The 52,283-nt window shown below is 51.1% G+C and carries 49 protein-coding genes and 2 pseudogenes; 33 read left to right on the plus strand and 18 right to left on the minus strand.

Features of this window, described 5'->3' with window-relative positions:
- Nucleotides 1–163 precede the first annotated feature (163 nt).
- The 9 genes from BLO43_RS14305 to traJ all read right to left on the minus strand — a co-directional run bounded on the left by BLO43_RS14305 (nt 164) and on the right by traJ (nt 9,905).
- A complete protein-coding gene (locus BLO43_RS14305) occupies nt 164–2,071 on the minus strand; it encodes a ParB/RepB/Spo0J family partition protein (RefSeq protein WP_090907646.1) in 1,908 nt (635 codons plus the stop codon).
- 66 nt (nt 2,072–2,137) lie between these two features.
- Nucleotides 2,138–2,443 (minus strand): type I restriction endonuclease subunit M, encoded by a 306-nt coding sequence (locus BLO43_RS14310; protein WP_090907647.1) that lies wholly within the window; start codon nt 2,441–2,443, stop codon nt 2,138–2,140.
- Nucleotides 2,444–2,713: 270 nt separating this feature from the next.
- Nucleotides 2,714–2,968 (minus strand): hypothetical protein, encoded by a 255-nt coding sequence (locus tag BLO43_RS16530; protein WP_139149288.1) that lies wholly within the window; start codon nt 2,966–2,968, stop codon nt 2,714–2,716.
- 13 nt (nt 2,969–2,981) lie between these two features.
- Entirely contained in the window at nt 2,982–3,794 is an 813-nt protein-coding gene (locus BLO43_RS14315) for an N-6 DNA methylase (protein WP_090907648.1), read from the minus strand.
- A 931-nt stretch (nt 3,795–4,725) separates the two neighbouring features.
- Nucleotides 4,726–5,208 (minus strand): thermonuclease family protein, encoded by a 483-nt coding sequence (locus tag BLO43_RS14320; protein WP_175443976.1) that lies wholly within the window; start codon nt 5,206–5,208, stop codon nt 4,726–4,728.
- Nucleotides 5,209–5,215: 7 nt separating this feature from the next.
- Nucleotides 5,216–5,764, minus strand: a complete 549-nt coding sequence (gene traF, locus BLO43_RS14325; RefSeq protein ID WP_254773492.1) for a conjugative transfer signal peptidase TraF — start codon at nt 5,762–5,764, stop codon at nt 5,216–5,218.
- A 37-nt stretch (nt 5,765–5,801) separates the two neighbouring features.
- Nucleotides 5,802–7,664 carry a type IV secretory system conjugative DNA transfer family protein gene (locus tag BLO43_RS14330; protein ID WP_090907651.1) on the minus strand — a complete coding sequence of 621 codons (1,863 nt, stop codon included), beginning with the start codon at nt 7,662–7,664 and terminating at the stop codon, nt 5,802–5,804.
- Nucleotides 7,661–9,544, minus strand: a complete 1,884-nt coding sequence (traI, locus tag BLO43_RS14335) for a TraI/MobA(P) family conjugative relaxase (RefSeq protein WP_175443977.1) — start codon at nt 9,542–9,544, stop codon at nt 7,661–7,663. Before traI ends, BLO43_RS14330 begins: the two co-directional genes overlap by 4 nt.
- 1 nt (nt 9,545) lies before the next feature.
- Nucleotides 9,546–9,905, minus strand: a complete 360-nt coding sequence (traJ, locus tag BLO43_RS14340) for a conjugal transfer transcriptional regulator TraJ (protein WP_090907653.1) — start codon at nt 9,903–9,905, stop codon at nt 9,546–9,548.
- A gap of 289 nt (nt 9,906–10,194) precedes the next feature.
- On the opposite strand from traJ, the gene BLO43_RS14345 reads away from it, so the two are divergent.
- The 3 genes from BLO43_RS14345 to BLO43_RS14355 are packed head-to-tail and all read left to right on the plus strand — an operon-like array spanning nt 10,195 to nt 11,707.
- Nucleotides 10,195–10,551 carry a TraK family protein gene (locus BLO43_RS14345; protein ID WP_090907654.1) on the plus strand — a complete coding sequence of 119 codons (357 nt, stop codon included), beginning with the start codon at nt 10,195–10,197 and terminating at the stop codon, nt 10,549–10,551.
- Nucleotides 10,551–11,279 (plus strand): nucleotide-binding protein, encoded by a 729-nt coding sequence (locus tag BLO43_RS14350; RefSeq protein ID WP_090907655.1) that lies wholly within the window; start codon nt 10,551–10,553, stop codon nt 11,277–11,279. Before BLO43_RS14345 ends, BLO43_RS14350 begins: the two co-directional genes overlap by 1 nt.
- Entirely contained in the window at nt 11,276–11,707 is a 432-nt protein-coding gene (locus BLO43_RS14355; protein WP_175443978.1) for a DUF1216 domain-containing protein, read from the plus strand. Before BLO43_RS14350 ends, BLO43_RS14355 begins: the two co-directional genes overlap by 4 nt.
- Before the next feature lie 14 nt (nt 11,708–11,721).
- On the opposite strand, the gene BLO43_RS14360 is transcribed toward BLO43_RS14355, so the two are convergent.
- From BLO43_RS14360 to BLO43_RS14370, 3 genes are all read right to left on the minus strand, one after another.
- On the minus strand, nt 11,722–12,087 hold the full coding sequence (locus tag BLO43_RS14360; protein WP_254773493.1) for a KfrB domain-containing protein: 366 nt from the start codon (nt 12,085–12,087) through the stop codon (nt 11,722–11,724).
- A 25-nt stretch (nt 12,088–12,112) separates the two neighbouring features.
- A complete protein-coding gene (locus BLO43_RS14365; protein WP_090907657.1) occupies nt 12,113–13,075 on the minus strand; it encodes a ParB/RepB/Spo0J family partition protein in 963 nt (320 codons plus the stop codon).
- A 221-nt stretch (nt 13,076–13,296) separates the two neighbouring features.
- Nucleotides 13,297–14,709, minus strand: a complete 1,413-nt coding sequence (locus BLO43_RS14370) for a replication initiation protein (RefSeq protein WP_090907658.1) — start codon at nt 14,707–14,709, stop codon at nt 13,297–13,299.
- Nucleotides 14,710–15,203: 494 nt separating this feature from the next.
- Here BLO43_RS14370 and BLO43_RS14375 point away from each other — a divergent pair, with 494 nt between their 5' ends.
- From BLO43_RS14375 to BLO43_RS14455, 16 genes are all read left to right on the plus strand, one after another.
- Nucleotides 15,204–16,394: an AAA family ATPase gene (locus BLO43_RS14375; protein WP_175443979.1), complete on the plus strand. Its 1,191-nt coding sequence runs from the start codon at nt 15,204–15,206 to the stop codon at nt 16,392–16,394.
- Between the two features lie 2 nt (nt 16,395–16,396).
- Nucleotides 16,397–17,377 (plus strand): ParB/RepB/Spo0J family partition protein, encoded by a 981-nt coding sequence (locus BLO43_RS14380; protein ID WP_090907660.1) that lies wholly within the window; start codon nt 16,397–16,399, stop codon nt 17,375–17,377.
- 1,090 nt (nt 17,378–18,467) lie between these two features.
- On the plus strand, nt 18,468–18,872 hold the full coding sequence (locus tag BLO43_RS14390) for a transcriptional regulator (protein WP_090907662.1): 405 nt from the start codon (nt 18,468–18,470) through the stop codon (nt 18,870–18,872).
- 148 nt (nt 18,873–19,020) lie between these two features.
- Nucleotides 19,021–19,989 carry a P-type conjugative transfer ATPase TrbB gene (gene trbB / locus BLO43_RS14395; RefSeq protein ID WP_217628078.1) on the plus strand — a complete coding sequence of 323 codons (969 nt, stop codon included), beginning with the start codon at nt 19,021–19,023 and terminating at the stop codon, nt 19,987–19,989.
- A gap of 3 nt (nt 19,990–19,992) precedes the next feature.
- Nucleotides 19,993–20,388, plus strand: a complete 396-nt coding sequence (gene trbC, locus BLO43_RS14400) for a conjugal transfer system pilin TrbC (protein WP_090907664.1) — start codon at nt 19,993–19,995, stop codon at nt 20,386–20,388.
- A 3-nt stretch (nt 20,389–20,391) separates the two neighbouring features.
- Complete coding sequence (locus BLO43_RS14405) at nt 20,392–20,703, plus strand: conjugal transfer protein TrbD (RefSeq protein WP_090907665.1); 312 nt, start codon at nt 20,392–20,394, stop codon at nt 20,701–20,703.
- The gene (locus BLO43_RS14410) at nt 20,700–23,237 is read left to right on the plus strand and encodes a VirB4 family type IV secretion/conjugal transfer ATPase (protein WP_090907666.1); all 2,538 of its coding nucleotides are present in this window, start codon (nt 20,700–20,702) and stop codon (nt 23,235–23,237) included. The genes BLO43_RS14405 and BLO43_RS14410 overlap by 4 nt, the downstream gene beginning before the upstream one ends.
- Nucleotides 23,234–24,013 carry a VirB8/TrbF family protein gene (locus tag BLO43_RS14415; protein WP_090907667.1) on the plus strand — a complete coding sequence of 260 codons (780 nt, stop codon included), beginning with the start codon at nt 23,234–23,236 and terminating at the stop codon, nt 24,011–24,013. The genes BLO43_RS14410 and BLO43_RS14415 overlap by 4 nt, the downstream gene beginning before the upstream one ends.
- A 7-nt stretch (nt 24,014–24,020) precedes the next feature.
- Nucleotides 24,021–25,070 (plus strand): P-type conjugative transfer protein TrbG, encoded by a 1,050-nt coding sequence (gene trbG / locus BLO43_RS14420; protein ID WP_254773494.1) that lies wholly within the window; start codon nt 24,021–24,023, stop codon nt 25,068–25,070.
- Between the two features lies 1 nt (nt 25,071).
- Nucleotides 25,072–25,596 (plus strand): hypothetical protein, encoded by a 525-nt coding sequence (locus BLO43_RS14425; protein WP_090907668.1) that lies wholly within the window; start codon nt 25,072–25,074, stop codon nt 25,594–25,596.
- Between the two features lie 4 nt (nt 25,597–25,600).
- Nucleotides 25,601–26,887: a TrbI/VirB10 family protein gene (locus BLO43_RS14430; RefSeq protein ID WP_090907669.1), complete on the plus strand. Its 1,287-nt coding sequence runs from the start codon at nt 25,601–25,603 to the stop codon at nt 26,885–26,887.
- Nucleotides 26,888–26,903: 16 nt separating this feature from the next.
- The gene (trbJ, locus tag BLO43_RS14435; RefSeq protein ID WP_254773496.1) at nt 26,904–27,674 is read left to right on the plus strand and encodes a P-type conjugative transfer protein TrbJ; all 771 of its coding nucleotides are present in this window, start codon (nt 26,904–26,906) and stop codon (nt 27,672–27,674) included.
- 16 nt (nt 27,675–27,690) lie between these two features.
- A complete protein-coding gene (locus tag BLO43_RS14440) occupies nt 27,691–27,915 on the plus strand; it encodes a hypothetical protein (protein ID WP_090907671.1) in 225 nt (74 codons plus the stop codon).
- 70 nt (nt 27,916–27,985) lie between these two features.
- Complete coding sequence (gene trbL, locus BLO43_RS14445; protein ID WP_217628079.1) at nt 27,986–29,254, plus strand: P-type conjugative transfer protein TrbL; 1,269 nt, start codon at nt 27,986–27,988, stop codon at nt 29,252–29,254.
- Between the two features lie 6 nt (nt 29,255–29,260).
- Entirely contained in the window at nt 29,261–29,716 is a 456-nt protein-coding gene (locus BLO43_RS14450; RefSeq protein WP_090907673.1) for a transglycosylase SLT domain-containing protein, read from the plus strand.
- A 69-nt stretch (nt 29,717–29,785) separates the two neighbouring features.
- Nucleotides 29,786–29,995, plus strand: a complete 210-nt coding sequence (locus BLO43_RS14455) for a hypothetical protein (RefSeq protein ID WP_090907674.1) — start codon at nt 29,786–29,788, stop codon at nt 29,993–29,995.
- 65 nt (nt 29,996–30,060) lie between these two features.
- On the opposite strand, the pseudogene BLO43_RS14460 reads toward BLO43_RS14455, so the two are convergent.
- Nucleotides 30,061–30,875 (minus strand): annotated as a pseudogene (locus BLO43_RS14460) (DUF932 domain-containing protein).
- 454 nt (nt 30,876–31,329) lie between these two features.
- Here BLO43_RS14460 and BLO43_RS14465 point away from each other — a divergent pair.
- From BLO43_RS14465 to BLO43_RS14495, 7 genes are all read left to right on the plus strand, one after another.
- The gene (locus BLO43_RS14465) at nt 31,330–31,614 is read left to right on the plus strand and encodes an HU family DNA-binding protein (protein ID WP_090907675.1); all 285 of its coding nucleotides are present in this window, start codon (nt 31,330–31,332) and stop codon (nt 31,612–31,614) included.
- A 689-nt stretch (nt 31,615–32,303) separates the two neighbouring features.
- Nucleotides 32,304–32,684 (plus strand): type II toxin-antitoxin system RelE/ParE family toxin, encoded by a 381-nt coding sequence (locus BLO43_RS14470; RefSeq protein ID WP_090907676.1) that lies wholly within the window; start codon nt 32,304–32,306, stop codon nt 32,682–32,684.
- Nucleotides 32,671–32,985, plus strand: coding sequence for a helix-turn-helix domain-containing protein (locus tag BLO43_RS14475; RefSeq protein WP_090907677.1), 315 nt, complete (start codon nt 32,671–32,673; stop codon nt 32,983–32,985). The genes BLO43_RS14470 and BLO43_RS14475 overlap by 14 nt, the downstream gene beginning before the upstream one ends.
- Before the next feature lie 126 nt (nt 32,986–33,111).
- Nucleotides 33,112–35,094 carry a site-specific DNA-methyltransferase gene (locus BLO43_RS14480; protein ID WP_217628080.1) on the plus strand — a complete coding sequence of 661 codons (1,983 nt, stop codon included), beginning with the start codon at nt 33,112–33,114 and terminating at the stop codon, nt 35,092–35,094.
- Entirely contained in the window at nt 35,087–37,456 is a 2,370-nt protein-coding gene (locus BLO43_RS14485; RefSeq protein WP_175443980.1) for a DEAD/DEAH box helicase family protein, read from the plus strand. The genes BLO43_RS14480 and BLO43_RS14485 overlap by 8 nt, the downstream gene beginning before the upstream one ends.
- A gap of 413 nt (nt 37,457–37,869) precedes the next feature.
- A complete protein-coding gene (locus BLO43_RS14490; RefSeq protein ID WP_090907679.1) occupies nt 37,870–39,408 on the plus strand; it encodes a hypothetical protein in 1,539 nt (512 codons plus the stop codon).
- Nucleotides 39,409–39,411: 3 nt separating this feature from the next.
- On the plus strand, nt 39,412–40,128 hold the full coding sequence (locus tag BLO43_RS14495; protein WP_090907680.1) for a hypothetical protein: 717 nt from the start codon (nt 39,412–39,414) through the stop codon (nt 40,126–40,128).
- A 78-nt stretch (nt 40,129–40,206) separates the two neighbouring features.
- Here the strand turns inward: BLO43_RS14495 and BLO43_RS17290 are convergent, their stop codons facing one another.
- On the minus strand, nt 40,207–40,350 hold the full coding sequence (locus BLO43_RS17290) for a tyrosine-type recombinase/integrase (RefSeq protein ID WP_368086148.1): 144 nt from the start codon (nt 40,348–40,350) through the stop codon (nt 40,207–40,209).
- The gene (locus tag BLO43_RS17115; protein ID WP_254773495.1) at nt 40,350–40,505 is read right to left on the minus strand and encodes a hypothetical protein; all 156 of its coding nucleotides are present in this window, start codon (nt 40,503–40,505) and stop codon (nt 40,350–40,352) included. The genes BLO43_RS17290 and BLO43_RS17115 overlap by 1 nt, the downstream gene beginning before the upstream one ends.
- Nucleotides 40,506–40,924: 419 nt before the next feature.
- Between BLO43_RS17115 and BLO43_RS14505 the strand changes: the two genes are divergently transcribed.
- Nucleotides 40,925–42,604: a DUF262 domain-containing protein gene (locus BLO43_RS14505; RefSeq protein ID WP_090907682.1), complete on the plus strand. Its 1,680-nt coding sequence runs from the start codon at nt 40,925–40,927 to the stop codon at nt 42,602–42,604.
- A 423-nt stretch (nt 42,605–43,027) separates the two neighbouring features.
- On the plus strand, nt 43,028–44,770 hold the full coding sequence (locus BLO43_RS14510) for a hypothetical protein (protein ID WP_139149289.1): 1,743 nt from the start codon (nt 43,028–43,030) through the stop codon (nt 44,768–44,770).
- Between the two features lie 444 nt (nt 44,771–45,214).
- Here BLO43_RS14510 and BLO43_RS14515 read toward each other — a convergent pair whose 3' ends face one another.
- Together BLO43_RS14515 and BLO43_RS14520 are read right to left on the minus strand one after the other, a co-directional pair.
- Complete coding sequence (locus BLO43_RS14515) at nt 45,215–45,700, minus strand: hypothetical protein (protein WP_139149290.1); 486 nt, start codon at nt 45,698–45,700, stop codon at nt 45,215–45,217.
- Between the two features lie 746 nt (nt 45,701–46,446).
- Nucleotides 46,447–47,412 (minus strand): tyrosine-type recombinase/integrase, encoded by a 966-nt coding sequence (locus tag BLO43_RS14520; RefSeq protein ID WP_090907692.1) that lies wholly within the window; start codon nt 47,410–47,412, stop codon nt 46,447–46,449.
- A 440-nt stretch (nt 47,413–47,852) separates the two neighbouring features.
- Between BLO43_RS14520 and BLO43_RS14530 the strand changes: the two genes are divergently transcribed.
- Nucleotides 47,853–48,293, plus strand: coding sequence for a response regulator (locus BLO43_RS14530; protein WP_090907686.1), 441 nt, complete (start codon nt 47,853–47,855; stop codon nt 48,291–48,293).
- A 443-nt stretch (nt 48,294–48,736) separates the two neighbouring features.
- Nucleotides 48,737–48,874 (plus strand): annotated as a pseudogene (locus tag BLO43_RS14535) (IS3 family transposase); the annotation flags it as partial.
- A 50-nt stretch (nt 48,875–48,924) separates the two neighbouring features.
- Here BLO43_RS14535 and BLO43_RS14540 read toward each other — a convergent pair.
- Nucleotides 48,925–49,800, minus strand: coding sequence for a LysR family transcriptional regulator (locus BLO43_RS14540; protein WP_090907687.1), 876 nt, complete (start codon nt 49,798–49,800; stop codon nt 48,925–48,927).
- 162 nt (nt 49,801–49,962) lie between these two features.
- Here BLO43_RS14540 and BLO43_RS14545 point away from each other — a divergent pair, with 162 nt between their 5' ends.
- The 3 genes from BLO43_RS14545 to BLO43_RS14555 form a co-directional block, all read left to right on the plus strand.
- Nucleotides 49,963–50,250 carry a cysteine hydrolase family protein gene (locus BLO43_RS14545; protein WP_302847703.1) on the plus strand — a complete coding sequence of 96 codons (288 nt, stop codon included), beginning with the start codon at nt 49,963–49,965 and terminating at the stop codon, nt 50,248–50,250.
- A gap of 19 nt (nt 50,251–50,269) precedes the next feature.
- Complete coding sequence (locus tag BLO43_RS14550; RefSeq protein WP_090907688.1) at nt 50,270–51,409, plus strand: CehA/McbA family metallohydrolase domain-containing protein; 1,140 nt, start codon at nt 50,270–50,272, stop codon at nt 51,407–51,409.
- Nucleotides 51,410–51,456: 47 nt separating this feature from the next.
- A partial coding sequence (locus tag BLO43_RS14555; protein ID WP_139149291.1) for a PAS domain S-box protein occupies nt 51,457–52,283 on the plus strand: 827 nt, incomplete at its 3' end.

A 52,283-nucleotide genomic window follows, 5' to 3' on the forward strand; every position in this document is an offset into this window, starting at 1 on the left:
ACTACCCGGTGGAGTGATGTGCCGGTTGTGCGTGCCTGCTGATTGTCTGCATTTGGGTTAAATTTACCTTCGAAGAGTTGGGTATTAATAGCCGCATTCAGAATTAAATGCAGGCATGACTCGGTGCCATTGCAGCCCTTCACAGGGCTGCAAGTTTTATATTTCATCCTGCCTTGAACGTATCCGGCAACCAGCGCAAGCCGGACAGTTTCGCATTCGCGGACTCTACCAGTTCACCCTTTTTCATCTTCTTCATGGTCTGCGCCATCTGAGGGGATACCGCCTCTCCCACCACTTCAATAATCCGGTCTTTGGATACATGCAAAAGGTAGTTCTCCGGCGTGGGTTCCCACCAGTCGGCCATGTCCAGGCTCAAGGCGGTCATGATTGCCGCCACGTCATCCGAGGGCGCATTCTCCCGTCCCGATACGGTATTGATCGAGACTGCCGTGCAAAACGCCAGCAGGTCGTGCAAGTCCGCCACGTCTTGCTCCAACAGCCACCCGAACAGCGTCTTGCCGCCCTGCCCTGCCGCTTTGATACGCTCTGTCCAATACACATGTTTTTCCTCGATTACCTTAGCGGCGCGGCTCTGCCCGATGTTCTCCGCATCCTTCTTGAGGTAGGTTTGCTCGATGTTGACCTGCACGATCCGGTTAGTCCGGTAGCCGCCCCCGAAAACCTGCAATGCCAGTTGATGTACAAGTGCCGCCAGCGCAATTTCCGGCCGGTTCATGATTTCTGCCTGAATCGCCGCGCTGCGGTGCGCGGTGAGCATGCGCGTGAGCTTTTCCGAATGCACGGGCCTCGCCGCCTCGCTCTGTCCGCTTTCCACCAGCCCTGTTTCCGCTCCCTGCGTCTTGGGCAGTCTCTTCACGTCCTCCTTGCGGATCAAACCCCGCTCGATGCGCAACTCCCCCGCATGGTCAACCGTAACGATGACACCCGCGATTGCAAGGTCGGCGGCGTTCAGCTCTTCCAATGACTGGTGCAATGCATCTATCTTTCCCTGGATGGCGGCGCTCTTTTTTTCCAGCGCAGCATAGGTTTCGCCGTCCTCGTCCGCTTCCTCGTCGTATCCCTCAAATTCGGCCTCGATGGCTTCCATTTCGGCATCCAGCGCATCCATTGCGGCCTGTTCCTCGGCTGTCGGTTCACGCCTGATGGTTCGCGCCCTCACGAATTCTGCCCTGTCCGAATGGTCGAACGTGGTATGGCATTGCGCCCATGCATGACCTTCGTCCTTGATGGCATCAACCGCCTGATTGAGTTTTTCAAGCGCAAGCGATTCCAACAGTTCGGCATCCTGTATATAACCTTCGTCCTCTTTCCCAAAAAGGTCGCGCCGTATTAATCCCCCGGCGGCCTCGTAGGTTTCGATTCCAACGAACCTCGCAAGCGGGCTATGCCGAATATCTATTTCGGTTCCGGTAATCAATCGCCGGAAGTTTGATCCGCTGCGCTGCCATTCGGGCGTACTGCTCCAGATACGCTCCTGCAATTCGTGGTCGTCGGTTAGCGCCAATGCGGATATCTGCTCGAAATTCATTTCATCCTCGGCATACAGCTTGAAGATGGCCGGGGAAACGTGGGTGAGCTTGAGGTAACGCTTGACGGTTAGGGGAGAGACGCCAAAGCGTGGGGCAATCTCGTCCAGCGACAGTCCCGCCTCGGTCAGATTGCGGTAGGCCGTGACCAGATCGGCGGGGTGCATGGCTTCGCGCCCGGAGTTTTCCGTCAGGCTCAGTTCCAGTGCTTCTTCCGGCCCCACGATGCGGCAATCCACTTCATTCTCTTTCGATAGTCGTTCTTCGGCCACCAATAGATTCAATGCGTCCAGCCGCCGCCCACCGGCGACGACTTCATATTTTCCGGTTCTTTTGTTCTTCTTTTTCTGTTCAGTTACAACCAGATTATGTATCAGCCCTTGCGCGGCAATCAAAGCGGCCAGTTCGCCTATGCCGCTGCTCCCTTTCTTGCGGACATTCAAAGGCGATTTAACAAGGTGCTTGATGGCAATGCGCTGAATGTTGCCGGTTTCAATGGCTTGGGTGACGTGGGTATTTTTCATGATTTTTCCTGTGAAAAGGGTTTAGTAAAGAGAAAGAAGAGCCGGTGCGCCGCACCGGCATGGGTTCTAATATTCGCCGGGTAAAAGAAAGGTGGTCACACTGCGGTCGGCTTCCGTGATGATCCACAGGGTATTGTCGCCAAAGCCTTCACAGGGCTTGGTCTCATCAATCGGATAGGCCGATAAGACACGAAACCCAAAGCGCACCGCTTCATTGTTGGTGGCGATATCTTCCTCGTCCACCGAACCCCAATCGCCTCGCATATGCCGCGCAAGGCAATTCGCCATCCACAACGGATGGGTCTTATCGAGTGCGCCGGGTGTTGCCACCACCTGTCCCAGTGGAAATAACGGTTGCTTGATTTGTTCCATGGCTAGCCTCCAAAGTAAGGTTGAAAAAGAGAGTCCTAAAAATAGATCCTCTCGCTCGAACCTCTTCGCTTCGCCCTGGGGCGACGGGAGTGGGGGATAGCCCTGCCCTCACGGGCAAGGGTTGGGAATGGGTGGGGTGGACAGGCGAAGGAACAGCCGGGCCTTTCCTGTTGCGTATTGCTTATCCCCCCACAAGTCCCCCTCGCAAGCGATTGGGGGGAGTTGATGGGGGGATGGCGCAACGGGATAGGCCCGTGCCGCTAAAAAGTTTTAAATGGGGTAAGGCATGATGATTGCTGCGGCCGGAATCACAGAGCGGTTCCGGATCACACGCCATGACAGGCGTAGCGCACCGCTACGAAGTCTGAGCGGCTGGCGTTGCGTGTGACAGCGGCAATCACACGGCAATTTTCTTGACCAGGAAAATCCGTTCAGTCCTGGCCGCGCCGCCGGCTTGGACGTGGCCGGCGGCGCGGGTGCCCTGCCCTTGCCTTGCAGGATGTCTATTGGCAGGCAAGACGCCATGCTCCCGATATCCTTAAAACAACGTCAATTGCCCCGTGCCTGTTTGTACCGCCACAACCTCGCGCACCTGCTGCACAACCGCTTCCGGCATAGGCGGTACGGCATGATCGGCTTTTTCGCCCCAATCCTGTCTGGCGCTTACGTCCCGCTTGAGCCTCGCATTCCAAAAGCCCAGCACATGCGCAGGCGTCAGCCAGTATCCCCATTGCTCCATCGATAGCGTATTGCCATGCACGACAATTGCCGGAATGTGCAGCAACGACAACTGCACGTAAGCCATGTGTACGGCGGTTGCATCGATATCGATACAGGTAGCATGCATCGCTTGCTGGTAATTAATGCCTTCATCACGGAGCGCCTCCGCGGTGGCGATCACCATCCCCCCTGCCCCGGCTGCCGGCTCCATCACGCGCACGAATCCCCGCTCCTTGCATAGCTGGCCAGCATCGCCGCAGAGTATTTGCGCCATCAGAACAGATACGTGATAGGGCGTGAAAAACTGCCCTGCCCCACTGTTTCCCAGCTCAAGCGCCATGAATAACTGACCGAGGCAATCACTCATGCCCTCTTCCAGCGATAGCGTGAGACAGGCCAGCATCTTGGGGAAGCGCGCAACTTCATCAACCTTGTAGCCTTTGACGATCTGCAAGTACCGTACCTCCCGTATTTCAAATTGCGCGCGGTCAACCGTATTGCTAAACGACAGCGCGGCCAGCTCGCAGAAATCCTTGAAAACCGTATAGGGATGACGACTGCGGCTGTTTTCATGCACCAGCTTGGCAAACTCCTGCTGGTGTTTGTTCAATCCAATGTAGTTTGTCGTCATTGATTCTCTTCCTTGCGGTCATCGTTTTGTTAGGGGCGAGCCAGGTCTTGAACTGATTTGCTCGAACAGACCTGGCCGGCCTGCTTACTGTTGTAAAACATCGCTTCGCTGAGGGTTTCGCCGTTAAAGCACGGCGGGATGACAAGGCGGGAGAGTGAGATTGCAAGGGCTGACTGAACGAAGAGAAGGCAAGGCACAGCGCACCCTTGCAATGGAACGCGGCTTGGTTAGGATCTTAGTGCTTGGCGATACCCGAACGAAGCGACTGCCGGGCAGTAAGCGGGTGGGCTAGTGAGAGCGGATGCAACGAAACGTGAAGCGTTGCGCGTGGGGTAAGTCGGGATGGGCAGCGTGACCGGGCAGGTGACGCTGCTAGACAGGTATTTGCAAAAGGGATCGTTACCGCATGGCCGGGACTACAGGCCCGGTGCGCCTCTGCGCATAGAGCCCGCTCCGCTGACTACTGTGAGCGGGTTTGCCTCGTATCAGCTTATTTATGACGTATGATTGTACTGAAGGAAAGGACAAGAAGCACTAATATTGCAAATAATTCAATGAATTACGAAAGAAACGCGATCTATAACCCCACTGTAACAGCAAGAAACTGGATCCAAGCTGCCCGCAACCATGAAGTAAAACTTGTTGGATTTGGTTTTTAAAGGAAGGAGAAAAAATGCAATTCAGATATTTTTCCGAACACACTACCCGATCAGTGCTAGACTTACGCACAACCCATTATGCATAAAATATGGACTTTAAACCCCGAGGGGCCACGCTAATTACTAAAAGGAGTCAAATAAAATAATGAAGAAATTCAAATCCAGTAAGCTACTGATGCCATCCCTCTATTGCTTCTCAATATTTGCCGCCGGCTATCCTATCAACGTAAATCCCATCAACACAGGATTCACGGTAATAAAGCAGCAGGTTATTATTTACGCCGATAATCCCAGGGAGGAATCGGGCGTGTGTCCGTCCACAACCCAAAGCCATTCAAGCGGCTTGCTTCCGCAGCCTCTGCATACACCGGCCGATCCGCCGGCAGCTGATCCCTCTGGTATCCATGCCAGGCGAATCCTGCCCTGATTTGTTCCAGATTTACGTCCTGGCCGTCCCTCATCACCTTACCGAGAATACGTTGATAACGGTCGCGCTTGAACCATTCCACGGTAACGGTCCTACCGGAGACCAAGCTCGCCAAGTGCTGTTTTGCTTTAGTGCCGAAGGCCTGTTTACGCTCTGGTGCGTCAATGCCTGTCAACCTGACTTTATGCTGCGTGTGATCCGTATCGAGGACAGTAATCGTATCCCCATCGACAACACCCACGACGCGCCCTGTAAAGGTCTCAGCCTGTGCGGGAGACAATCCCGTCAACAAGAAAAGTAGCAGGAAACATCTGAAAAAAACACTCACCAATTATTCACCAAGTGAGTACCGGTCGAATCACACCCTTGATCTGAGAAAAATCCACCGGCCCGAAATATCGGCTATCGAAGGAAGTCCCACTCATGTCGGACATAAGCAGCAATTCAGTTTTACCCAGGGTGTAGGTGCCAAGTGGATAACGTGGCATCGCCCTGCCCGCTTTATCCGCTTCCAGGGGTATGCTGGCTGGCAAAGGTTTCCCGTTGATTCGGATCCCTTTCCCGGTCATGTCAACACGGTCATTGCCCGTTGCCAAGACGCGTTTCATCATGAAGCCGTAATCACCCGGACAGAAGCCTGCCGAAATGTACCCGCGCGCAAGCGCTTCGTCGAATAGGGACGATTCAGGCGGACAAAAGATAACGTAAGCGCCTTTTACTACCGGGTCATCCGTCATCCAGTACAGACCAAGGGGAATGCTGCGGCTGCTATTAATCCGGCCGCCTGCTGCAAAGCAAGTCATCCCCAGCAAAATAACGGCCATGCCGCCAATGGCAAGGAACCGAGTAATGTGGGTATATCGGACATAACAGTATTTATTCACGTAAGAGCGTAGATACGTATATAGAAAAATACGGCGCTTAAATCAGCCGGTCGCTCTGGCTGGGCGCGGGAACTTCGGCACGCGCCTGAAATATGGGGTCCTGAAAGTAAAGCGGCTGCCTGCCATAGATGGCCGGGTAACCTGCCACGTACACAATCATGTCGCCGGCTTCCTCGATCACGTCCTGGCCGTCACGCACCCCTTTGACCGGCCCCGGCATGCGCAGGCATTCATCCACGGTAAGCAGCGAGCGTTGGATCTCTTGCGTAGTGCGTGAGGTTTGCTTGCCATTCTTGGTGACTTGCTCCTTGACAAGGGTGGTTTGCCCCATCAGCTTCGATAAGTGTTCCGCGGTTTCCACGCGATTGGGTGGGAAAGCATTTTGAATGTGGCAGTTCGAAGTAATGGATTCATCGTGCCCATAGCCGGTGCTGGCTGATTTGAGCTGGTTGATATCCTGGCAGACAAGGTAGCACTTAATGCCGTAGCCAGCGAGAAATGCCAAGGATTCTTGCAGGATTCCAAGCTTGCCTAGACTTGGAAATTCATCGAGCATCATCAGGAGACGGTGCTTATACGCAGATTTTGGCCGGCCGTGCTCAAATTCGATGCGGTCCGCCAACAAGCGGACGATCATGTTGAGCAAAATGCGCACCAGGGGACGAAGCCGTGCGTTATCGATTGGTTTTAGGACGATGTAAAGGCTGACCGGATCGTCATGGTGCATGAGGTCGCGCACCCTGAAATGGGAGTCACTGGTGTTTTCGCGTATGACCGGATCACGGTAGAGCGACAGATACGATTTCACGGTGGACAACACCGATGCAGCCTCATCGGAGGCCCGGTCCATCATGTCGCGCCCGCTGGCATTGATGATGCGATAATTCGGCCCGGCTATGGGAGGCGCCGAAAACATCTCCATCCACAATTCCTCGATATCGCGATTTGTGTCAGAGAGCAAGGCATCAATATCCGAGAGGGAAGGCACTGCCATTGCGCCACCTTGCGCTTTATAGAGCGCGTGCAGGACAAGTCCCACCAAAAGCGCCTGGGCTGATTTCTGCCAGTGCGATTCCAACCCCTTTCCATCGGGATCAACAATTAGGAAGGCAAGGTTCTGAACATCCCCGACTTCATATTCCGTGCCCCGCCGGATCTCATCCAACGGATTCCAGTGCGCTGCCCCCGTAGGCGCCGCGGGTTCAAACCGCAATACCCGGTTGTCTGCGTGTTGCTTGCGCCAACCCGACGTCAATTCCCATAACTCCCCTTTCAAGTCAGTGATGACAGCACTCTCGGGCCAGGCGAGCAGTGTTGGCACAATCAGACCAACACCTTTACCTGAACGGGTCGGCGCGTAGCAAAGGATGTGTTCCGGCCCGCTGTGCCGCAGATAATGCACTGTGCCGCTCTTGTCCATCCATCCGCCCACATAAACGCCGGCGGCGACCTGGGCTTCCTTCCCACGTACTCTGTCGAGCAGAGGGTGTTTTTTCGGCATGAGCCCCGCCGCCTCGATGTCCTCACGATCTGCCCAGCGTGCCGATCCATGGGAATAAGGATTTAAAGAGGCTTTTTGCGCCACCAACGTTTTGACGGCCATCACTGCCATGAGCCCTAAGGCTGTCGCCATCATGCCGGCGTTGCCGGCATCCATGAACTGGCGCGGATAATATTGATTCCAGTCCATGAGCCATTCGAGAATCTTCCAGGGGGGGTAGATAAAGCCGGCGTGGCCGCCTAATGTGGCGTGGTACTGAAAGGTGTGGGCAAAGTACTGGGTTGCGACGGACAATCCGCATACCAGCGTCAATACAGCCAGCACCGGAATCAGGTGGGATTTATTGCTCTTGCGGTTGCGGACCTGCGGGCCGACCGCGTTGTTGAATTTGCGTGTCATAAGCTGCGCCCTCTTTTCCGAATCATGCCCTCTTCGTTAAAAGTCACTTCAGCACCTATTTTCAGGCGCTTCATGCTCGCCCGTGTCGCTGTATCCACAGGCACCACGAGGATATCGGCATTCCGGGTTTTCAAGAGCACCAGCGGCCGCTCGTCTACCTGGCGCCATCCGGCAAAACTTCCTGTCCCGCACTGGCCTGGCTTCCAGGCGGTATGCCGCGGGATATCCGCTATCACCGCCCTCTTCGCTTCCCGCTCGGTCATGTAGCGCCGCGCAGCATCCTCCCCGGGGCTGCTGTAATCACGGGTTCTCCCGTGATGTGGCTTGAGGGTTATTGGGTCGTCTGTCAGCTTCAGTGCGCCGCTTTGCTGCTGCGTCCTGTCAATAAAGGTAACGGAGAGCTTGAGTGCTTTTGACGTGCGTAATACTTTCTCCCTGAACTCTATATCACCAAGGAGCGTAATGCGCGGGCCAAAACGATGGATTGCCATGCTCAAGGCAATCTCCAATCCTTCTTGTGTCAAGCCATCAGCCAGTTCCAGGCGGTTGCCACTGTCGCGAATAACAAAACCTTTATCGCGATAAATGATGGTTCCGTGCTTGGTGACGCTGTCCACCATCATGCCAGATGTCATCACTGAACCCTGATTCTGAACAATTCCTAGTAGACCATTAGCGCGCCGCTCAGCGCGGATTCTGCGCCTGCGCAAGGCGGCAAGCGCCGCCTCGTCGTTTAAGGCTGCATGTTCGGCCAGCCAGTCGATCCATGCAAGCGGCTTCGCCTCATGGGCTAACTGCTTGCAGCCGGCGCGATGCTGCTCATGGATAATCTGCATATCCGCATGCAGGGCGGCACCCGCCTGATGGTACAGCACCCGCTTGGATAGCCTGTCGCAACCGAGCTGCTTGATAAGACCGCGTTTCAACCTTGCTTGAATCTTTGCTTCGGTTATCAGGCCATGCTTTTGATGGCGCAATTCGCGCAAGGACTTGGCCCGAGCCTCCCTTTTTAGCACCTGCTCGGCCTGATAGCGCAGGTAGAGTTCGTCCGTACCATGACCGCTTGATAGCGGACGCATCCGGTAAGAGCGCACGGCCTGCACCATCCTTTCACTGTATGACTCAAACGGCCCGAACCGCCTCACGAGTTGCGCTTTCGATAGCTCTCGCGCAACGGAACTCGCCTTGACCGCCCTTCCCTCCTGATCGGAAATTACAAGGCCATTTCCTTTTTCCCGTAATGTAAGCCCGTTCCTGCCCAATGTTTCATGTAGCGTCGCCCAATCCTGCGCCTGGCGCAAGTCCGTCAGGCATTCACGCCTGATCCAGCCAAGCAGGCTCTCCACTCCCCCCGCATGCTCCATGTCCAGCGCCATGCTCCGCGCCCCGCGCGTGTGCGTTTCATGGTTGGTTTGCGCCAGGTCATGGGCCAGCTCCAGTTTTTGGCAAATTATTCCCAATGTTTTGTAATCGCAATAGGGATTCTGGATCGTAAGCCTTTGTGGATGAATCTTGTTGATGGCGACATGGATGTGCAGGTTGTCGGTATCGGTATGCACCGCGCTGATGCGCTGATGCCCGCCAAACCCCAGTGCTTCGCATAACGCCGTCTCTACCCTTTGCCGGACATTCGGCGAAGGGCTGTCGCTGGCGTCGAATGAAATAAGCAAATGGTAGGTCTTATCGCTGCATGCCCTGCGGTTCCTCAATTGTGTGGCCAGGACTTCATGCACGGCATCCTGCGCTTCGCTCTGGTGACAATTCGTCACCAGCACCTGACCGATGCGCTCTTGCTTTTCTTTTGCGTGAGTGATGTAGGCAACCAGATCGCGAAAGCTGCTGCGCCGGGCAACCTTCATGGGAATGTGCTTGGCAATCATTTTAACGAGACAGAACCGTTTGCATGATCGCTCGCATGGCATCCTGGTTGCGTTCGATCTTGGTTAATACCGCGCGTATCTCCTCTGCCTTGACCTGGCGCAACCGCTCATCATTGGTAAGCCATAGTTTGAGCAGTCCGCCCATGCGCCCCAGGTCGCCATTGACCTTCGCCAAGTCATCGATACGCGCGTAATCCAGGATGCTTTTCACTTCCATGCCCAACCCGACATTGCGCAGATAAGCCGCAACCGATAGACCGGCTGCCCGCGCCTGTGCCTTGATCGCTTGCGCTTCCTGCGGCAGGCAGTAAATCTTCAGGGGAGGGCTGTTTTTGCGCGTGTATTTCCTGTCTGTGTCCATGATTCCTCCGGAATGGCGGCGGTAGCCGCCCTTTTATCGCTTGCCTCGCAGAGCAAGATCCCTGTTGAGCACAAAGTGCGAATTAGAGGGAAGTGAAGAGGGAATGGCCGCTTGCGGGTAGGCCCACTTCACATATCTTGCCCTGTCTCTTCGCAATAAAGTTTTTAGCCGAGAATTATTCTTCCCGCTTTATCTCTCCAATGAATTCAAGTTACCAAAAAAAGATTGATGTTGCAATCATTAATTGGTGTATATTATTGCTTTATGTTCGATATAACATGTTTAGAGAATGCAAAAGGATCTCTCCCAGCGGATCTCGCTCAGAGTCAAAAACAATTCAGCCAGCAGGAATGCACGCAATCTTGCCGCATTCCTGGCATTGCGCGACGAGATTCAAAAAGCATTGGCTGATGGTTGGACGGTGTATCAGATTTGGGAAACGCTCAATGCAGAGGAAAAAATCATTGCGAGCTATGCCACTTTCAACAACCAGGTCAAGCGCCTGATCCTAAAACGCAAGCATCAAGCGCCGGTACAGAATGAGCCGGCATCTGCTTCTCCAGTCCTTGCGCCAAACGCAAGACAACCGGTAAAGCCGGAGGGCTTTACTTTTTCTTCCATCCCCAACAAGGAGGATTTATTGTAATGGCTAATATTCATATGGTATTGCAAGGAAAAGGCGGCGTGGGCAAGTCTTTTACCGCGGCGCTGCTCGCGCAGTACATGATGCTCAAGGGTCAAAAGCCTTTGTGCATTGATACCGATCCGGTCAATGCGACTTTTCATGGGTATAAGGCACTTAACGTCCAGCGCTTGCAGATTATGGAAGGCGACGAGATCAACCCTCGCTATTTCGATGCCCTGATTGAGTTGATCGTCCCATCGGAGGAAGGGGCGATCATTGACAATGGTGCCAGCTCGTTTGTCCCCCTCGCGCATTACCTGATCAGTAACCAGGTCCCTGCCCTGCTACAGGAGTTGGGGCATGAGCTGGTATTGCACACGGTCATCACGGGTGGCCAGGCATTGCTCGATACCATCAGTGGTTTTGTGCAGCTTGCCACGCAGTTTCCCCAGGAAACGCGTTTTGTGGTCTGGCTCAATCCGTACTGGGGCCCGATCGAACATGAGGGCAAGGGCTTTACCGATCTCAAGGCGTACCGGGATAACAAGGCCCGTGTTTCGGCCATCATCCAGATCCCTCAGCTCAAGGAGCAGACTTACGGACGCGACTTAAGCGATATGCTTCAACAACGCCTGACATTCGATGAAGCCCTGGGAATGAAATCATTGGCGATCATGGCCCGCCAGCGACTGAAGATCGTGCGTGACAGGCTGCACAGCCAGCTTGAATTGGCGGCGGCATCGCTGTGAACGGGGATAGCGACGCCCTCAACCGGATAATTGAGGAAGTCGCGGTCAGGCATGGCATATCGCTTGGCCGGGATGATCCGGTACTAATGGTCTATACCATTAACCGTCAACTGATGGAAAGCAGCGCCAGGATTCAACAAGAAGCCCTTGAAAAATACCTCTGCAGCATGGAGAAATCAGCGGGCCGCATCCATGATCAGGCTGCCTGCGCACTGGATAGAAAAATGCGCGAGGCTTCGGCAAATATGAGGCAAGCGTTGCAACAGGAAGCAGAACGCTTGTTTAATCAGCAAAGAAAGGAAATCCAGGCGATAAACCACCATATGCTGGAAAGCCACCATAAATGGCGCCGCTTTGCCGTCTTTAATGTCGCTGTGTCGGTTCTGGCAGTAGTGACGGCAGGTGCCGTCCTGTGGTCCGGGGGTTGACTGGATCGTCCGGCTCAGCGCGAAAGCTTCCGGTTTAAGCCCAGTGTTGCCTCGATGGTCACCGCCCTGCCCGCTTCATAGGTAATGCAAACCGGCCTGCCGTACTCGGGTACGGCACCGAAGGCAGAGAACGGATGCCGCATGATGCCGTTTTGTTCCTGCTGGTACACGTATTCATCATCAATATGGAACACCACTCCTATGTGCTGAAGCGCCCTGTCTGCATCTTTGGCGAGATAGGCGTTATAGATCCCCGGCTTGAGCTCGCGTGCTTTCCCAACCTTTTGCGTGATCCACTGCCCTCCTTCTTCCTGCTGAACAATCCGCTGTCCGTTCATTACCAGAATGCGTTCTTTTTTAGGGTGCATATCGTTATTCATTGTTGCCGTTCCTTCCCCTTCGGCTCTATACGCCTTCAAGCAACCCCAGGAATTCGATTTCGCTCATCGCGCACTCTTTCTCAATTTCATCTCCCTCATATTTAACCCACGCCATACCGAAACGCGAGGGCCGGCGGCTAAATAGCAAATGCGCGATCCGGCCATCAACCCGCACTTGAACGATGGGCTTGTGCAAGCGCAAAGGGCTGGTTACGCGTGTCTTGCGGTCTTTTGCCGGCATTGTCCCGCCTCTCCCATAGGCATCTGTACCTTCCGTTATTTCATCCAGGCGCCGGCTGTCAAGGAAAGCGCGCAACCGCCCGATGGAGGCACGCGTGATTTCCACCGTTTGATCTTCCAGCCAGAATTCCACCTCCGCAGGGTATCGCTTCCAGGCTATTACCAAATGATTCAATGCAGTTACATCTTCGCATCGCCCCGAGTTAAAAACGTCGGCTATGGGATCGGGAAGATTCAAGAGCGTAGTGTAGTAGGTAACAAACGGGGAGGATTTTCCCAATTCTTTGGCGATCTGAGTCTTTGTCTTTCCCTTCTTCTCTTCCTGATCGATCAAGATTGCCCACTCTCGTGGCGTAAAGTCGGCATGGTGGGCATTGACAATAATCTGGTCGATCTTGGTGAAATCAGGGTCAATGAATGCCTTGATTGTCTTGTTATATATCAACTGGGAGGCGCGAAAGCGCCGTGCGCCATCGTTGATGATATACCGACCTGGTTTCTCTGGATGCCGCCGTACAGATATCGGGTTCTTTACGCCCCGCTGCCGAATAGTCTCGGCCAGTTCTTCAAGTAATTGTTTGTCGAATACCGTACGGGGCTGATAAGGATCTTCATCGATCAGATCCAAAGGCAACTCACGAGGTCCATCGTGAAGGGCGGCTAATGCCTCCCCCGGGTTCGTTGCCGGGAGGGATGATTTGCTTTTTGTTTGAATGCCGCGCGTATTCTTTGTATCGGCTTTTGCCATTCTGCAGATCCCCAATTTTTATTTGCAGTAAGTCTAACAAAAATTGAAGTTTTATTTAAGCAGCTTAAAGGCGAACTCACTTTATCCTCTGGACGTTACATAGCAATTAAAGAAACCTAAGTAGCCGATTTCGGTAGGAATATCCAGTCGATATATAGCCGAGCAACCGTTACAAAGCAAACAAACTCCTAAGCGACATTCTTCATTGCCCTACTTACATTTCAAGGCTTTGTCATGCCTATATCAATACGCACTTTCTTAGTTTGCCGTAAATCTACTTCCTGTTGCTCATTTTTTGAGAGAATCGCAAGATCAAGCAATTCAAAATCTGTCGGCTTCTCCCAACCGTCTTCCCATACTGAATTTCCCAGGTATTTAAAAAACGTATGTCGCACGATAGGACTCGCAATTCCTTTGCTTTGGTATGTCTTACGTATGACACCGCTACTTGGTAACGCTTCTTCTTCGAATTTTACAATCCATTTCTGCTGATCATCCACCGACATTTCTTGAAACATTGCATAAAGCTCCGCCCTTTTCTGCGTCATGAAGCGTTCAATAAGCTTCATACGCTCCGCCTTAGTGTCATAAACCATATTAGCCACTGAACTCGATGATTTCTCCATACCGAATTGACCAGATTGCAAAATCGTCACCACGTATTTTTCAGGGATACGCACCGGTTCCATATTAGGCCTAAGCTGACGCTCATTCATTACGGCCAACGCATCGTCGAGCGCACGTGCTCCATATTTAAGCAATAGCCTCTCCGCCCTTTCTTGCGGCAGGCCGGCTTTAATCGCCATACCAATGGTTTTCAAATCAACCGGCTCTATCTGCCGGTCAGGCCGCACCAGTTGAGTCAATTTCCGTTTTACCTTGAATTGAAGATCCTGCACCGAGCGACCCATTTTGTGCTCGATCAAGTCGATCTCCAAATCGGTGACTTCGTTGACCTTTTTTACAGCCTTCTTGACGACGTCGCGATTAAAAATTTTGTATTCCTGATAAGCGCTCGTAGCGCTATCTGGCGCACCTGTTAAAACAGGTCGCCACCAAGCCCAAGGTTGGCGCGCAGTCAATCCGCTGGGATTATCAGCATATCGGCAGCAAATTTCATACAATACAACAGATGCCATGGTGTTTAGCGTTGCAAGTACTTGCAACGACATTTTGGCAAATCGCTGCGGGTCTAATAATTCCTGCTTGATGTTTGGCGCATAACTCCATTCCAGCACTAGTTCATTACCATGCTGTATAAGCTCCGCGTGCGCAATCAGCGCAGAGATACTCCAATGTGCGCCCTCCCCTAAAGTTGGAGATTGCCACTCAACGCCGGTCGTTGCCATTTGTCGGAAGTACTTCTTTATAAGCTCAGTATTGTTTGACCTGAAATCAATGCCCGTGGCTATATCTGCCAGACGTGCCCGATAGCAATCTTTCTCGACGCCCTGTTTTTGGGCATATTGCAGCATAACGTTATAGATCTTGCGCGCAGTTACTGTAATTTTTTCTGATTTGGGTACAATCGCCAGCGTATTGACGGGCTTACGCAGCAACATAACCTGCTCAACGACATTAAGTTTACGACTGCTGTCTATAACCCGCTTAGATTCGGTATGTGTGTCTAGCATTACCTTGTCTCGATAGATTTTGCATAAATAGTCTATAGTGAGTTTAAAATTAAAGCAATCTCACCTTATAAATACTGCAACATCGAAGCAATTGTTCTCCCAATATTTCTCACCTTTCTAATTTATGGGTAATCATGTAACGTAGCATCTATTCCTATATCCACTCACCCTTTCCCTCAAATGTTCTCACCTATTACCCCAAAAACAATCACTCTAATACCCATATATTCTCACCTAATGACCCAAAAGCTCTCACAAATACTAAGTTAAGTTAATGATAAATATATCAAATAAAGTATTTATAGATGTTATAGTAATTGCAGTATATTAAATATTTTTTAGCCTCTGAACGATAATATTTCGAAAATAACCAATCATTCCGTTACTATTTAAACAAAAGATATTATTTTACAAAAAATATATAATTCTTAATTAGGCAGAGAAAGTTTAAATATTATAAAATAATTAATTCAGAGAATATTAATAAAGAAACCATGATTATTCAGAAGATGACTAGTTCTCAGAAGATACAGATAAGTGACATAGTAGAACAAGCCGAACGGGCTGCACAAATGGTTAGCCAGATACGGTTACGTTTGCTTGCACCCGATACCATCAAAAAACCGCCGGATTTTTCGTTGACACAACTGGCAAGTTTGTGCGGTATAGACAAGGGCCAGGTATCTTATCGTATAGGCAAAGGTGATTTGCCAACCGGAAACATGAATGATAAAGGGTCGCGTCGAGAATTCTCCCTTCAGGAAGCAAGGACGTGGGTGCAGCACTATCGAGCTGCTAATTTGCGGCCGAAAGGTGCTCGTGCGGTCACTATTGCGGTCGGAAATTTCAAAGGAGGCGTCAGCAAGACCACTACTGCAATGGTTCTTGCGCAAGGACTAAGCCTGCGTGGCCACAAAGTATTGGCAATTGATGCTGATCCTCAAGGTTCATTGACCACACTTTTCGGAATTATGCCGGATACTGAAGTGACAGAAGATCAAACGATTGCACCACTTGTTTACGGTGAAACCACAACGATTCGGTCGTCGATTCAATCAACCTATTGGTCGGGCGTAGATCTGGTTGCTGCCTCGTCTAGTTTGTTCTCTGCTGAATTCGTGTTGCCATCGCGGCAACTGAAGGATTCATCATTCCAGTTTTGGAATGTATTGAATCTGGGTATCGAAGACGTACGTGATGACTACGATATCATAATCATCGATACCCCCCCTTCCCTGTCTTATGTAACAATCAACGCTTTTATGGCAGCTGACGCGCTGATAGTACCACTACCACCCAATGCTCTCGATTTTGCCAGCTCGGCACAGTTCTGGAGGCTGTTTAGCGATTTGGCTTCTAATTTAGTCGAGAATGCAGGTATAACTAAAACCTTTGACTTTATTCATGTCTTACTCGCGCGTGTAGATTCTGCGGACGTTGCTAGTGATGTAGTCCGTTCATGGATTATTGCCACCTATGGAGAGAAGGTACTTCCGGTCGAGATTCCTAAAACCGCCGTCACTTCGTCGAGTTCGGCTGAATTTGGTACAGTGTACGACATTAGTCGTTACGACGGCAGCATGAAAACTTACAGTCGCGCGCGCGACGCCTACGACCGAGTCAACGATTTAGTTGAAGTTTCTATTCGCAATTCTTGGACGTCACAATTGGGTGAAGGAGTCTGAATATGTCGATCAAGGACCGTCTAACCAAAAAAACAGAAGGTTTGTTTGTTCCTGGTAAAACAGATGCAGCTACATCGTCGCTACCTGCTTCGTTACGTACCGGCCCCGGACAAATGTTAATGGTCAATTCTTTGATGAAGGAAAGTAACAAACAAGTTGCTATGCTGGAACAGCGCCTCAAAGAGTATGAAGGAGTCCTTCCGGTACGTTTGATCGAGGCGAACATGATTGTCGCATCAAAATGGGCAAACAGAAGCAATGATAGTTTTGTATCTGCTGACTTTCTCGCCTTAAGAGATGAAATCGCCCAGGCGGATGGCAATGTGCAGCCGATCAAAGTGCGGCCATTAGCAGGGAGTGCGGATCATTTTGAAATCATCTTTGGTTATAGACGTCATCGTGCTTGCCTAGATCTCGGTTTACCTGTACTAGCGTTAGTGGAGCAGGTCAACGACAAAGAATTATTTAAAGAAATGGACCGCGAAAATAGGGACCGGCTGGATTTGTCCCCATGGGAGCAGGGGCGCATGTATCAGCAGTCATTAAATGAGGGATTGTTTGCATCACTTGGAGAACTTTCTAAGGAAATCGGGATAGATAAAGGAAATCTCAGTAAAGCGTTACGTTTGGCAGAATTGCCAGATGTAGTGGTCGATGCATTTCCCTCTCCATTAGACCTGCAATTCCGATGGGCCAAGCTGCTGAACGATGCAATTCAACAGGCGCCGGGTCAAGTGTTAGCTCGCGCCAAGAAATTATCTGAAAATAAAATAGACAAGCGCTCATCCAAAGAAGTGTTGGATATTTTATTGGGAGTAAAGCCACATGCGATTTTTGAACAGCCGGTGGTGGTGGCAGGTAAGCCGCTTGCGAAGATTAGCGTCAATAGTGATCGAGTTAATGTTCAATTTTCAAAAGGTGCACTGAGCCAGGAGAAGGTAAAGCAATTACATTCCCTGCTAAAAGAATTTTTGCAGAAATAGATTTAGGTGTAGGTATTTTAGGCGTTTTGAAAGGGTGTTGTACGGTACAACACCCTTTCGATTATGTACAAAGGATATTATTGTGTAGAAATGGAGCGGAAGGCAGTGGAGGGGTGGTACAGGATCCATATCGGCTGCAAAGGAGCGCGATACCTGGAGCATCGGTCTGTATTGAAGTCAGGCAAACTATTCCCAAAACTTCTCACCATAGCCAGTTTTATTAGTTGCTACTCGGATAAGGAGCAGCAATCCCCGCGTGTTTTATATGCGCGTCCTAGAAGTAAAGCGACTTTCCGCTATTAATTGCCGAAAAGCCTGCTACGCACACAATCATTTCGTTGGCTTTCTCGATACCGTCCCGACCGTCTTAAATTTTCTTGAGGAGTCCGGGCATGCGCATGCATCCATCGGGGTTAAGCATTGAGCGTCGCATCTTATGCGTTGTCGTGTTGCGCGAGGAATGTGTCTAGCCTTCACTTGGTGACAAGGATAGGCTTACGAGAGCAATCTAACTCATGAGGTCGTGAATATGGAAATGCGAACCGTTCTATTTCCTCCTACGGGCTCGACAGCCACTTTCAAGGACTGAGGTAATTTATTAACCAGTTTCCCGATACTTACGCGGGCGAGCCGATCTGCAAGGTGTTGCAAAATTGCGCCGTCAGGCAATCGACGCTATTCAGCACAGTAACGCAATCCTCGGTAAATTGCTATGTAACGCCAGCGAAAAAAAACTACAGGGAGAGCAGACTTTTATGTTTCGAGGTTTCAAATGTCAGACGTCTTTATAGGAGTGCAGACCTAGTTTGTTTGCGGAGCGAATCTGGCTTCTAGCGCAATTTTTTATTAATGCTAAAAATAATTTACTTTTTTCAATCCTCTGCATATATTTTTCTGCGATATCTTGTTATCCACCATATATTAGGTTTCTTTCTGGATCCAGAAGCTCAATCTCAGCAGTATTTAAAACTTAACCACAAGATCGCCATTGACAACATATTAATAATAGGCTTAATCTGTCTCGTAAATAACTATATGCCATATTTTTTTAAAACATAATTTCCGCTGCTTAAAATAACTAGGTTCAAATATGGCTAGAAATTTCTTCTATAACGAGATCTTTTTTTCAAATGTTCTGCGAATCCTTGATGAACGCGAGATGTCGCAGAAAGAACTTGCGGAGCGCGCGGGTATTTCAACTGCGTTTATTTCCGATGTCGCCAAGGGGAGGGGTAATCCGTCAATTCGTACCATGGAGGCAATCTCCATAGCCCTTGATGTACCTTTGCCTGTTTTGCTTGAATCGACAGATCTTAACCGTCAGGCTCTTAATGAACTGGCGGGCGACAAAATCCCCCCAAGCCTACCCCCGGGCTATCAGCGTGTTACAGTCGTGTTGACTGACTTTCAGACTTATATGGCTACCCTATGGGACGAAGCTAACCGCAAGAAATTACGCGGCCCATACGCGCCTAAAAAGCAGAGCAAATCATAAAACCTGTAACATCTTACAGTACCCGCTACAAAATCTATCTGGTAAAGTAATTCCACGGTTATACATTAAGCAAGCGTTTAAATTACTGCTTGCCAAAATAATAAATAGGTATAATATATGGTATATCTAATTATTGCTCGTGGAATGAATGATGAATTCGCCGGAAACAACGATCCTCATTAGCGATCGAGCCAAAAAGCAACTTACGCGTGATTTGGGAGATAAAATTCTTGGTGCGTTGCATGATCCAAGAACCGTTGAGATCATGCTCAACGCCGATGGAAAGTTGTGGCAGGAGCGCCTGGGCGAGACCATGCGCTGTATTGGCACCATGCGTGGCACGCAAGCCCAGGCCATTGTTAAGACCGTAGCCGGATATCACGGGCGCGAGCTTACTCGCAACAATCCCACGCTTGAATGCGAATTTCCCCTGGATGGTTCCCGATTTGCCGGCCAGGTTCCGCCAGTTGTATCCGCAGCAGTTTTCGCCATCCGCAAAAAAGCCGTTTCTGTTTTTACGCTGGACGACTATGTTGCCTCGGGAATCATGACCACCGGCCAGAGCGAGCGCATCAAGTATGCGGCTGCCCGGCGCCGGGATATCCTGGTGATAGGGGGTACCGGATCGGGCAAGACCACGCTGGTCAATGCGGTGCTTGACTATATCGTCGCCATCGAGCCGGATGTGCGGATCGTCATTATCGAAGATACCGGTGAAATCCAGTGCACCGCCAAAAACTACATCCAGTACCACACCTCTGCTGAAGTCAGCATGACGCAACTCTTGCGCACGACGCTGCGCATGCGGCCCGATCGCATCATCGTAGGTGAAGTGCGCGGCCCGGAAGCCCTCGATTTACTGATGGCCTGGAATACCGGCCATGAAGGCGGCGTGGCAACTCTGCATGCGAACGACGCCAAAGCCGGCCTGTCCCGGCTGGCGATGCTGATCAGCATGCACCCGGATTCGCCCAAACCAATCGAGCCCCTGATCGGTGATGCGGTGCACTTGATTGTGCATATCGTCCGCACACCTGAAGGCCGCCGGGTTGAAGAAATCATGGAAGTAAAAGGGTATGAGAATGGGCGTTATTTAACTGAAACTTTCAGGGAGTGAGGTATGAATAAAGACAATTTGCGCAGTAAATCCGGTGAATGCCTGGGTCCTGCACTGCTGTTTCTGGTGTTGGCCGTGCTATTGCCGGAATACGCACTGGCGTCCGAAGGGGTAGGGGGCACGCTGCCGTACGAGTCCTGGCTCATCAATCTGAGGAATTCGGTAACGGGGCCGGTGGCTTTTACGCTGTCGATGATCGGCATTGTGGTAGCAGGCGGAGTACTGGTGATGGGGGGCGATTTGAGCGGATTCTTCCGGACGTTGATTTTTATTGTGCTGGTCCTGGCGCTGCTGGTCGGTGCGCAAAATATGATGTCGAATTTCTTTGGACGCGGCGCGGAAATTGCCCTGTTTGAGGACATTGCCCAAGCAGGGCAGGGCGGTGCGGGGAAGGGGTAAGCCATGGCGTTGAATAGAGTCCCCATTCGAAGGATAGGCAACCGTCACAGCCTGTTCATGGGCGGCGACAGGGAGCTGGTGATGCTCTCGGGACTGCTGGCTTTTGCGCTGGTCTTTAATGCCCAGGAAATCCGCGCCGCGATCGTCGGAATCTCTTTATGGATAGGGGCTCTGTTCCTGCTACGGCTGATGGCGAAATCGGACCCCAAGATGCGCTCGGTCTACCTGCGGCATCGCCGCTACAAGGCGTACTACGCCGCACGCGCCATGTATAGCCGTGAAAACACGCGCACACAGGAGAAACAATACCAATGATCCCATTCGTAGTGGTGTTGATAGCAGGGGTCGGTATCGTGTTTCTGGCGGTGCTCTATTCCCGGATTTATGCGGTGAACCATGAACGCAAACTTAAAAAGCATCGCAAGACCGATGCGGGGTTGGCGGACTTGCTGGTCTATGCGGCCATGGTGGACGATGGCGTGATCGTCGGCAAAAACGGCTCGTTCATGGCGGCGTGGGTTTACCGCGGCGAGGATAACGCCAGCGCCACGGATGAGCAGCGCAACCTTGTCTCGTGCCGGATTAATCAGGCGTTATCCAATCTTGGGAATGGGTGGATGATGCATGTGGATGCGGTACGCAAGCCCGCGCCGCACTATCCGGAGCGCGGGCAATCACACTTCCCCGACCTCGTTACAGCGGCCATCGATGAGGAACGCCGCCAGCTGTTCGAGAACTTGGGCACCATGTATGAGGGTTACTTCGTCCTGACGCTGACCTGGTTTCCGCCTTCCCTTGCCCAACGCAAATTCGTCGAGTTGATGTTTGATGATGATATCGAGCGCCCCGACCAAAGAGCGCACACCCATGCCCTGATCGAGCATTTCAAACGCGAATGCCTGTCGGTGGAATCGCGCCTGTCTGCGGCGATGAAAATGGAACGGCTACGCGGCAGGAAGACCCAGGCAGAAGATGGCCGGGAAACTACGCACGACGAATTCTTAAGCTGGCTACAATCCTGCGTGACCGGCATCCATCATCCGGTGCAGTTGCCGAGCAACCCCATGTACCTGGACATGCTGATCGGGGGTCAGGAACTGTGGGCCGGGGTCGTGCCCAGGATAGGCCGCAAATTCATTCAGGTGGTCGCCATAGAAGGATTTCCCACTGAATCCTACCCCGGCATCCTCACCACTCTGGCGGAATTGCCGAGCGAGTATCGCTGGTCGAGCCGCTTTATCTTCATGGACGAGCACGAGGCCGTTGCCCATCTGGATAAATTCCGCAAGAAGTGGCGGCAAAAAATCCGGGGTTTCTTCGATCAGGTATTCAATACGCATATCGGCATCATCGATCAGGATGCCATGTCGATGGTTTCAGATGCGGAAGCGGCCATCGCGGAAGTCAGAAGCGGCTTGGTGGCGCAAGGGTATTACACCAGCGTGGTGGTGCTCATGGATGAGGACCGCTTGCTGCTGGAAACCTCGGCGCGCGCACTGGAGAAAGCCATCAACAGCCTGGGTTTTGCCGCCCGCATCGAGACCATCAACACCATGGATGCGTTCCTCGGCAGCCTGCCGGGACATGGGGTGGAGAACGTGCGCCGGCCGTTGATGAACACCATGAACCTGGCCGATCTGCTGCCCACCAGCACCATCTGGACCGGATTGATTGAGGCGCCTTGTCCGATGTATCCGCCCGCGGCGCCCCCCCTGATGCACTGCATCACGCACGGGGCCACGCCGTTTCGCCTCAACCTGCATGTGCGTGACCTGGGCCATACGTTCGTCTTCGGCCCCACTGGTTCAGGCAAGTCCACCCAGCTTGGCGCCATCGCGGCGCAGGTGCGGCGCTACAAAGGCATGTCGATGTATGTCTTCGACAAGGGCATGTCCATGTATCCACTGGCGAAGGCCACCGGCGGCCATCATTTCACCATCGCGGCCGATGAGGAAAAACTCTCGTTCTGCCCCTTGCAGTTTCTGGAATCGAGAGCCGACCGTGCCTGGGCGATGGAGTGGATCGATGCATTGCTGGCCTTGAACGGTCTTGTCACCACGCCGAACCAGCGCAATGAAATCGGCCTTGCCATCACCAGCATGCATGATAACGGGGCCCGGACACTCTCCGAGTTCTATACCACGATCCAGGATGAGGCAGTGCGTGAAGCCCTCAAGGTCTACACCATCGAAGGCGGCATGGGGCACTTGCTCGATGCCGATGAGGATGGCCTCTCGCTCACCGATTTCACCGTGTTCGAAATTGAGGAGCTGATGAACCTGGGTGACAAGTACGCACTGCCGGTACTGCTGTACCTCTTCCGGCGCATCGAATTGTCGTTGAAGGGCCAGCCCGCCATCATCATTCTGGATGAAGCCTGGGTGATGCTCGGACATCCCGTATTCCGCGCCAAAATCCGAGAATGGCTCAAGGTGCTGCGCAAAGCGAACTGCATGGTACTGATGGCGACGCAAAGCCTGTCCGATGCGGCCAATTCGGGAATCCTGGATGTCATCGTGGAATCGACCGCGACCAAGATATTCCTGCCCAATGTCTACGCCCGCGACGAGGATGCGGCGGCGTTGTACCGCCGCATGGGGCTGAATAACCGGCAGATAGAAATACTCGCCACCGCGGTGCAGAAAAAGCACTACTACTATGTCTCGGAAATGGGACGGCGCTTGTACGACCTGGCGTTGGGGCCGCTGGCGCTGGCCTTCGTCGGCAGCACCGACAAGGACTCCATCGCCGTTATCAAGGGGCTGGAAGCCAAGCATGGCGATGGCTGGGTGCGGGAATGGCTGGCGATGCGAGGACTGAACCTTAACGACTATGGAGTGACGGCATGAACGTGAGCAGCGTGGCGGAGAGCATCAAGTACCTGGTCTTCAGGCGGACGGAAAAAGGGGATGGGCGGCAAGCTGCGGGAACGATGGCCGATGGAAGGCGGGAAGGGGAGGGCGACAACCCGTATCTGTCTGCACGGCGCACCTGGAACGAGCATGTAGGCGATCAGGTGGCTTCGCGCCAGATCTGGCAGATGCTGGGCCTGCTCTCACTCCTGATTGCCCTGGCCGGGGTCGGCGGCATGATCTATATCGGCAGCCAGTCCAAGTTCATTCCTTACGTGGTCGAAGTGGACAAACTGGGCCAGACCATCGCGGTGGCTCCAGTGGATCGGGCCAAAGGGGTGGACCCGCGTGTGATCCATGCTGCGATGGCTGCATTCGTGCAGTCGGCGCGGATGGTCACGCCTGATGTGGCATTGCAGCGCAAGGCCATCTTCGGCGTCTATGCGATGCTCTCACCCGACGATCCGGCCACGGCCAAGATGAACGAATTTCTGAATGGCAGGGTGGAAGCCAATCCCTTCAAGCGTGCGGAAAAGGAAACCGTCAGCACCGAGATCATTTCGGTGCTCGCGCAAACGCCGGAAACATGGCAAGTGGACTGGACGGAAACGGTGCGCGACCGGCAGGGGTTCGTCAAAACGCCGCCTTACCGCATGCGCGCGCTGGTAACGATGTACGTGACCGAGCCCGCCCCGGAAATCAACGAAGAGCAGATCCGCAACAACCCCCTGGGCATTTACGTCAGCGACTTTGCCTGGTCCAAACAAATCTGAGGCCATCATGAAAAAATTCCCCTTTATCGCGGCAACTGTCCTGCCTCCCTTCGCCACCGTCGTGGTCGCCATCCTGCCGTTCATCGCTGTCGCCGCCACCGGCAACATGCCTTATGAATCGGGCACCATCGGCGCGGAGCAAGCCAGGCTGCTGATGCCTGCACCGCCTCCCGTCAAAACACCTGTGGCACTACCGCCGCTGCCGATTGCGGTGGTGCCTGCACCTGCCCAACCTGACGTACTGTATTTCAATAATCCGGAGTTAAAGCTCACGCCGCAAGAGCGCCAGGCGCTGGATATCGCGAAAAAATGGAAAGCGGGTAATTCCACGCAAGGCATAAAACCCGTGGCCGGGGCCGACGGCACGATCCGCTTCCTCTTCGGCGCCACACAGCCGAGTATCGTGTGCGCTGTGTTACAGGTATGCGATGTGGAGTTGCAGCCGGGAGAGCGGGTGAATGGAATCCACCTGGGGGACGTGGCCCGCTGGACGGTGGAGCCCGCCATTACCGGGACGGGTGTAGCGGAAGTGCAGCACCTCATCATCAAGCCGATGGATACCGGGATTGAAACCTCCCTGATCGTCACCACTGACCGGCGCACCTACCATCTGCGCCTGCGCGCGCACCGCAGTGAATTCATGCCGCGCGTGGCCTTCACCTATCCTGAAGATGCGATGGCGAAGTGGGAGCAAATCAAACAACAGGAGCATACCGCCTACAACAGACAGATCCTGCCCGGCACCGGGGAATACCTGGGCAACCTGGATTTCAACTACACCATCGACGGGACCGCCAACGCCTGGAAGCCGGTGCGGGTCTATAACGATGGAGTCAAGACCATCATCCAGATGCCCTCCACCCTGAGCCAGAATGAGGCGCCCATCCTGCTGGTGGTGCGTAAGGACGGGGGCCTGCTCACGGATGAAGAATCGGTGCAGGTGAATTACCGGTTGCAAGACAACCGCTACATCGTGGACAGCATCTTCGACAAGGCGATTCTGGTGGCCGGCGTCGGTTCCAGCCAGGATCGCATCACCATCAAAAAAGGTAAATGAAATGCGCATCCTGCTCATTACGTTGCTGGGCATAAGCCTGGCCGCTTGCGCGGCTAATCCCCTCATAAAGCCGGATAATCCGCATCCTGAATATGATGAAGTGATTGCCCGCGATGCGATCGAGCAGCTTATGAAGCTCTATCCCCCGGCCAAGACGCAATTCAATCTGATTGAATCGAACCCGGTGAGTTTCGGTGCGCTATTAACAGAAAAACTTCGTGCAAAGGGATATGCGGTGGCAGAAGTCAAATCTGAAAAAACAGGCATTCGCGCCATTTTCCAGAGCGACAACTTTAGCGCGGTGTATCCACCCAAGCCAGCCGTACCGGCAGCGGGCGCCGCAACACAACCCCAGGATGGGGCAAAGGCTGCGCCGGGCATCGAACTGCGCTATGCGCTCGTCCATTTCAGGAGCGCAGACTTTTCGCGTATCGCGCTTTATCCCGGAAAATCCATCCTTGCGCGCGCTTATCTTGCCGGTGCAGACGGGCTTGCCCCGGCCGGGGCCTGGACATACAAGGAGTAAAGCCATGAGCAATCCCATGTCGGCGGCAGCTCCGCCGAATCAGATGCAAAGCGGGGGCGTGCGCCGGGTCAACAACCTCCCCATTTACCTGATTGGCGTGGCTGTCGTCATTTTCTTAAGCATCATGGCGCTGGTGGCGATGGACCGCACCCACACCAAGCAGGCCAATGCCGATACGGTGAAGCGCAACGGAAACACGACGCTGTTCGCCAAGGAACTTGCCGGGGACCGGAAGGACGGCATTATCGCGGCCTCCATGCCCTATCAGGAAGAAAACGATTTCCGGCCGGTGAACCCCAATCTGCCACCCATGCCACCCATGGCGCCGCAAACGCAGCAACCGTCGCAATACCAGGCGGATGCGGAGCGTATCCGACAGCTCAAATTGCAGCAGTTCGAGGAAGCGCTCAAGGCTAAAACGAGCGTGCAGCTGCCGCAAACGGCGCAACGGGCCACGCCCCATACGGCCGTACCACGGCTAGCGGAGACGCCCATCAATACCGATCCGACCGTGGCCTACCAGCAACGCCTGGCGCAGGTCAGGAAGGCCGGTCTGGGGGGCGTAGGCGGCATGAGCGACGAAGGGGAGGAAGTAAATGAAACCGGGCAAAGAAAACCGAAAAATAATATCGGGGACTTTGCCGGTGATGACTCGGATAGATGGAGGCTAGATTCGCGTTTGCTCCCGCCGCGCTCTCCTTATACCGTACAAACTACTTTCGTGATTCCCGCCACGCTGATCAGTGGCATTAATTCATCCCTGCCGGGTAAAATCTTCGGGCAGGTGAGCCAGGACGTGTACGACACCGCGACCGGGAAACATATGCTGGTGCCGCAAGGCACGAAACTGGAAGGGGCTTATTCGAGCGATGTGGCCTACGGTCAGGCAAGCGTGCTGGTGGCCTGGCAGCGCCTGGTATTCCCCGATGGTAAGACCATGGATATTGGTGCCATGCCCGGGTCGAACGCCGCGGGCTATGCGGGGTTCACGGACCAGGTCAACAATCATTACTTGCGGCTGTTCAGCTCGGCCTTGCTCATGTCGGCGATCACGGCGGGTGTGGCCTTGAGCCAAAGCCAGAACCAGGTGGCGGGTACCTTCGGGGCGCCAACCACGAGCAGCGTATTGAGCGCGACGTTGGGGCAGCAACTGGGACGCGTGACAGCGCAATTGATATCCAAGAACCTCAATATTTCGCCAACACTTGAGATTCGTCCCGGTTACCGTTTCAACGTGACTGTCACCAAGGACATGGTGTTCAGCAAGCCCTACGAGGCATTCGACTATTAAGGAGCATAAATTGAAAATACAAGCATTCAGAATGCAGGCGGCCAAGGCCGCATTGGTTCTAGCCTTAAGCAGCATGGGTGCATCCGTACCGGCCATCGCGGGGGGCCTGCCGGTCATCGATACGGTGAATCTGCAACAGAATGTGGTATCGGCGGTGGAAGGGGTGAATCAGACATTAAGGATGATTCAGGCATACCAGCTCCAGTTGCAGCAATACGAGAACATGATCCAGAATACGCTCGCGCCCGCGGCCTATGTCTGGAACCAGGCGGAGCGCGTCAACATGGCACTCTTAGGCGCGGTTAATACGCTTAATTACTACAAGAACCAGGCGGGCAATCTGGACGGCTATTTGTACAAGTACCAGAACAGCGCCTATTACATGAGTTCACCGTGCTTCAGCGCCAACGGCTGCTCGGCATCGGACCGTGCCGCACTGGAAGCCAACCGCCAGCTAGGTTCCGATGCGCAGAAGCGGGCGAACGACGCCATGATCCGGGGGATCGATCTGCAGCAGCAGGAATTGGAAGCGGATGCACGCAGACTGACAGCCTTGCAGGCAGCAGCGCAAACCTCGCAGGGTCAGATGCAGGCGATACAGGCCGCCAACCAGCTCGCCAGCAATCAGGCCAGCCAATTGATGCAGATACGCGGCCTACTAATCGCTCAGCAGAATGCGGAAGCTGCAAGGCAATCCGCCTTGGCGGATATCGAAGCGCAGCAGGCCGCGGCTGCGGTGCAGTTGAGGGCGGGGACTTTCAAGAAAAGTCCACCGCGTGAATGGTAAAGGTGGAGGAGAGGAAATGAAAATAGACCGTTCAACAACGTTGTGCGTTATGACCACGCTCGTGCTTGTGATGCTAGCGGGGTGCGAGAATGAGATCGATTGCGACAAGCCTTGGTTGATGCCGGGGGAGACGCCAACTCAAAAACAGGCAGAATTCCTAAAAAGATGCCCTGATCAAGCTAAGACTGCAGCAGCACTGCGAGAGGGCACATTTAAGAAAAGTGAGCCAAAGGAGTGGTAAAGATATGAAACCGTCAATTTCATTGGTTGCTTCTCTATTTTTATTGTTGTTAGGATTTGCACTATCTTCGATGCAAGTCCATGCTGCAATTGACAATTCAAGTGTACTGGATGATTTTTTAATGCGTTACCAGGCAGCGGCTACAGCCTGGGCGGCAATCATCACTGACAGAGCTTCCTGGCTTTTCTGGCTGCTTGCCGTTATCAGCATGGTATGGACCTTCGGACTGATGGCGCTAAGGCGTGCCGACCTGGGTGAATTCTTTGCCGAATTTATCCGCTTTACGATATTTACCGGCTTCTTCTGGTGGTTACTGGTCAATGGCCCCAATTTTGCCACCTCAATCATTACATCACTCAAGCAGATCGGCGCGGAGGCTAGCGGGCTGCGGGGCATGGGTTCTCCGTCCCATATTGTGGATATTGGGTTTGAGATTTTTTACCGAGCATTGGATCAGTCTACTTTCCGTACGCCGCTCGACAGTGCTACTGCCCTCATCATGGCGGCGGTGATCCTCGTCATACTGGCGCTCATCAGCGTCAACATGGTGCTGTTGCTCGTGTCCGGCTGGATACTGGCTTATGCCGGCATCTTCTTTTTGGGCTTTGGCGGATCGCGCTGGACTTCCGATATGGCGATCAATTACTACAAGACGGTATTGGGTGTTGCGGTATCGCTGTTCGCCATGGTGCTGTTGGTGGGTATCGGAAAGACCTTCCTGGATGACTATCATGTAAGAATGAACGTCGGCCTAAGTCTGAAAGACATGAGCGTGATAATGGTGGCGTCCATCGTCCTGCTTGCGCTGGTTAACAAGATTCCGCCGATGTTAAGCGGAATTGTCGGTGGGGGAGGGGGCGGCATTGGCAATATCGGCGGGGGTGCTGCCATTGGGGTTGCTGCAGCAGCCTCAGGGGTCGCTGCCGGCATGATGATGGCCGCGGCTGCCCATACGGCGGGCGGGGCTTCCGCCATCAAGGCCGCTTACGATGCCGCGCAGGGCAGTATGGATGCCGGCAGTGGCATGTTTACCGGGGTGGGGCAGGGGGGCGGCAGTGACTCAGCCGGTGGCCGTGGCGGAGTGGGGCAGGCGATGGGCACTGGGGCGCGCTTTGCCGCTGAAATGGGATCGCATTTTGCCAAGGGCAGTATGCAAGCAACAAAAGAAAAATTCGCTGGCGATGGCAGCCGTGTAAGCCAAACTCCCGGCGGAAAAGTCGCCTCGGCCATTCGCTCCAACATGAAGGAACCGGAATTCAAGGGCAATGCCTTTGCCAATTCGACTGAAACAGCGGTCGACGCGGAAGCGGAGGCTGCCGCATTCCGGGACAGCAAGTAGGGCGCAATGGGAGACCTGCCGTCCTATATCCAAGAGCGCGTGGTCTGCTCCATCGCAGCGGCGGTGAAGTATGAAGTGCCGGCAAATATCGTTCTGGCCGTCGCGGAGAAAGAGGGCGGCAAGCCCGGGCGGTGGGTGCGCAACTCGAATAATACCTATGACGTTGGTCCCATGCAGTTCAATACCACTTATCTCTCCGATCTGGCTAGGTATGGCATTAACGCCAGCCATGTCCAACAAGCCGGATGTTATGCGTTCGATCTAGCCGCATGGCGGCTCAGGATGCATATTCGCAATGACAAGGGGGATCTGTGGACGAAGGTATCGAACTACCACTCAAACACGCCCCACCTGAATGCCACGTACCGGGCGGATCTGATGCAAAAGGCAGACAAATGGGCCAAATGGCTAGATGCCCGATTTGCGACGTATGACGTGACATCCCCTACCGTTAGCCGGTGAACGGATGACCTAGCTTCTCAAAAGTGGCTTGAAAGTTAATAATTTTGGAAACAGAAGGGAGAAAAAACCATGACGCACCTTGAAATCTATCAAATCGTTAAAGGTTTGATCCCGCCCGACTTGCGGGAAAAGTACGATCATCTTTGTTATGGGGAGATGGCCGAAGTTGCGGAGTTGTCCCAATGGGCGGAGGGACTGCGCTGGGCCCAAGAACAGTGGGAAAAAATCCCGCTGCAAGAGGAACCGGGAAGCTTCAATGAAAGTATGCAGGGCGGTTAAATCACGCGCTCAATGAAATAATCCGTGAATTGAACAGCCCAGCCCGCTCGGGCCGGGCAATTTTTTCAGGCTTTGAGTTTGCGCATTTCCTCGGCTAACATCCACAAAGCGCGATTGATTCTCACGTTCTGGTCAATGCCGGTAACGGCGCGGGTGGTGGTGGCGCGCCCAATGCTGCTACGGCCACGCAGACCACCCTTGATCATGTTTTCCTGCACGCGGCTAAAGGTCGTCCACATATCGCTGGCACGGTCCTCGAAGCGCCTGGGTGTCAAGATTTGAGCTTCGGTAATGGGAGCCGGTTTCACCGGATCGTCGTACTTGAGGGTCAAGGCGGCACGGGCGAAAGCGGCTTGTTCGCCTTCATTCAAGGTCAGCGCCTTCATGCCGTCCAGCTGCGCATTGATTGACTCGAAATCGTCGAGCACGGTAAAGGCGCCTTCAATCACCTCATCAATGATATTGCCTTTGTGGGGGATGCGAATATCGTTTAGGGTATTCCCGCAAACCATTCCATTCTGGCAGACGAAACGCAGCATACCGGCCAGCATTTGGTAGGAACTGGTGCCGTCGTGGCTGTTGAGCAGGATAATCTCGTTGCGGTGATCTGGCTCGCATGGCGCAAGCGGATCATATGCTTGGTGTGTTCGCGCCTGCTATCATCGCGTACGCGGGTCTGGCACACCATGAAGGGCTGGAAATCTTCATTGCGCAGCCCTTTCAGCACATCGCTGGTGGGGATATAGGCATAGCGCTCTGAGCGGCTCTGATGCTTGCCATCGGCAAAGATTGACGGTGCGACCCGCACGATCTCATCATCAGATAGTGGATGCTCCGAACGGGCGGCGGTAAAGTTGCGAAATGAGCTTGAAAGTTGCATGGGTTTCTCCTGAAGGGGTTAAAGGGAAAGAAGCTCTGCAAACCAGATCCTCTCGCTCGAACCTCTTCGCTTCGCCCTGGGGCGACGGGAGTGGGGGATAGCCCTGCGCTCACGGGCAAGGGTTGGGAATGGGTGGGGTGGACAGGCGAAGAAACAGGCGGGCCTATCCTGTTGCGATTTGTTTATCCCCCCACACATCCTCCTCGCAAACGAATGGAGGGTACTGTGCAGGGAGCGCATCGGGTTATTGCTTGCCGCCATTAGCAGGTTTTGGTGCTGTCTGATTGCCCCCGGCCGGATCTGCTACAGAGCGGTTGCGGATCACCGTCCATGACAGGCGCAGCGTACCGCCACTGGCGGCTGGCGAGGGCTGTGACAGGGGGCATTGCAGGTTTTACGCAATTGAATGACCAAAAGTAGCTTTTAATAACTCGAACTAAAGGAGATTCAAAGCATGAACAGAAAAGAACTCATTGATGCACTGGCAACCAAGACTGGTTCCAGCAAGGTGGATGCCGACCGGGCCCTTGGCGCGCTGCTCGACATCTTTTCGGATACCCTCAAAACAGGCGATGGCATCACGCTGGTGGGCTTTGGTTCATTTGAAGTGCGTAAGCGTGCCGCGCGCCCCGGCCGCAATCCCAAGACGGGCGAAGAACTGAAAATCAAGGCATCCAACGCGCCAGTATTCAAGGCGGGGGCAACTCTTAAGGCCGCAGTAAATAGCGGGAAGAAGTAAACTGGCAAGAAAATTGGATAAGATACGTAAAGAGCAATTTCACCTTCGCTCAGCCATGGCAACCCTATGGATAACCCGATGGACTGATAACTCCCCGTCTACAGGGCTTACTGCTCTTAAATCCTCACAAAGCGTTCTGTCGCAACCTCGGCCTCGCCCTGGCTGCTTTGATATTGATCTGGACATGAGTAAGCGACTTCTAATCAAAGCCTCCCCTTATAGACCCCAAATTTCCTTGCCATTACGCTCGAGATCGGACCCGAGGGTATCCGAAAGCACAATGATTAGACCTCGCATAAGTTTGCTAATCAGAATATTCTCCCTCTAAGGCTAGGTTCTTATCAATCAATGAGGTTTTTCATCAAAACAACATTAAGTATAAGAACGTCCTTATCATTCATAAGAAACGGTAGAAAGTCTAATTATATTGGCTAAGTATCATGCCAGGTGTGCGGCTCATACGTACTTACTAACTGCACCAAGATATTTTGAGACCGCAGCAAGTAAGATTCTCCCCAGAGATTCAATGCCCGATGCGCGTGATCAGAATAATCTGAATCAGGCTGGGCTAAGCCGAATCTCTGAAAACACCGTGCGGTGGTTCTGAGGGTTATAAGTTGGATGATGTAGGTCTGAGCTTGGCAGTTTGTAGCACTTAGTGCTATATTATGAATCAAGGGAGATGCTACATGGTGGTTTACAAAACCCGATGGTTTGACCGTTGGGCGCACAAACAAGGATTGAGCATGCTCAGCCTTTGCGCCGCCGTGCGCGAAATGATGGCGGGGTTGTATGAAGCCGACCTTGGTGGCGGGGTGCTGAAAAAGCGGATTGCCCGACCTGGGCAGGGGAAGAGTGGCGGCTTTCGAACGCTGGTTGCCACCAATAAGGGAAATCGTTGGGTTTTTGTGTATGGCTTTCCAAAGAACGAACGTAGTAACATCGACAAGGATGAAGAGGAGGCCTTGAAGAAGTTGGCGGCTCACCTGTTGTCATTGACGACGCAGGCGCTCGACAAGGCTCGGCGTGCAAAGGAATTGATGGAGGTGGATTGCGATGCGGAAAACTAAATCAGCCATTCTTGAAGCCGTCCACGATACGGCGAAAAGCCTGCATAAGGCGGGCGTGATGGATCAGGTCACGCTGCGCGAATTCGACCGCCTGTGCTTGCCGCCCGTCGAACCGCTTAGGCCGGAACAAATCAAGCAAATACGTGAAACTTCACGGGTCAGCCAAGCCGTCTTTGCGGCGTTGCTGAACACGAGCGTATCGACGGTACAGAAGTGGGAGATCGGCCAGAAAAAACCCACGGGCACTGCGCTCAAGTTGTTGCATCTGGTGCAAAAGCGCGGTTTAGAAGTCGTTGCCTGAAACTGGTTGCAAATAAAAAGGGAACCCGGCCGGGGCGTGTTACAGGAATCAACGAAAGCAGCGTGCCATTACGAGCTGAGGGATATAGGCGCCTCAAACACAGTAGAAGCTCCTTTTCGAGGAAATATGGTGGAATACGAAGAATTACCGCGTTCTGCTCTCATAAAAATGTTGCAGGAACACGATGCAGCGCTCATTGAAGCGGGGCGGGATGGTATTGTCATGAGCTATACGGGCCGTACAGCTCCTTGGCAAATCATTCGCCAAGTCAAGCCAAAGCTCTGCAAGATCCTCAAGAAATATTCGGTTGGTGACGAGAAGAGCCAAGCCGAAAATGAGATATGGGACGGCGAGAACCTATCCACTATGGTCACACTTTATAAATATCGGGGTCAAGTCGATCTGATCATCACTGATCCACCCTACAACACGGGTGAGGATTTCCGGTACAACGATAAGTGGGATAAAGATCCCAATGATCCTAACCTTGGCGAGCTCGTACCTAAAGACGACGGTTCACGGCACAGCAAATGGCTTAAATTCATGACACCGCGTATCTGGATGATGCGCGAGATGCTCAAGACAGGCGGCGTCATCGCCATTTGCATCGACCATCGCGAGCTCTATCGCCTAGGAATGCTTATGGACGAAATATTCAAGGAAGATAACCGCATCGGCATTATTAACTGGCAGAAGGCCTATTCACCGAAGAACGACACCGGCGGTAAACGCGGTGGCCTATCCTCCGCGACTGAATATGTCTTAGTTTACGCTAAGAATGGCGACCGAGCTCAGACCGGCCTCTTAGAGCGGACTGAGGCCATGAACGCTCGCTACACCAACATTGATGAGGATCCAGACGGTGATTGGGCCTCATCCGACGCCACCGCGCCCCAATACCGCAAAACAGGTACCTGTGCCATCCAATCGCCATTTACAGGAAAGCTTTATTACCCAATACGGGGGCATTGGCGCAGCGCAACTACCGAGATGAAGAGGCTCCTCGAAGGTTGGGGGAGCGATTATGTTTACAAAAAGCTCGACGATGGCTGCGAAGCGAAGGCAATTGTGCTCAAAAACTGTCACTTTATCGGCAATGAGCCCGATCCGGAGTCGCCAGCTATCGTCACCGCGCGACGGAAAGCCTATGCCCGCCTGGCCGAGAAGAATTGGCCCCAATTGATTTTCACAGATGGGGGCGAAGGTGGGCCTCGCCTCAAAAAGCACCTCAACAAGATAAAGAAAGGAAAGGTACCGCTAACTTATTGGGCCAACGAAGACTATGAGATTCCTCTCAATATCGAAAGCCAGTCTTGGGCCCACGAAGACTCCGGGCATAGCCAAGCGGGTATCAACGAGCTCGACGCCGTGGTCGGAAAAGGCCACGAATTTAAGACGGTTAAGCCGTTGCGGTTAATTAAAAAGATTATCCAAATCTGGTGCAGGGCGGATGGGATCGTAATGGACCCCTTCGCAGGATCAGGGACCACGGGACATGCTGTCTTGGAACTTAACGCCGAAGCGGGAACCAATCGCCGATTTATCCTCATTGAGCAGGGCAATACGGACAAGGGTGATCACTATGCTAAGAGCCTCACTGCCGAGCGCATCAAGCGCGTGGTCATGGGGGTTAATGGACCTAATGGCATGAGCAAGCCTTTGCTAGGAGGATTCCGCTTCATCGAATTGAAGCGCGAGAAGATCGACGCTGAGGCAGTCAACGCCCTTGCCCGCGAAGAGATGATTGACCTTTTGCTTACAAGCTATTGGGACAAAACGGCGAAGACTAAATCCTATCTGCGGCGATTACCGGCGGGCTCGCATCGACACTTATTTGCCGTAAATCCCAGGGAAGAAGGATTTTTCCTTATTTGGGACGCCCCCGATCAGCCATCAGTCCTAAATCGGGACGCATTCAAGCGCATTGTTGAGGAGGCCAAGATTACCAACCTCGCTTCCCGCTATCACGTCTATGCGTCGCTAGCGCCATATACTGGCAGCGGCATTGAGTTCTACAAAATTCCTGATTCGGTACTGGAACACATAGGTTTTAATCCTCGCTCCGATGCCTACAATAACGAGAACTCTGAAGAGGCCGCGGATGCTTGAGCTCAAAGTCTTCCAGTCCGAGGCTGCCAAGTCGATCGCCGAGCGCTACGCCTTCTTCGCCAACCATCCCTACCGACCGCGCAAGGGCCGTAAACCGCGCGCCTTTTTCCAAGCCCTCTCGGCTCTGACTGGAGCAGGTAAGACACCAGTCCTCGCGCAGGCGGTGGCTTTGATGCGGGCTCATTTCTCGTCCGAACCCATCGTCTTCTGGATGTCCAAAGCCAAGTCGGTGGTCACCCAGACCTACACGAACTTCTCAGGAGGTGGGAAATACAGCGAGATCGTCGATGGCTTTAGGGTTATCAACGTCTCTCAGCTCAGTCCGGTTCTAATTTCGGACGGAACCACACCACTGCTTGTCATGGCGACGACGGGCCTGTTCAATAATAAAGACCAATCTGACGGCGCGCTCAATATTTACAAGCGCGACGAAGATCTTTTCGGCAATCAGTCGCCCTGGGAGCGCCTCATTGATCGCTCCGACAAAGGCAGGCGGCGTCCGCTTTTGATTGTTTATGATGAGGGCCACAACCTCTCCCAGCAGCAAACCGAGCTGCTCGCCGAGCTCGAACCCGACGCGTATCTGTTAGCCTCGGCAACCTTGAAACTGCCCGAAAGCTTCAATAAGTCAGTTATTCAGCACATCAAGCTCTGGGTGGATGACGCTGAGGATGATGCCGAGACCTTCAAGGCTCTCGGGGCAGCTAACGAGCATGAGGGACCAGACGTAAAGCGTTTCATCACGACGGCGGTGGATAGCCAGAAGGTGGTCGATGCGCAGCTCGTTAAGAAAGCTATCCAGTTCGATGGTTCCACGGCTCAGATGGAACGGTGCCTCGATGACCTCCTTTCACGGCTCGAAATCCTGCAAGAAGAGATAGACATCCGTGACCTTGGGTTCAAACCCAAGGCTATCTACGTCTGTAAAACCAACATCACCGATGACGGGGAGAAAGATGACCAAACCAAACCTTTTGCCCATCGCAAGGCTCCCCCTATCCGCATCTGGCGTTACCTCGTTGAGGAAAAAAACGTTGATCCGAAGTCAATCGCTATCTACGCGAATCTAAACTTCGTCGAGAGCAACAAGCCGGAAGAGGTTAATCTCTTCTCTAAAGGCGAGAACGACTTCGACGAATTTACAACAGAAGACTATCAGCACATCATCTTCAATCTGTCGCTCCAGGAAGGATGGGACGATCCGGCCTGCTATCTGGCTTACATCGACAAGAGCATGGGCTCATCTATCCAGGTCGAGCAAATCATCGGTCGAGTGTTACGCCAATATGGAGCAACTCATTATGACAACCCGCTGCTCAATTCGGCACACTTCTTCCTTCGTGTAGACAATCAAAGCGTCTTTAGCGACGCCATCGTGGCGGTTAAGACTAAGCTGCAGAACGAAGGCGCGCCGATCGAGATAGTGGCCAACTTCGGAGATGCAGTATCAGGCTCGGAGGACTTAAAGCCCAGAGAGGGAGTAGATGTTAATCTCTGCTATATCAATGTAGACGCTGAAGCCGCGTGCGAACGGATCGCTGAAATCATCGCGGAGTTTCCGACGTTCGCGGAGGGTAGCGTCGACACGATCGGCCAAGCTCACACTGTCTCGCAGGTCTTGGATTTAAAGAATTTAAGCGGGAACAATGAGAGTCTAGACTGGACGGCGGACGGGCATACCAATCCCGTACGGCTACGTTGGCTTGTCAACACTGCTCTGCGATCACGCTCTAACAGGGCTTTAGCCATCGCCGATTTCCGAGACCAAAAATTCGATGCACGTGTGCAAGTTCAAAGCAACGCGAACAAGAGCGCCGAAAAGCTCGCACTGGAAATCGTTGGCACCTATTATCAGCACGCCGCACTCGTTTATGAGAGCTTGCGACAGTTCAAGTTTGGCACATTGCGTGTTCCAAAGAATGCACTAACATTTGCTAACGGCCTTTATAAGCGCTACGGGGGATTAAACAGATTTGAGCTTGCGTATGCCCAAGCTCTCGACAAGTCGGGGCACGTCTGGCACCGCAATCCCAGTAGTGGCGGCTTCCACATCCCGCTTCTGTCCGAGGGTGACACTTCATCCTTCTATCCAGATTTTATAGTTTGGAAAGCCAATTTGATTTATTGCTTGGATACCAAGGGCGGACATTTGCTGAGTGACGCGGTTGCTCGCAAGCTCTTTGACATTCAGGAGGAGGGCAAAAACAAGGTACATGTACGATTTATCACTGAGGGTAAGCAAACAGAGCTTCGCGGCAAAGCCATGAAGAGCGGCTTTACTGTTTGGAAGATGAAATCTGGTCATCCAAAACCAATTCATGTTGATAACTTGAGATATGCCGTCAAGGAATGTCTACGTTGACAGGTAATACCTCAATAACGGTATTAACGTTGGATCTAAACCAGCGAAATCGTAATGGAAGAAGGTAATCCCAAGATAGGGAAATAACACAAGATTAAAAATGAGCGCCCATTTGTGCGCCACTTCCAGCTTGGTGCCGTTGCGCAGGAATTCGGTGATGCCCTTTGGTTACGTTTTATTGAGGCAATTTGCGGGGTCAATTTAAACCGGGTAATTACGCCTGATTCGGTCTATAAATATAATTTAAGGTTTATCCGCAAATGCTGGGGGTTTAAGGTTGGAGTGAAAAACCAATCACTCGATCACCACAAGGCTTGTCGATGGATAATCCAATATTTAGCAAGATTAGCTCAACTCCTAGTTATCGAGATTTTTTGAGTTGACCTTTTCGTCACCAACTTAATGGAAAGCGCATGCCACTTACGGCTCCAGAATTTAAAGCGGCGCTAGAAGGACTGATCGCACATCAATTAGCGACAGATGTTAGAGCCAATAGTGGTAATGATAAGATTCGAGAAAGCCTTGAGTGTCGAATGAAGTTTCATAGACTGCTCAGCGACAGGAACGTTAGCCCCCCCGATGTTTCCCATTACATGTCCTTAATGGCTGAAAATGCCAATTGCTCTTGGGATACAGTTATATTTAAAGCCCCCATGGTGGAGTGGTGTAGAAAAACTATGCTGTCACGTAACGTCTCTTTCTCTCCATACGAACCACCAAAAACTGTCTCGCTCCTTTTGCAAGCCCTAGACCATTTACTTAACAACCTTGACAGCTCGTTTTCAGATCTCCACTTCATTCTCGCGACGGATATGAAGTATCGACCTCATGGACAAGTCCAGAAACTTGGGCATGATACCTATTTGATTATCTTCGGGTGTTATTTGGTCGCAGATATGGAAGGGCTTGCGCGAACTTATTATGATCTGATAGCACGTGCGCGCGCAAATGATGTTAATAAGCCCTTCGAGGAAATATTCCTGGATGGCAGCATAGAGTACGCTCTGGCCCATTCTTTGCACCGACTTCAATTACCTTATTTTTTGGCTTCTATGTTTTTAGGGGAAAAATATCGGTTTGCGCATAATGCCAGCCCAACTGCCGCGAATAACAAAATGAAAGAGCGCATAGATGCGTTCCATATACTTATGATCGTTTTTCTCCTAGCACATGAGTTTGGTCACATACGCGCCGGCCACCTCGAGGGCAATTCGTCATTATTTTCTCCCGTAGCTTGGTATCTCATGGAAGGGAGCGAGTTTTACGCTCTTAAAGACTTGGCCATAGACCCTAGAATTGTCAAAAACTATCAGGATATGTATTTTCCTTTCCATCAGAAAGAATTCATTGCTGACGCTGTCGCATGTCATTTAACGATGAATGTCGCTGTCGACTTGTTTCATAACAAGTGGCCAGGTTTAGCAGCTGTCGGGATTGTGTTGGCAGCAATTAGCTTATTTGATCGGATGAACTATCTACTCACACGAGGCATGGATCCAGCCACGCGGATTGGATTGTCTAGGTTCAACCGAGTACCATTCGCCCCGGATCTTTTGATGCCAATATCTTCTCATCCTTGGGGTAAGACGCGGCTCAACGTCTTACCTATCAGTATATTGACAAAAATAGTGCCGGGCCGCTCCTTGGGAAGCCAAGAATATAGTTTCATCACAGGCGTTCTGACTGGAGCGGCTGGGGCCATTGCACTCACGGGAGCTGAGGCGATGGCTATCGTTTCATGGGTCATCCGACGCTCTGGCGAGCTAGTTAGTGTACTCACTACCAAGGGTCTCCTTACCACTCATTACCCCGAGGGGACAAACGAGAAAGGGCTAAAGCAGGCATTTTCCTTCATTACCCAACCATCAGATCTTTTCTCCATGCGAGAAGACCTAGGAATCAATTCAATGCCTGACAGACCGCCGCCGGGCCAACAAAATTGGGATTATTAACGTATGAGTAAATATTACTTAACACAGAGTTTCGAGAGTTGGCTGTCTCACGCAGACGATGAGAAACAGATGGGAATTATTGGACGGTTAGAAAGGTTTCAGGATTTAGATCAATCCCATTTAGTAACTGCGCTACAGGAGCGTCATGCTGGAATCATTTGCCTATTGTTATTTCATCCCGACCTTCATAAGGAATTTGCCTCCTTTGTAGAAGCCGGGGGACCAGACATTTGCGGAGGAAGAAATATATGTTTTCTTTATATATCTGATTCAGTCGATCCTCCGATAGCCCTATTTACCCCAGAACAAGCCTGTGCCGAGTTGGTGGTGGCCGACAAGAGTTATGACATCTTTGAATTCGTGTCAGCCCAATTGGGAATTAATGTTGCCCGAGTCGGATACCCAGGGTATTTGTTTTTTACTCAAATAGGTGTATATGACAGTTTTGTTTACGTCCCGGCAACGAAGCCCTCAAATTCAGTAGAGTTAGGGCAAATTTCCGCTATAGCTTTTAACGATGCACTAGAAGCAATGTCAGGCTTCTCAACCCAATGGGGAGATCGATTTGGTCTATCACTTGCGAAACATGGTCTTGATTATGTGCGCTCGGGCAAACAACAACCGGCCGAATTTATTCTGAATATGTTGCATAGGTTATGGCGAGCCCGTAAAGACTTGGGACTTCTCATACGAGTAGGCGCACAATCCATTTCAAGCTAAACCTACCGCTGTAACACTAAGGAATGCTTTTTTAGGATAATCTTACAATTACTGTCAGAAATTTGAGTCCTTAATAACTCACCTTAAACATTGGGCGATCCTCCGGGCCTTCCGATGATCGTAGATCCAGGTCGTGGCAATATTCGCATGCCCCAGCCATTCCTGCACCTTGGCAAAGTCTGCCCCATTATCCAGCGCATTAGCCGCAGCCGTAGCCCACATCACATGCGGCACATATTCCTGTCCGCTATACCCAGCTCCTTTAAATATTTCAGCACCACTTGTTCGTAAACATCGCCCGGGGTCATCGCCATATAGGAGGCCATGCTCATTGTTTTTAACGGCACGAAACAACGGCGCCTCCAGATCTTGTCCATGGCCCGCGGCTTCCAGATACTATTCTATCTTGCCGACTTTCCCTTGTACCTTAATTTAACAGCCTGCTGTAATCTGAACCTGAGGCACCGGAATCTAAACTGCATGTCATCAGGATAGTGGCGTCATGTAGGACGTTTAAACGTATACATGATACCTAGATTCAACGGATAATCGTAGGCCCACTGCTTTGATCAGTAAGCAGCGTTTTGAGAGTCGGGTTGCTTTTTGGTGATATAGCCCGAATAAGTCTTTTAAACTATTGAATAATAATGTCCGATGCTTTTATTGTTCCGTTTGTATGACATTTTTAAAGAGGGTGATATTGTCATGATCTACTCCAGCGCTAACTTTACCATCTTGATTGGTCTGTTCAAAAGGCCCTTAGAATATTGTCAACAATGGGCCGGCTGGGGACCCCATGGCCAGTGACGGCGCTAAGGGCTTCATCTTCGAGCCAGGCGGCATAGGTAGCATCCTCAAAACACACCGTTTGAGAGTGCCCACATTTCAGAGGGAATACGCTTGGGAGTCTGAGCAAGTCGATCAGTTGTTCAACGATCTCAATCGAGCAAAGAGCGAGCACACAGATCACTTTCTAGGAACGATTGTGACTATTTCCAAGGGTCAGCATGACCCGTTGGAAATAGTTGATGGTCAACAACGTCTGACCACGATAGCCTTGCTAATAACTGCAATCCGCGAGGTGATGAGCGAGATAGGACAAGAACCTAAAGTTATCGAGAGCATCAACAACGATTACCTGAGTAGTTTTGATCGCAAAGCGGGTGGTCATGTCCCCAGACTGACCCTGAATATCGACGACAACGCATTCTTTGCGGGGATTGTCGGGGGCGCCCCCCCGGATTGCACGCGCGAGTCCCATAAGCGCTTGTTAGAGGCGTACCGCAGGGCCAAGACCTTCATTCGAAGGATTGTCAGCACATTTGCCGGTGCGGACAAACCGACAACGCTCAATGATTGGCTTGAATTTATCGAATTTGAAGCTTCGGTTATTCTGGTCAAAGCGGACAACGCCTCGAAGGCATTTAAGATGTTCGAAACTCTCAATGACAGGGGCCTCAAAACATCTCAGGCCGACCTCGTAAAAAGTTACCTATTCGGAGAAGCCGCTAGTCGGGTCGCGGAAGCCCAGTCCAGGTGGTCCTCTATGAAGGACAATCTGGAGGAGATTGACGACGACGATCGGGCAATCAATTTCCTGCGGCACGCGATCATTGCAACGAAGCGCTTCGTCAGATCTGATGAGATATACAATGCGGTGCAGTTAGTTGTTCGGGGGGAACATAACGCGGCCAGTTTTCTAAGTTCTTTGGAAGCTACGTCGCGAACGTATGTGGCCACCTTCCAACCTAGTGCGGACTTTTGGCGCTCACATTCCGCATCGACTGCCAAGGCGCTGAAGGTGTTCAACCAGTTTGACCTCAAGCCGATTCGCCCGCTTATGCTGTCTTTAGCTATGAAGTATTCGCCAAAAGATTTCGGGGAGGCGATTAAGCTGCTGGTCTCCATCAGCGTTCGTCTCGTAGTCGCAGGCCGGACGCGTAGCGGCTCGCTTGAGCAGGCATTTGCGAGCTCAGCCTTGGCTGTCTTTGAGGACAAAATTACGAACGCAAAGCTTTTGAAGGCAAGTCTCGGCAATGTGATCGTTTCTGATGCGGACTTCAACAACGAGTTTAAAATGGCGCGCGTGTCGAATGCGGGGTTGGCGAGGTATTATTTGGGCGCGTTGGAAGCGGCGAATGCTGGCCAAAGCGAGCCCTGGTACATTCTCAACGAAGATCCAACCGCAATTACCCTCGAACACATTTTGCCGCAGAATATTTCTGCCGGTTGGGATGATATTGGAGAAGAGGTACGGAAGCTTTATACGCGGCGCCTAGGTAATCTCTGCCTGCTGCAAAAAAGTGGCAACGGAGATGTGGGTAACAAGTCGTTCAAAGAAAAGAGAGTAGAGCTTCTGGCCTCTCCGCTAGTGATGACATCAATGGCTGGACAATACGAGCAATGGACGGAGACTGAAATCGAAGAAAGACAAACGAAACTTGCCGAGATTGCGCTTAAGACTTGGCCAGTTTAAGGCAATATTGTATCGATCTCTTCACGGAAAAGAGGAAGACCATTAGCCATGGATCTCATTTTTATGGCAGATTTTTATGAATGATAAAGGACGTTATCATGGGTAAAAACAGTTTGCTATCGAGAATGAAGGCCATTTTTTAATCACCTCGCTTTATGTATTGCTAGTGCATACTTATAACCTCTTAAAAGGGCTATCCGACTCTCCGGTGGATTTCAGACTCTGTTGAAACATAAGAATGGATTTTTTACTTTCCATCAGTCTGTTTCTTAGAAACACATTGCTGACAATATGCTATTTTATTAATAATCTCCCTTCTAACAAGCGGGAGTGTGCGAGTAGAAACCCCACTATGTAAACGAGTCTTACTCATATAGAGATAATCGTTTTATAAAAAAGAGAGAAAATAAAATGATAATACTTATGTCTCGGCCGCTAAAAACCGTAGATCTGCTATTAATGTGGATGATCCCTTTTCAGATTCTCTTTTCAGTCAATAATGCACTTGCTCAATCATTAACTCCGCAAGCAGATCCGCCCTCGTATGGATATCATCCTTCAAGTAGCTTGTCACTTGGACGCGGCTTTTTACCACGAGATATAAGACTACCAATGAAGTCATGCATCGAGGCAGACATAGTCAAGCTTGATTCCGGTCCTTCATCGACAATATTTTCCGTATTACAGGTAAGCAGTTATGATGAATTGGCTAGTGCTGTAAATTTTGAAGCCAAAGGTGAAGGCCGCTATCTTGCTGCCGGCGGTAGTGCGTACTTCAAGTTAAATAGATCTGTATTTTCTCAGCAGAATTCTGTAACAATCGTAGTTAATGCCACAACTGACTTCGGAAAATGGGGGTTGGGACCTTCGCATTTATCAGCGGAAGCGCTCGCACTTCTCCCCAAGCCGTTAGAATTTGCTAAAACATGCGGAACAAAATTTGTAGCAATCGAACGCCGTGCTGCATCGGCAAGTATTGTCATTACTATCTTTAACGCAAGTACGGAGTTGCGAACAGCAATGAATACTGGCGGTTCCGTCTCTGGAGGTGGAGGTGCTGTTTCAGCTTCCGCGAGCGCATCTTTTTTTGATGAGTTAAAGCGCGCATCCTCCCAAGGTCGAGTTTCAGTACAAGCATTGGCGACGGGGGGCGCTGGTTATAGCGCGCTTTCGAGTATCGCTGAAAATATCCCAACGCAATCCAAAAATCTAGATGGGCTTTATAAAGGGATCGGGGATTACATGAAGTCGTTTTCGGATAAGAATGCAGCTCCGTACTACTTTGTAGTACAGTCAATGGATCAATTTAAATTCGATCCATCAAAAATTGAACCCTGGGACCAGTATCGAGAAAATCAACTAAATATTATGGCAAACGCATATCATAAGCTTTCCGAGCAAATTGCAAACGCAGAAAATTGGCTTGGCGGTGGGCCTCTACGGCAAGCAAAAATAGTGCCCAATGGCTATGAGAATGATTTAAAAAAGTGGGTTTCCTTTGCAAAAGAATATCTAAACACCATAATGGCTAAGCATGAAGAGTGCCTTCGTAAAGACGGTCCCAACGTTTGTGCCTTTACTCAATCACAATTAATCTTTAGGGATGACTTGGAGCCAGTTAAGCTTTTTTCTTCTTCGTTTTCTCTTACTCCAGGGAGATGTCAGGAAAATAACGCGGACGCTCCAGCTACAGCACCCTGTAGCTGGACTGGCGCAATAAGGCCTCGCTTACCGGAAATTAAAGGACGTCAGGCGATCGCGATTCTAAATGCTGCCAATGATTCCGATGCACTTTTTGCGGTACTAAAAAATTACAATTTTCGGGCCGGGACCTTTCTTGCAACTTTTGATGTTCAAACATATGACATCTTGGTTGATACCTATCAATATGTTTTCTTAGATGATGATGGATTGTCCGAGGTGTCATTTGAACTACCGGAATATGGCGGTATATGGATGTACGCTTTCCGTGATGAGTCACTTGACTCTAATAGTGTCTACCATATGCTTCGAAGTTGGATGAGGGATGGAAATGGCAATTTCTCTGGGACGTTTCTTTTAAGAGTCAGAGATAAGCTTGGCAGAATCACTCTGCTTCCATTGATCGATGCAAGCTGGACATCAGATAAGGTAAACTTGAAGGTAAAAAAGGTCAGTCATTATTAATGCACTGATATTATGGTAATTATTGTCTAGTTCCGCGAAATAGATTGCTTATTGTTTTGGTTACGTCAGACGTAGTACAACAAAGGCCTTCACCCATTCCACTTACATCTCGCTTTCTATAGCACGCTGCATTTAGATCAGCCGACACTCCAGCTGTCAAGGTTCCTTCCTGATACCAGGTTTGCAAAGGCTTCCCGTGCATGTTTGCAAACACCTCGAACTCACATGCCGTGTCCGATATAAGACATTCACATTTAATTGTGATTTCCTCATTTTTATCTGGCATGATAGTTTCACTATGATTTCCTTGAGAAAAAAACAAAAGAAACATTCCAGTAAAAGTACTAATGTAGAATTTAGCCATATTCCCTCTGTATTATCTTATTTCACTGTTAATCGATTGGCATTCTCGCTATCGCTAATTTCGCTCTTTATCATGTGCAGCTATTCAGACAGGGAGAAGCTGCCAGATGCGCTATCGACATAAAGACCTTGGGCATCTTCAGGAGGAATTGCGTCGCACAAAATCTTTTTAATAACTCCCGCCGGTGTAAATGCTCGTTGGGCATTGCTTAAATTAATTTTATTTTCAAGTTTCGAACTCGGAAAACTCCTTTTAAACTGACTTGCATCATATTGTTTTTGAGTAAGATATACTTCATCAGGTTTAACAAACTCAGGCTTGGCGTGAGCAATACGATTGCGGAAATCGAAAAGCCGGATAGCAGCAACCCATGGCTCGGTTTTAACGTTGTATGTAATATTAAGTTTTTCTGCCAATAGCTCTAATTTTTCAGTTGGACTTTTTCTTTCATGTTCGCTTAGCCAGTCTGACTCAAAAATACGTTCGCCTACAGGAGGTGAAGACTCGATTCGCGCTTTAAAGCACGCTTCTTTTTGGGCTCTGTTGCAGTAATGAGGATGAAGCAATCATCAGGCTGGCTAGGGCATGTCCAGCCTTATCCCAAACCTCGATCTTCTCGGTCAGCTGGTTTGAGCGATGCATAAAACCCTCTGCAGTCAGTTCGAAAATTAACGGCTTTTGTCCCTACGAAAACAGTCTCTAAACGTCCCCCCTCGCAAAATTTTTAGGTGTTGTAATGGCATATGTTGGCACAGCTGGAGGATCTACAAAAGTGTCAAGGATTACTCTCGGTTAGCGCCCGTTGCAGCTTGCTCGCGCACCCGAGCACTTTTGAGCATTCATGCCCGACCACCAAAATAAAGATTTGTCTCCCTCAGAGAGTTTGTTTTCCGACTTTTGATATTGCCGCTTGATTTGACGCGAGAATCCCAACCGCTCTCTCTACAAGTTCTGGAGCATACTCACGCAACATAGTAAATTGCTTCTCCAGGGTTTCCCACGTTCTTGGGAGATGGTCAGGTGGACCAGGCCAAACAAATGCTGGCGGTAAGGCTGAAGTAGGCATTTGAACATCTCCCGTGGTAAAAGCCTGTGAAGGGCATTGTAGTGTTCCAAAATCGCGAACAACACAATCTAAACATAGACTGAAACTCGCTTTTTTCAAGTAATCGGGAATGTTTCGGGCAACCCTCGCGCCTGAACAGCACACCGATTTTGCGGTGCAAAAGCTCCTATCGTATTCTGTAGCCTAACGTCGGATTATGGCTATTCATGCCCAATGTAATCAACGACGGAGGCGAGATTGAAAGCGTTAATAGCTCACCTTAAATGTTGGACTGTCCTCCGGTCGCGTCTTACGGTGATCATAAATTCGGGTCGTGGCAATATTCGCATGCCCCAGCCATTCCTGCACCTTGGCAATGTCCGCCTGGTGATCCAGAGCATTGGTTGCCGCAGTCGCACGTAGTGCATGCGCTCCGATCTTGAAACCCAGCGCAGCAGAATACTTGCGTACCAATTTATAAATCATATCTGCAGTAATGGCCGTGTGTAGAGTACCCATTCGATTATTGCGAATGGGCCGGAAGAGAGCGCCCGCAAGGTCAAGCCCATGACCGGATGCTTCCAGATAATCCAGGACAAGCCCACCTGCAGCCGGATGCAGTGGAATATAGCGTGTCTTTCCACCCTTGCCCGAAACCTTTAGATGGGTAACTCCTCGACGCTCATGCTTGAAATCCTTGACTAGCAGCTTGCAGAGTTCTTCACGCCGAAGGGCGTGATAGAGCAAGGTGGCCAGAATGGCACGGTCGCGCTTATCCTTAAGCGACACGTCCTTAGGTGCATCCAGTAAGCCTCGCGCCTGGTAATCACTGATTGCGGGAGTCTTTCCCAGATATCCCTCTACGGATGGGCGCTTGATGCCTTTGACCGGATTATGTGTCACGGCATTCTTGTCGCACAGATATTCGAACAATGAGGAAAGCGCAGCCAGACGATGCCGGATGGTCGTCCCATTTAACTCCCGGTATTTCAAATCATCCCGCCAAGCAATAATATGGGCGCGTGAAATTTCCCGAAACTCATCCGGCCGCTCGATGCCGGTAAATTTCATGAAATCCTCAAGCGCATTTCGATAGGCTCGCTGCGTTTGCGGATTGTCGATGTTGGCAAACCATTCGATCACCAGCGGTACATCAGCCAGGAGATGGAAGTCTGCCGAGGATAAAAGCCGACTGGACGGAGGTAATGAAACAGGAAAATCGGATGAGCTCATGGCCCATTCTATTATTGATAACATATTTTATCAATAATAAAGAATACGTTTTTAGCTATCACAAAAATGTGATCCGTTGTCTGAATTCGCTGATGACTATACCAAGGGCGCGACTGGGTATCGCCCAGCGCTGGGGTTTTTCGCTGTCGTGATTCAACTACGGTTGTTTTACCCTTTGACCAGATTGTGCGTCACTGAATTGGATGCACACAAATGTTCAAACAAGGAAGCCAGCACTGCCAGTTTTCTGCGGATGATGGCGCCCGCCAGCGACTCTTCTCCAGGGTTTTGCGCCAGGCTAAAACATTGGATCGGGTAAACGATCCTAATCTTGCGGCCGATCGATATCTCATAAAGGCGCACAAATCATTTTCATGCCAATTGTTCCATTAATGGAGCAATGTTATCCAAAAAATAGCCTTTATTCTATATAAACAATAATGGAAAATTCCACTCTGGAAAATTTCGAGGTCATAATATTCATGAATTCGGCACTTTCACACGAGAAAATTCTTGTCGTTGATGATGAAGCGTATGCACGTGAGATTACACAGCAGTTGCTCAACAACTATTATGCCACTGTTTTTACCGCTGCCTCAGCTCTTGAAGGACTTGAAAAGCTTCGAATACACAGGCCTCATCTTATCGTCAGCGATATTGGCATGCCTCAGATGAATGGCCATCAATTCATACGCAAGATCCGCAGCCTACCTCCGCATCGAGGCGGGCTTACTCCCGCTATCGCCCTCAGTGGGTTTACCCAACCTCAGGATCGTGTAAAAAGTCTTGAAGCGGGTTTTCAGCATCACCTAACAAAGCCCGTCGATTACCAAACGTTGCTAGATGCCGTCGCAGGTATATTACGGTGCCCAGATATTTAACCCTAAGCGTGATTCATACAGAGCTCTTGGCAAAATAGGACAAAGCATTTGATCCAATGGAAATCTTTTCCTGACTGCGGAGGGCTTACTTGCGCAACCTCCATCACTCCCCCTTGGCTCTGTTGTACACGAGCTTGTTGAGAAATAACCAAATCCCCATTGAGGGGATGGTGGGCAAGTTTAGGAAGTATCATTAGACCTTTAACCTATGTCCTCTCGTGCAAACTAGCCTTGAGCCGTATTGATCAAGGCGGAAACGCAAAAGCGTCAGCAATTCCAGCACATCCTCCTGCAGCTGCTGCAATAGCCAGTCAAATAAACTCGTATCGCTGCCGGTAAATCGCTATAACCCGACTTCCCATACATAATGTGTATTTTTCTTCGATTACGGCGACGGCACGGCTTTTATTAATATCCTCCGCATTGTTTTTCAGGTGCTTTACTTCTTAAGTCGGGAAAGTGCCAGAACAGCGATCTTCAGCTATATCGAGCTGTTCTATAATCGCCAGCGGATTCACCAAACGTTAGGGTATGTCAGCCCGGGGGCATTTGAGCAGGCCACCAGCGAGGTTCCAAATTAAACCGTCCGGAAAAGCCGGGTTAGCTCACCTTGACCCCCTTCAACATCCTGTCAAACCTTGCCCAAATGCTCCTGTAGGAACTCGATGAAACGCTGTGCCTTTGCAGGCAGTAACCGGGTCTCTGTAACGGCGTAGACGGATACCGGAGCCCCATGCCACTGGGGTAATACGCGACGCAACCGCCCGCTGGCAAGATCATCGGCGACAATTTCCTCCATCATCATGATGATGCCCATATCGAGTGCTGCCAGGTGGCGAATCATACCGATACTGTTGAGTGTGAACCGGCTACCAATAGAAACTTTGGTGGTGTGCGTCCCATCGTGCAGTGTCCACGCGTCAGCCTTCAGCATGCCGAGACACTCATGGCGCTCCAGATCGGCAGGCTCGACAGGCTCTCCCGCGCGGTCGAGATAACGAGGCGAAGCGTAAAGGTACTCAGGAAGCATGGTCAGTGGACGCGCAATCAGTTGTGAATTCTCCAGCTCTCCTATGCGGATCGCCACATCGAAAGGCTCGCTCACCAGATCGACCCGCCGTGAGGCGAGCTCGAGATCGAAGGTGATACCAGGATAGAGGCTTGCAAATTTGGCGACCAAAGGCGCTATGTAGATTACGGCAAAGTCCAAAGGCAGCGAAACCCGTAGCACGCCGCTGGGCTGTGCAAGCATTTCGCCAAGTTGTTCGTGCGCAAGCCTGGCTTCATCAACGATGCGCTTGCAGCGTTCGTAATAAATCCGACCAGCCTCGGTTAGCTCGATCTTGCGCGTTGTGCGATGCAAGAGGCGCAACCCAATCATCCTCTCCAGCGCACTGATCCGTCGCGACAGGGTCGAGTTCGGCATTCCAATGATATCGGCAGCACCACGAAAGCTCTTGGCCTTGACAACTTCCACGAACAGGGCCATGTCATTCAAGAATTCCATCTAATTGCTCCATTGATGGCGCAATGATATCCCAAAAGTAGTCTTTATTCCATGTAAAAAGTAGTGGATGATTCTGCTCTGGAAATTTCGAGGAAATCAACATGAAGAAGGACGAGGCTGGAACGACAAATAGCTACTGGTCAATATTTGCAAGCTCTGGAAGTGCGTGCGAATCCCGAACCGCCCGGGCCACCCACGCGACCAGATCGGCTCAACGGGCTCGGGATCATGCCTGGTGATACTTTGATTATTTGCGGTGCCGCCTCAAACGTGTGTGTGCACTACACCCGTGCTGTCGCTAACCAACGTGACTACCACATAAGAGTAGTTGAAGACGGTTGTGCGGGTGGCAGTATTGAAGAACATGAGGCTGCTATGCGTCAGATTAATTATTTGCAGCATGGTGCTCGAATTAATTGCGAAGAAGCTTTAAAAATAATCAATGAATAAACTTCAAAGAGGTCTGAGGATGAATGAATTAAAAAGGTTTTGTTCAATTTTCAAATCCATTTTACTGGTTACTGTAGTTTATTTTACTTTCGCTCCAAACGCATCGGCAGCCTCTACTCAAGAGGGCAAATGGTGGCGTGGACAAGTTCACGTTCATACCAATTGGGCAGATGCTGGTGATGCTGTCAAATGGTATAAAAAAGCTGGATACAGCTTCGCCATAATAACTGATTTAAACTATGCTACTAATGTTGAAGGATTGCAGCAATTCTACGGTACTCCAGGGCGATTCTGTGTTATTCCTGGGATCGAACTCAACAAGGAAGCTCCGGTACTTGGTGACAAGATTTATGACATGCAAGGCTACGGAGGAACACCAGGTAATATTAAAGAATTCAGAGACCCCTTAACAAATTACATTACCCTTCCACAAGATGATTCTGCTTCTGCCATATATAACCGGCAGGGCAAAATGATCCGGGGTGTTGGTGGTATTCCTGCTATCGCTCACCCAAATTTAAACTGGTCTACAACGGTAGATGACATATTGAAAACCGATCCAGTTCTGATTAAACACCTTGAAATTTCTACTTCAGAGCCCGGCATGAATGACCTGGGCGGCGGTGGTCACCCCTCTACTGAAGAAATGTGGGATCAGGTTCTGTCTACTGGGCGTCTTCTCTACGGTTTGGCAGCTGATGACGCACATCACTTTTATGATTTTGCCCCACAAAGCTTTTCCCACGAAGCAGCCCCCGCAATAGTTTATCCTGCCCTTCCAGGACGCACATCAGTCTTTGTGTATGCTAAAGAACTATCACCAAAGGAAATCATTGCGGCAATTGATCGTGGTGATTTTTACGCGGTTAAACATCACCTTACCTTCCCAATCGAGTTTAAAGATTATAAGGCTGACAAAAATGGAATTCAAATTACACTTCCTAGCATTGACAAAGATATAGGATGGTCTTTGCCTGGTCATAACAATACGAAGTATCGCACTTTCTTCATTGGTAAAGATGGCAAGGTTTTAAAAATGGATGAGTCTGCGAACCCTTCTTATGAGTTTAAGGGTGATGAGCTATATGTCAGAGCCCGTGTGGAATGTTCAGATGGCTCAGTTGCCTGGACACAGCCTGTTTTTGTTAATAAAAAATAAGGGTCATGACTAGAACAGAGGGTTAGATGGGATGATAACCTTCTGTTATGTCGTTAAAGAATAGGTACGTTAACCGTTCAAAAATTTCTGAGGTGAAATTCCGGGAGTTGGTTCGCTACTTTTCTGCTGATCTGGACGCTTCCTATCTTAGTAATGAGGATGCGCTTTTCAAAAGCGCATTTGAGCATTCTGCCATAGGAATGGCGCTCGTTGGATTGGACGGGGGCTGGCTGAAAGTCAATTCCGCCCTATGCCGCATTGTGGGTTATGAAAAAGAAGAGCTGCTGGCAACGAATTTCCAAACGATAACCCATCCGGACGATGTCGACATCGATTTGAAGCTCGTGAAGCAGTTGGTGAACAACGAGATCACTTTTTTTAACCTCGAGAAACGTTATTGCCACAAAGCGGGGCATGTTGTGTGGGTGCTCCTAACTATCAGCTTGATCCGAAATCCAGACCAAACGCCGCGCTTTGTCATCTCCCAGGTCCAGGATATTTCAGCACAAATGAAAGTGGAGGCTGAATACAAAGCATTGCTAATGGAAAACCGCATGCTCATGCAGAATTCTTTCGAGGTTCAGGAGAAGGAACGCCGCTATCTTGCTCGCGAGTTGCATGATGAACTGGGTCAATGGCTTACTGCTATCGATGCGGAATCCCAAACGATTTACCGACGAGCCGACAGGCATCTCGATCTTCAGGTCAGCGCTGAAAGTATAAGTGGAAGCGTAAAAAAAATGCATGGGGTGATCCGTAGCATGCTGCGCCAATTGCGCCCTGCCTTGCTGGATATTCTGGGACTGACGGATAGTCTGCGAGATCTGCAGAAACAGTGGAGGATGTATCACCCGGATACACTTTGTGAATTCTC

It is taken from the genome of Nitrosospira sp. Nsp13, from assembly GCF_900101945.1.
GTDB classification, from domain to species: Bacteria; Pseudomonadota; Gammaproteobacteria; order Burkholderiales; family Nitrosomonadaceae; genus Nitrosospira; species Nitrosospira multiformis_D.

Coding starts and splice junctions, on each gene's coding strand:
- BLO43_RS14345 (WP_090907654.1), top strand. CDS start 10,195: ATGCAAAAGGATCTCTCCCAGCGGATCTCGCTCAGAGTCAAAAACAAT.
- BLO43_RS17115 (WP_254773495.1), bottom strand. CDS start 40,505: ATGGACAAGATCTGGAGGCGCCGTTGTTTCGTGCCGTTAAAAACAATG.
- BLO43_RS14370 (WP_090907658.1), bottom strand. CDS start 14,709: ATGCTAGACACACATACCGAATCTAAGCGGGTTATAGACAGCAGTCGT.
- trbL (WP_217628079.1), top strand. CDS start 27,986: ATGCAAGTCCATGCTGCAATTGACAATTCAAGTGTACTGGATGATTTT.
- BLO43_RS14410 (WP_090907666.1), top strand. CDS start 20,700: ATGATCCCATTCGTAGTGGTGTTGATAGCAGGGGTCGGTATCGTGTTT.
- BLO43_RS17290 (WP_368086148.1), bottom strand. CDS start 40,350: ATGTGGGCTACGGCTGCGGCTAATGCGCTGGATAATGGGGCAGACTTT.
- BLO43_RS14550 (WP_090907688.1), top strand. CDS start 50,270: ATGAATGAATTAAAAAGGTTTTGTTCAATTTTCAAATCCATTTTACTG.
- trbC (WP_090907664.1), top strand. CDS start 19,993: ATGAATAAAGACAATTTGCGCAGTAAATCCGGTGAATGCCTGGGTCCT.
- BLO43_RS14425 (WP_090907668.1), top strand. CDS start 25,072: ATGCGCATCCTGCTCATTACGTTGCTGGGCATAAGCCTGGCCGCTTGC.
- BLO43_RS14315 (WP_090907648.1), bottom strand. CDS start 3,794: ATGACGACAAACTACATTGGATTGAACAAACACCAGCAGGAGTTTGCC.
- BLO43_RS14540 (WP_090907687.1), bottom strand. CDS start 49,800: ATGGAATTCTTGAATGACATGGCCCTGTTCGTGGAAGTTGTCAAGGCC.
- BLO43_RS14480 (WP_217628080.1), top strand. CDS start 33,112: ATGGTGGAATACGAAGAATTACCGCGTTCTGCTCTCATAAAAATGTTG.
- BLO43_RS14310 (WP_090907647.1), bottom strand. CDS start 2,443: ATGGAACAAATCAAGCAACCGTTATTTCCACTGGGACAGGTGGTGGCA.
- BLO43_RS14380 (WP_090907660.1), top strand. CDS start 16,397: ATGTCGATCAAGGACCGTCTAACCAAAAAAACAGAAGGTTTGTTTGTT.
- BLO43_RS14330 (WP_090907651.1), bottom strand. CDS start 7,664: ATGACACGCAAATTCAACAACGCGGTCGGCCCGCAGGTCCGCAACCGC.
- BLO43_RS14360 (WP_254773493.1), bottom strand. CDS start 12,087: ATGAATAACGATATGCACCCTAAAAAAGAACGCATTCTGGTAATGAAC.
- trbG (WP_254773494.1), top strand. CDS start 24,021: ATGAAAAAATTCCCCTTTATCGCGGCAACTGTCCTGCCTCCCTTCGCC.
- BLO43_RS14510 (WP_139149289.1), top strand. CDS start 43,028: ATGTCTCGGCCGCTAAAAACCGTAGATCTGCTATTAATGTGGATGATC.
- BLO43_RS14530 (WP_090907686.1), top strand. CDS start 47,853: ATGGAAAATTCCACTCTGGAAAATTTCGAGGTCATAATATTCATGAAT.
- BLO43_RS14455 (WP_090907674.1), top strand. CDS start 29,786: ATGACGCACCTTGAAATCTATCAAATCGTTAAAGGTTTGATCCCGCCC.
- BLO43_RS14430 (WP_090907669.1), top strand. CDS start 25,601: ATGAGCAATCCCATGTCGGCGGCAGCTCCGCCGAATCAGATGCAAAGC.
- trbB (WP_217628078.1), top strand. CDS start 19,021: ATGATGAATTCGCCGGAAACAACGATCCTCATTAGCGATCGAGCCAAA.
- BLO43_RS14465 (WP_090907675.1), top strand. CDS start 31,330: ATGAACAGAAAAGAACTCATTGATGCACTGGCAACCAAGACTGGTTCC.
- BLO43_RS14405 (WP_090907665.1), top strand. CDS start 20,392: ATGGCGTTGAATAGAGTCCCCATTCGAAGGATAGGCAACCGTCACAGC.
- BLO43_RS14415 (WP_090907667.1), top strand. CDS start 23,234: ATGAACGTGAGCAGCGTGGCGGAGAGCATCAAGTACCTGGTCTTCAGG.
- BLO43_RS14350 (WP_090907655.1), top strand. CDS start 10,551: ATGGCTAATATTCATATGGTATTGCAAGGAAAAGGCGGCGTGGGCAAG.
- BLO43_RS14450 (WP_090907673.1), top strand. CDS start 29,261: ATGGGAGACCTGCCGTCCTATATCCAAGAGCGCGTGGTCTGCTCCATC.
- traI (WP_175443977.1), bottom strand. CDS start 9,544: ATGATTGCCAAGCACATTCCCATGAAGGTTGCCCGGCGCAGCAGCTTT.
- BLO43_RS14390 (WP_090907662.1), top strand. CDS start 18,468: ATGGCTAGAAATTTCTTCTATAACGAGATCTTTTTTTCAAATGTTCTG.
- BLO43_RS14490 (WP_090907679.1), top strand. CDS start 37,870: ATGCCACTTACGGCTCCAGAATTTAAAGCGGCGCTAGAAGGACTGATC.
- BLO43_RS14495 (WP_090907680.1), top strand. CDS start 39,412: ATGAGTAAATATTACTTAACACAGAGTTTCGAGAGTTGGCTGTCTCAC.
- BLO43_RS14520 (WP_090907692.1), bottom strand. CDS start 47,412: ATGAGCTCATCCGATTTTCCTGTTTCATTACCTCCGTCCAGTCGGCTT.
- BLO43_RS14305 (WP_090907646.1), bottom strand. CDS start 2,071: ATGAAAAATACCCACGTCACCCAAGCCATTGAAACCGGCAACATTCAG.
- BLO43_RS14470 (WP_090907676.1), top strand. CDS start 32,304: ATGGTGGTTTACAAAACCCGATGGTTTGACCGTTGGGCGCACAAACAA.
- BLO43_RS14375 (WP_175443979.1), top strand. CDS start 15,204: ATGATTATTCAGAAGATGACTAGTTCTCAGAAGATACAGATAAGTGAC.
- BLO43_RS14485 (WP_175443980.1), top strand. CDS start 35,087: ATGCTTGAGCTCAAAGTCTTCCAGTCCGAGGCTGCCAAGTCGATCGCC.
- BLO43_RS14475 (WP_090907677.1), top strand. CDS start 32,671: ATGCGGAAAACTAAATCAGCCATTCTTGAAGCCGTCCACGATACGGCG.
- BLO43_RS14440 (WP_090907671.1), top strand. CDS start 27,691: ATGAAAATAGACCGTTCAACAACGTTGTGCGTTATGACCACGCTCGTG.
- traJ (WP_090907653.1), bottom strand. CDS start 9,905: ATGGACACAGACAGGAAATACACGCGCAAAAACAGCCCTCCCCTGAAG.
- BLO43_RS16530 (WP_139149288.1), bottom strand. CDS start 2,968: ATGGCGTCTTGCCTGCCAATAGACATCCTGCAAGGCAAGGGCAGGGCA.
- BLO43_RS14365 (WP_090907657.1), bottom strand. CDS start 13,075: ATGGCAAAAGCCGATACAAAGAATACGCGCGGCATTCAAACAAAAAGC.
- BLO43_RS14505 (WP_090907682.1), top strand. CDS start 40,925: ATGGCCAGTGACGGCGCTAAGGGCTTCATCTTCGAGCCAGGCGGCATA.